Origin of the sequence: Escherichia sp. KTE114 (assembly GCF_000407765.1) — a bacterium.
GTDB classification, from domain to species: Bacteria; Pseudomonadota; Gammaproteobacteria; order Enterobacterales; family Enterobacteriaceae; genus Escherichia; species Escherichia ruysiae.
On sequence record NZ_KE136626.1, the window covers coordinates 1,762,326 to 1,819,542 of the forward strand.

Genomic DNA, 57,217 nt, shown 5'->3' on the forward strand with positions numbered 1-57,217 from the left:
CCCAGCGATTTAAGTGTATTCCGGTCGAAGTCTACGGCAGCGAGTTCGAGATCGCTGGCGTTGGCAGGCAGCGTTGTGAGTAGGCCGATAGAATATGCCAGTAACGATTTCTTCAACATCCCTGGATACCTGAAGTAAGTTATTTCAAGTCTGTCAGATATTTATTACCGCGATAGCCGTATCGGCTGGCAGGGTAAAATTCCACTTGTTTGTCAGTGGCGTCTGGCAGAGTGGCTGTGGTTGAGGTGTGTGGCAACAGGTATGTTTTGCTTAAATTACCTGGTTTTCCTGAGGGCAATGTTTTGAATTGCAGGGTCATACGCACGACGTAATCACTGGGGTTGCTGATTTCTATTTGATTACCGTTTTTACGCCATTCGAGATATTTCCAGGCTTCTGTTTCTACGGCGAGCGAGGCTGGGTGAATCAACACCGGTAAGTCCTGACGTATTGTTAAGGAAACTTGGTTTTTATCGACGTCTTTTGGTGGAATACCTTCAAAGGTAACGCGTTTGAGTTCTTCCGCTTTCAGGGGCGCGGATGTTTGCAACAAGAAACGGACTTGCTGAATTTGACCTGCTTCCACGCGAATAACCGGTTGGGTTGGAATTAAACGAATCGTTTTTTGGCTATCCGGGAGATCGACAATGGTGGTGTAGAGCAGTGCGGGATAAGAATCTGTATTGGTGACATTCATCGTCGCCTCGCCTTTCTTTTCATCAACCAGTAATACTGATGTTTCTGGCACCATGCCGGCAGCCAGCGTTTGAAAAGAGAGTAATACGAGAGCCGATAATAAAGATTTAAACATAGAAAACTCCTGTAAATACCGAAACCAGATCGGGTTATTCCTTTTATCTTTATTACTTTCTGACTAAGAAAGTGATAAATAACAGCAGACCGGCAAAATACCGATGCTGCTGTTTTTAATAACGCTAAAATGAATCGCTAACGATTAGAGGTACAGCACCTGCAGAGTCACGTTACCGTCCAGTTTAATCACTTCAGTCGTACCCAGAACGGTATTATCCTGTACAGCGGCGTCAATCAGCAGTGGGAACTGGGCCATAGTGATCGCAACAGGCGTTAACTCACCCGTTTTCGCCACAGAATAGGCACGGTTTTTTGCACCGTTAGTCGAAATGATGGAGCCAGTATCACTCTTAATCCAGGTTGGGACTGCAGGAGTAAAGTCACCGGTCTGAATAACATCGACGGTCAGATCGCCTGTATCATCGCTGGCAGTGACAGCGCCCGCCATGGTGTCAATACCAATAGTGAATGCACCAATTTTTTGCCCGTTAGGTGCGAGACCAAGACCAAAACCGTTACTGGTATTTGCCATATCCATTTGTTTACCAAAAGCTTTGGCAACATATGCGGTGCCGCTCAACGGTAAGCGGGAGTCCAGGCGGTTATCGAAGCTGGTGATAGCAAACAGCGTTGGTGCTGTACATTTGATGGTCAGTGTGGTGGTTTTACGGCCTAACTGAACGAGGGTGTTAGTGACACCGGTCGGATTCAGCGCCATGTTTGGGTGTTTGCCGTAGTCAATGATGCCGCCACCGGTGAATTCAGGGGTACATGCACCTGGGTTAAATTCTCCGACAACCGTTAAGGTGGCATCTGAGGTTACGGTGGTATCAGCTGCCATTACATTAAATGACGTAACAGCAAGAGCCGCACAAATAGCGGCAGTAGTGAGAGACTTTTTGAAAAGCATGTGAACACTTCCTTGGTGACGATTTTTAATGAGTGATTTAATTTGTTCTTCAATATTTAAAGAACAAAACCAGATAAGTGTACCCGGTTGTTTATGATTGTAAATAAATTGCGCATCTGGAAATAATTAATAAACAAATTATATTCTACAGATGAATGTTAATATGGTTATATTGTGACTTATGTATTTTTTTATGGTGAAAAATAATCTTCAATATTCATTTAATAAATATAACTAACGGGGAAAATAGGAAAATATAAAAATATATATAATGAATATACTGCATGATTATATTTATTTTTTTTATATGTTTAAGTCGCTATCCTGGTACTACTTCAGCAAAAAAGAGGGAGAGCAGCGAATAGCGCAGAAATACTAAGGTTGTTAATGGGCAAGATTCGCCAGACAGAGCCTGGCGAACTACAACACGTTAGTAGAAAATTAGGGGATTACACTTCCAGCCAGTTCATGATCCCGTCAGCCGCTTTACGACCTTCGGCGATGGCAGTCACCACCAGATCCGAACCACGCACGATGTCACCACCGGCAAAGATTTTCGGGTTACTGGTCTGAAAGGCGTTTTCGTTACCTTCCGGGGCAATGATCCGACCCTGAGAATCCAGCTCAACGCTGTGTTCTGCCAGCCATTCCATGCTGTGTGGGCGGAAACCAAACGCCATGATCACCGCATCTGCCGGAACAATATGTTCTGACCCTGCCACGATCTCCGCGCGGCGACGGCCTTTAGCGTCCGGTTCGCCCATTTCGGTGCGCACCATTTTCACGCCGCTGACTTTACCGTTGCCATTCACTTCAATACCCAGCGGCTGGACGTTGAATTTGAACTCAACGCCTTCTTCCCGCGCGTTTTTCACTTCGCGACGGGAACCTGGCATGTTCTCTTCATCACGACGATAGGCGCAGATAACGTGCTTTGCTCCCTGACGCACGGAAGTCCGCACACAGTCCATCGCGGTATCGCCGCCGCCAAGCACCACCACGCGCTTGCCTTCCATGCTGACGAAAGGTTCGTCGCTGGTTTCGCCAAAGCCCATCAACTGTTTGGTGTTGGCGATAAGGAACGGCAGCGCCGCGTACACACCATCGGCGTCTTCGTTTTCCAGCCCGCCGCGCATTGACTGATAAGTCCCGACGCCAAGGAACACGGCATCGTAATCTTTCAGTAGATCGTCAAGCTGTACGTCACGACCCACTTCGGTATTGAGCCTGAATTCAATACCCATGCCGGTGAAGATTTCACGGCGGCGCGTCATCACCTCTTTTTCCAGCTTGAAGGCCGGAATGCCGAAAGTCAGCAGGCCGCCGATTTCCGGGTGACGGTCGAAGACGACCGCTTTTACGCCGTTGCGCGTCAGGACATCCGCACACGCCAGACCCGCCGGACCTGCGCCGATAATCGCCACTTTTTTACCGGTCTGTTTCACGCCGGACATATCCGGGCGCCAGCCCATTTCGAACGCTTTATCATTGATATAGCGTTCGATGTTGCCGATGGTCACCGCGCCAAACTCATCGTTCAGGGTACAGGAACCTTCGCACAGACGATCCTGCGGGCAGACACGCCCGCACACTTCCGGCAGGGTATTGGTTTGATGCGACAGTTCTGCCGCTTCAAAAATACGCCCCTCGTTGGCGAGCTTCAGCCAGTTCGGGATGTAGTTGTGTACCGGGCATTTCCACTCGCAGTATGGGTTGCCGCATGACAGGCAGCGATCAGCCTGTGCTTTGGCCTGGCCTTCGGAAAACGGCTCGTAAATTTCAACAAACTCAATTTTGCGGATCTTCAGCGGTTTCTTTGGCGGATCAACGCGCTGCAGGTCGATAAATTGATAAACATTCTGACTCATTGTTGCTACCCCTTACTGCGCCTGCACGCGCAACTCTGCTGCGCTACGACTACGGTGACCCAGCAGTGCTTTTACATCACTGGACTTCGGTTTAACCAGCGCGAATTTAGTGGCGAAGGTTGACCAGTTAGCCAGAATTTCTTCGCCACGCTGGGAACCAGTATGCTGCACATGCTCGGTGATAAGACCACGCAGATGCTCTTCATGGATCGCCAGAGAGTCCACGCTTAAGACCTCCACCAGTTCCGGGTTAACGCGTTTGCGGAAATCACCACTTTCGTCGAGAACGTAAGCGAAGCCGCCAGTCATGCCCGCGCCGAAGTTCACGCCAGTTTTACCCAGAATACAGACGATACCGCCCGTCATATATTCACAGCCGTTGTCGCCAATACCTTCTACCACGGTAATAGCACCGGAGTTACGCACGCCAAAACGTTCACCCGCGCGGCCTGCGGCATACAGACGACCACCGGTCGCACCATACAGGCAGGTGTTGCCGATAATGCTCGCCTCATGGCTGCGGAAGGCCGAGCCAACCGGAGGACGAATGGCGATTAAGCCGCCCGCCATGCCTTTACCGACATAGTCGTTGGCATCCCCCGTCAGATACAGCTCCACGCCGCCCGCGTTCCACACACCGAAACTCTGGCCTGCGGTGCCGTTGAAGTACGCTTTGATAGGATCGGCTGCCAGCCCCTGATCGCCGTGCGTCTGGGCGATATAGCCTGAAAGCGACGCGCCGACAGAACGGTCGGTGTTGCGGATATCGAACCAGAAGGTTTTGCTCTGGCGTTCATCGACAAACGGTTTCGCCTGTTGCAGCAACTGCGCGTTCAGCAGGCCGTTATCAAACGGCGGATTGTTTTCGGTACAGTAGAGCGCCTTACCTGCCTTAGGCTCGGCAGTCTCCAGCAGCTTCGATAGCGCCAGTTTTTGCTGTTTAGCGGTGAAACCGTCCAGCTCTTTCAGCAGGTCGGTGCGACCAATCAGATCCACCAGACGCGTTACCCCTAGCTGTGCCATCAGCTCGCGGGTTTCACGGGCGATAAATTCAAAGTAATTCGTCACCTTGAACGGCAGGCCGTGGTAGTGATTTTTACGCAGTTTTTCGTCCTGAGTTGCCACGCCGGTGGCGCAGTTGTTCAGATGGCAAATACGCAGATATTTACAGCCGAGCGCCACCATTGGGCCAGTGCCGAAACCGAAACTTTCCGCGCCGAGGATGGCTGCTTTGATGATATCGACACCGGTTTTCAGGCCGCCATCAACCTGCAAACGGATCTTATGACGCAAGCCGTTGGCAACCAGCGCCTGTTGGGTTTCAACAAGCCCCAGCTCCCACGGGCAGCCTGCGTATTTCACCGATGAAAGCGGACTTGCGCCGGTGCCGCCGTCATAGCCTGCGATGGTGATCAAGTCCGCATAGGCTTTCGCCACGCCAGTCGCGATGGTGCCTACGCCCGGCTCAGACACCAGCTTCACGGAGATCATCGCTTTCGGGTTAACCTGTTTCAGGTCGAAAATCAGCTGCGCTAAATCCTCGATAGAGTAGATATCGTGGTGCGGTGGCGGGGAGATCAACGTTACGCCCGGCACGGAATAGCGCAGTTTGGCGATGTAAGGAGTGACTTTATCGCCCGGTAACTGACCGCCTTCACCCGGTTTCGCGCCCTGGGCGACTTTAATCTGAATGACGTCGGCATTGACCAGGTACGCCGGAGTAACACCGAAGCGACCGGAAGCCACCTGCTTGATGCGCGACACTTTGTTAGTGCCATAGCGCGCCGGATCTTCACCACCTTCACCGGAGTTGGAATTGCCGCCAATGCTGTTCATCGCTTCCGCCAGCGCCTCGTGCGCTTCCGGGCTTAATGCGCCGATAGACATTGCGGCGGTATCGAAGCGTTTAAACAGTTCGCTTGCCGGTTCAACATCAGCAATGTTGACCGCTTCATCACCTGGAGTAATCGCCAGCAGATCGCGCAGCGTGGTAGCAGGACGCTCGTTAACCAGCTTCGCGTATTCCTGATAGTCGCTGTACTCGCCGCTCTGTACCGCCTGTTGCAACGTGCGCACTACGTCCGGGTTGTAGGCGTGGTATTCGCCGCCGTGCACATATTTCAGCAGGCCGCCCTGGCTGATGGGTTTACGCGCCAGCCAGGCACGTTTCGAGAGATTCAGCAGATCCTGCTGGAAGTCTTCAAAGCCTGCTCCGCCAATGCGGCTAACCACGCCCTGGAAGCACAGGCTCACAACGTCATCGTGCAGACCGACCGCCTCAAACAGTTTCGAGCAGCGGTAAGAGGCGATGGTGGAGATGCCCATTTTGGACATGATTTTGTACAAGCCTTTGTTGATGCCGTTACGGTAGTTGAGCATCACGGTACGATAATTTTTGGCAATCGCGTGGGTGTCAACCAGGCGACCCAGCGTTTCATAGGCAAGGTACGGATAAATAGCCGTCGCGCCGAAGCCCAGCAACACGGCGAAGTGGTGCGGATCGCGGGCGCTAGCGGTTTCGACGATGATGTTGGCGTCGCAACGCAGGCTTTGATCGACCAGACGGGTCTGGATCGCGCCAACCGCCATCGGGGCCGGAACCGGCAGGCGATCTTTAGCGATATTCCGGTCGGAGAGCACCAGCAACACGGTGCCGCTACGTACCATTTTTTCGGCTTTGTCGCACAGCTCTTTGACTGTCGCTTCGAGCGTGGTTTTAGTGACGTCAAAGGTGATATCCAGCGTATCTGCGCGGTAGTGCTCCTCTTTCATCGTCGTGAGCTGTTTGAAATCGGAGTAGAGCAGAATCGGCGATTTAAAGCTTAAACGGTGCGCCTGGCCCTCTGCTTCACAGAAGACGTTCATTTCACGACCAATGCTGGTGGCGAGCGACATAACATGCGCTTCACGCAGCGGGTCGATTGGCGGGTTAGTCACCTGAGCAAACTGCTGGCGGAAGTAGTCGTAAATAATGCGCGGCTGACTGGAGAGCACGGCGAATGGGGTATCATCGCCCATCGATCCGACCGCTTCCTGACCGTTTTCGCCCAGTACGCGAATTACGGAGTCCAGCTCTTCCGCGCTGTAGTTAAACTGTTTCTGGTAGCTGGCAAGCGTGTCGTCGTCCAGTTCGCGGCTACCCACTTCTTCATCGGGCAGATCTTCAAACGGTACCAGTCGGCGGACGTTTTTCTCCATCCACTCTTTATAAGGGTGGCGACTTTTCAGATCGTCATCGGTTTCTGCCGAGTGCAGAATACGCCCACTGCGGGTGTCGATCACCATCAGTTCGCCTGGCCCGACGCGGCCTTTTTCGACTACTTCGTCAGGTTGGTAATCCCAGATGCCGACTTCAGAGGCGCAGGTGATGAGTTTATCTTTGGTGATGACGTAGCGCGCCGGACGCAGACCGTTACGGTCGAGGTTACAGGCAGCGAAGCGACCGTCAGACATCACGATGCCCGCCGGGCCATCCCACGGCTCCATATGCATGGAGTTAAAATCGAAGAACGCGCGCAGTTCCGGATCCATATCCGGGTTGTTCTGCCAGGCGGGTGGCACTAACAGACGCATGGCGCGGATGATATCCATCCCGCCCGCCAGCAGCAGTTCCAGCATGTTATCCATTGAACTGGAGTCAGAACCCGTTTCGTTGACGAAGGGTGCAGCGTCGTGCAAATCCGGGATCAGCGGCGTCTGGAATTTATAAGTACGGGCGCGCGCCCACTGACGGTTACCGGTGATAGTGTTGATTTCGCCGTTGTGCGCCAGATAGCGGAACGGCTGCGCCAGCGGCCAGCGCGGCACGGTGTTGGTGGAGAAGCGTTGATGGAACAGGCAGATAGCTGATTCCAGACGCAGATCAGCAAGATCCAGGTAAAAGCGCGGCAAATCCGCCGGCATACACAGACCTTTATAGATGTTGACCAGATTCGACAGGCTACAGACGTAGAAGTCTTTATCGGCCTCGAGACGTTTTTCAATGCGGCGACGGGCGATAAACAGACGGCGCTCCATATCGCGCGGACGCCAGCCTGCCGGGGCGTTCACAAAAATTTGCTCAATGCGCGGCAGCGAGGAGAGGGCGATTTCACCCAGTACACCTTCGTTGGTAGGGACATCACGCCAGCCGACAATCGACAAGGTTTCGCGTTGTAGCTCTTCTTCAACGATGCGGCGTGCGGCGGCGGCGAGTTCAGGATCTTTATTCAGGAAGATCATCCCGACGGCGTAGTTTTTCGCTAAACGCCAGCCGCGTTCCTGCGCAACGATGCGAAAAAAGCGATCCGGTTTTTGTAACAGCAGACCGCAACCGTCACCGGTTTTACCATCAGCGAGAATCGCGCCACGGTGCTGCATACGGGCCAGTGCGTGTATTGCAGTACGCACTACCTTGTGGCTAGGTTCGCCTTCTATGTGGGCGATCAGGCCGAAACCACAGTTATCCCTCTCAAGGGATTTATCGTACAACATATCGTGAACCTCCCCCAGGCTCTGCGGGAACCCCACTACCGAACCGCTGCGCACGGGCACAGAAAGAGCATGGCGACGGGGTTTGCGTTTCATACGCTTACCTCGCATTCGCCCCCTTTTTTGTCCTTTTCGCATCAGTTAATACGGTGAAGAGGGGAACTCAATTACTGCATAAATATGATGAGCAGGCTGCTCATCCAGAAAGCTTCCAGCGGATTTCCAACTTATCGGGAAAGCTGATACAGGTCAAATGGCAAGCTTATTGGTCTGGAAATGTGCTTTAGCGCAAAATTCTTTGTTAATTTATTGAATTTAAACTGAATTTGTTGTTCTTTATTAATGGGAGGGGAAAAAGGAAAACGTTGAGTGCCTGACTACTATAGCGGCGTGTTAACCCTTATCCTGCCTTGAATTGACGTATGAAGCAGTGTTTTATACTGCCTTAAGAGGAAAAGACATTTCATGCTACTGTTTTTGTTTAAAATCCATTAGCGGATAAAAAAATCCGACGCAAGATAAGCAAAAGTAATTTATGTGCTATTGCATTAAATTTCAGTAATTGTGATTTATTATGCAGTTGATATAAGCAGGCCGGGGCGATTGATCCAGGTCATCGCCGAATTGAGCTAAAAATGGCAGGCTTTGGCCTCTTTTCAAGGCGCGGTCTATCAGATTATGCAGTTACAGAAATTAGTCAATATGTTTGGTGGGGATCTTACCCGTCGTTACGGGCAAAAGGTGCATAAACTGACGCTGCATGGCGGTTTTAGCTGCCCGAATCGTGACGGAACCATCGGACGCGGCGGATGCACATTCTGTAATGTTGCTTCGTTTGCCGACGAAGCACAGCAGCATCGCTCCATTGCCGAACAACTGGCGCATCAGGCGAATCTGGTTAACCGCGCGAAACGCTATCTGGCCTACTTTCAGGCTTATACCAGCACCTTTGCGGAAGTTCAGGTGCTGCGTTCCATGTATCAACAGGCGGTGAGCCAGGCCAATATTGTCGGTTTGTGTGTTGGTACGCGCCCGGACTGCGTGCCGGATGCGGTGTTGGATCTGCTTTGTGAATATAAAGACCAGGGCTACGAAGTGTGGCTGGAGCTGGGCCTGCAAACCGCGCATGACAAAACGCTGCATCGCATCAATCGCGGACATGATTTTGCCTGCTATCAGCGCACGACCCAGCTGGCGCGTCAGAGTGGACTGAAGGTGTGTTCTCATTTAATTGTCGGCCTGCCTGGCGAAGGGCACGCGGAATGTTTGCAAACGCTGGAGCGAGTGGTTGAAACCGGCGTGGACGGCATAAAGCTTCATCCCCTGCATATCGTGAAAGGCAGTATTATGGCGAAAGCCTGGGAAGCGGGGCGTTTGAACGGTATTGAACTGGACGATTACACGCTGACGGCCGGAGAAATGATTCGCCATACGCCACCGGAGGTTATCTACCACCGAATTTCCGCCAGCGCCCGTCGCCCGACGCTACTTGCTCCGCTGTGGTGTGAAAATCGCTGGACGGGAATGGTCGAGCTGGATCGCTATCTGAATGAACATGGCGTACAGGGATCGGCGCTGGGACGTCCGTGGCTACCTCCAACGGCGTAGGCCATTGAGGGGAATTCCGCATTTCTCACACAATTTATAACGTAACTGTCAGAATTGGGTATTATTGGGGCAGGTTGTCGTGAAGGAATTCCCTAATGAAGCAAATTCGTCTGCTGGCGCAGTATTATGTTGACCTGATGATGAAGTTAGGTCTGGTGCGCTTCTCAATGTTGCTGGCGCTGGCCCTTGTCGTTCTCGCCATTGTGGTACAAATGGCGGTGACCATGGTGCTGCATGGTCAGGTCGAAAGCATTGATGTTATTCGCTCTATCTTCTTTGGTCTGCTGATTACGCCGTGGGCGGTCTACTTTCTTTCGGTGGTTGTAGAGCAACTGGAGGAGTCACGACAACGTCTGTCACGGTTGGTGCAAAAACTGGAGGAGATGCGTGAGCGCGATCTGAGCCTCAACGTTCAGTTAAAAGACAATATTACCCAGCTTAATCAGGAAATTGCCGTTCGTGAAAAAGCGGAAGCTGAATTGCAGGAAACCTTCGGTCAGCTGAAAATTGAAATCAAAGAGCGTGAAGAGACACAAATTCAGCTCGAACAGCAATCCTCTTTCTTACGTTCCTTCCTTGACGCCTCTCCAGACCTGGTTTTTTACCGTAACGAAGATAAAGAGTTTTCCGGCTGTAACCGCGCAATGGAATTGCTAACCGGGAAGAGCGAAAAACAACTGGTTCATCTGAAACCTGCTGATGTTTACTCACCGGAAGCCGCCGCGAAAGTCATTGAGACCGATGAAAAAGTGTTCCGTCATAATGTGTCACTGACCTATGAGCAGTGGCTGGATTATCCCGACGGACGCAAAGCCTGCTTTGAAATCCGTAAAGTGCCGTACTACGACCGCGTGGGTAAACGCCACGGTTTGATGGGGTTTGGTCGTGACATTACCGAGCGTAAGCGGTATCAGGATGCGCTCGAACGTGCCAGCCGCGACAAAACGACTTTTATCTCCACCATCAGTCACGAATTGCGTACACCGCTGAACGGTATCGTTGGTTTAAGCCGCATTCTGCTGGATACGGAACTCACTGCTGAGCAGGAAAAATATCTCAAAACCATCCATGTTTCCGCCGTCACTTTGGGGAATATTTTTAACGATATTATCGACATGGATAAGATGGAGCGGCGTAAAGTTCAGCTTGATAACCAGCCAGTTGATTTCACCAGTTTCCTTGCCGATCTGGAAAATCTCTCCGCATTGCAGGCGCAACAAAAAGGGCTGCGTTTTATTCTGGAACCGACGCTACCATTACCGCATCAGATCATTACCGACGGTACGCGTTTACGGCAGATCCTGTGGAATCTCATCAGTAACGCCGTCAAATTCACCCAGCAAGGGCAGGTTACCGTGCGCGTGCGCTACGATGAAGGCGACATGCTGCATTTTGAAGTGGAAGACTCCGGCATCGGTATTCCGCAGGATGAGCTGGATAAAATTTTTGCCATGTATTATCAGGTGAAAGACAGTCACGGTGGTAAACCTGCCACCGGCACCGGCATTGGCCTGGCGGTTTCTCGTCGGCTGGCGAAAAATATGGGCGGCGATATCACCGTCACCAGCGAACAGGGCAAGGGTTCTACCTTTAGGTTGACGATCCACGCACCGTCGGTGGCAGAAGAGGTCGATGACGCGTTTGACGAAGACGATATGCCTTTACCGGCGCTGAATGTGCTGCTGGTGGAAGACATTGAACTGAACGTTATTGTCGCGCGTTCTGTACTGGAAAAATTGGGTAACAGCGTTGATGTAGCAATGACCGGCAAGGCGGCGCTGGAGATGTTTAAACCAGGCGAATACGACCTGGTATTGCTGGATATTCAGTTGCCAGATATGACCGGGCTGGATATCTCTCGTGAACTGACGAAGCGTTATCCGCGCGAAGATTTACCGCCGCTGGTGGCTTTAACCGCCAATGTGCTGAAAGATAAACAAGAGTACCTCAATGCTGGAATGGATGATGTGCTGAGTAAGCCGCTTTCCGTACCGGCGCTAACCGCGATGATCAAGAAATTCTGGGATACCCAGGATGATGAGGAGAACACGGTGACGACAGAAGAGAACAGCAAATCTGAAGCATTACTCGATATACCCATGCTGGAACAGTATCTCGAACTTGTAGGGCCGAAATTAATTACCGATGGACTGGCGGTGTTTGAGAAAATGATGCCGGGCTATGTGAGTGTACTGGAGTCGAACCTGACGGCGCAGGATAAAAAAGGCATCGTCGAGGAAGGGCATAAAATTAAAGGCGCGGCAGGTTCAGTGGGGTTACGCCATCTACAACAGCTGGGTCAGCAAATTCAGTCTCCCGACCTTCCCGCTTGGGAAGATAACGTCGGTGAATGGATTGAAGAGATGAAAGAAGAGTGGCGTCACGACGTAGACGTGCTGAAAGCGTGGGTGGCAAAAGCCACTAAAAAATGACCCCGGCTAGACCGGGGTGCGCGAATACTGCGCCAACACCAGGGAAATCTTGGCTGCGCCGTAAATTATTATGATGAGTTACAAGGGCACAGCACTGTTTTTCAGGCCGCACGCAGTTAAGATAGCAAATCTTAAATGATTTGTTACATGAATCAGTTAAATGTGTGATGCGTAGCATTTTTATTAAAAAGATTAATGTGTTTCAGTCAGTTGCGAAAGGATGATCACAATGAAGAAAATTGGCGTAGTTCTGAGCGGGTGCGGCGTCTATGACGGTTCTGAAATTCATGAAGCGGTGTTGACGTTGTTAGCTATTTCACGCAGCGGCGCGCAGGCGGTCTGCTTTGCGCCGGATAAGCAGCAGGTTGACGTTATCAACCATTTAACCGGCGAGGCGATGGCGGAATCGCGCAATGTGCTGATTGAAGCCGCGCGTATTGCGCGTGGTGAGATCCGTCCTCTGACTCAGGCCGATGCTGCCGAACTGGATGCGTTGATTGTGCCGGGTGGCTTTGGCGCGGCGAAGAATTTAAGCAATTTTGCCAGCCTTGGCAGTGAATGCACCGTTGATCGTGAATTAAAGGCGTTGGCGCAAGCGATGCATCAGGCCGGTAAACCGCTTGGTTTTATGTGTATTGCCCCGGCGATGCTGCCGAAAATTTTCGATTTCCCGCTGCGTTTGACCATCGGTACTGATATCGATACCGCAGAAGTGCTGGAAGCGATGGGCGCGGAGCATGTGCCATGTCCGGTCGATGATATCGTTGTTGATGAAGACAATAAGATTGTCACTACACCGGCTTATATGTTGGCACAGAACATTGCGGAAGCAGCGAACGGCATTGATAAGCTGGTTTCTCGCGTGCTGGTTCTGGCTGAATGAGTAAAAGCCGCTTAACGGCGTTCGGTTTCGTTCGTCGTTTTCTTCTGCGGTTAGTGGTTGTCCTCGCCGTTTTATGGGGCGGGGGCATCGCGTTGTTTAGCATAGCGCCCGTTCCGTTCTCAGCGGTAATGGTCGAGCGACAGGTCAGTGCATGGCTGCACGGCAATTTTCGTTACGTGGCACATTCTGACTGGGTCAGTATGGATCAAATATCGCCGTGGATGGGGCTGGCGGTGATTGCCGCAGAAGATCAGAAATTCCCTGAGCACTGGGGCTTTGATGTCGCTTCCATTGAGAAAGCTCTGGCGCACAACGAGCGCAATGAAAATCGTATTCGCGGCGCATCAACGCTTTCCCAGCAGACAGCCAAAAACCTCTTTTTATGGGATGGACGTAGCTGGATACGTAAAGGGCTGGAAGCAGGTCTGACATTGGGGATAGAAACGGTCTGGAGCAAAAAACGCATCCTGACGGTTTATCTGAATATTGCCGAATTTGGCGATGGTGTGTTTGGTGTTGAAGCCGCAGCGCAACGCTATTTCCATAAACCCGCGAGCAAACTCACTCAGTCGGAGGCTGCCTTACTGGCAGCAGTACTTCCGAACCCACTACGCTTTAAAGCTTCCGCACCCTCAGGCTACGTGCGTAGCCGTCAGGCGTGGATTTTACGGCAGATGCATCAGTTGGGCGGTGAATCTTTTATGCGGCAACATCAACTGGATTAAGCTTCGCGCGAGGTGAGGGAGAGTTTCTTGTTCTCACTGAGTTGTGCGTCTTTCTTCAGGGCAACCGATAACGCGGGTTGAGCGATAAAACGTTGCCACAATCGCTCTTGTTTACGTAAACAACACCACTTCGACCAGGTCGCTAACGGAATCCACGTGCTTTCACCAATGTTGTCACAGACGACGGGAATAATTTCTGACTCGCTGATGCGGTGACAAAGAATATTCTGCGGCTTCAGCGACATTGTCACGATGCGGTTATCCTGCAAATAACGCTTCAGCTGTTTCAGTAGCTGGCGCAGTTGCGCGATATCTTCTTCGTAACGGCATTGTTCAGCAAATTCGGTCAATGTAATAGACGGTTTGCCATCAAAATCGGCAATGACATCGTAGACATAACCGGTCCCGCAATCAGTCTCAACCGTACCGTGATAGCGTGGAATACCGCTCCAGTCTTTTAACCGACGACCAAGATGCGCGTAGTACTTTAACTCACGGCGGATCTCTTTATCACCACCGTCGCCACGGTGATAGACAATCTTGATACAGCGTTGGGCATCTTCCGGATGCGCGTAACATTTCCGATGTCTTCCGGTGCCCAGGGGACTTTGTTCAGATAAGCGAATCATGCCATCTCCTGGAAATATTTTCTGACAGTCTCCAGTATGAGGGCTTAACTTAAACAAAACCTAAACAAGGCTTTTTAAGGTTTTCTTAAGGTTTTGTACGCACAGAAAAGAGCACAAAATGTACAAGCCGCGAAAAATGAGGACATTTTCCGCTTGTACATTTTTCACCCTTAAGGGCTGAAGGTGTGTATCCGGGGGAATTAAGCGTCAGGGTTATGAAGATTAATCTTCATCGAAACCAGAGTTAAAGAGGGCGATAACGGCGGCCAGTGCTTCCACTTCCTGTGGACCGGTTGCTTCGACTTCAATCTGCCGTCCTTTGGCGGAGTCCAGCATCAGTAGCGCAATAACGCTGTTCGCTTCAGCCTCGGTGCCTTCGTCATTACGTAACAGCACTTCAGCGTCAAAACCCTGCATTAATTCAAAGAGTTTCATGGCAGGCCGGGCATGCATGCCCAGCTTGTTTGTGATTTCAACAGTTTGCTTGACGGTCATGGTTTACGTTTTTCCAGCGTACGATGGCGTGACTGGACGTTTTTACCGCGCGAGCGGAAGTAGTCTGCCAGCTGTTCTGCAATATACACCGAACGGTGCTTCCCGCCGGTACAACCAATGGCGACCGTCAGGTAGCTACGGTTGTTGGTTTCCAGCATAGGTAACCATAGCTCAAGGTAGCTTCGCGTCTGGTAGATAAAATTGTGTACTTCTGTGTGGCGGTCGAGGAACGCGGCAACAGGTTTATCAAGACCTGTCATTGGACGCAGTTTCGGATCCCAGTGCGGGTTCGGCAAGAAGCGCACATCAAAGACGTAATCTGCATCAATAGGAATGCCGTGTTTGAAGCCGAAGGACTCAAAGACCATCGTCAGTTCACGCTCGCGTTTACCCAGCAAACGGGTACGCAACATTTCTGCCAACTCGTGAACGGACATTTCTGAGGTATCGACAATCAAATCTGCCCGCGAACGCAGTGGCTCCAGCAGATCGCTTTCTTTGTCGATAGCACTTTCCAGCGACAGGTTCTTGCTGGAGAGCGGATGCAGGCGGCGCGTATCACTGTAACGACGAATCAGGGTGTTACGATCGGCATCCAGGAACAGCAGTTGCGGTGAGAAAGCATCAGGCAGGTTACTCATCGCCTGTTCGAATATTTCTGGTGACTCCGGCATATTACGAACATCAATGCTGACGGCGGCAGAAATCTCGCGATCGGCGAGCGTGCGAGCCAGATCGGGTAACAGCACTACGGGAAGGTTATCCACGCAGTAAAAACCCATATCTTCCAGCGCACGAAGGGCGACAGATTTACCTGAGCCTGAACGTCCGCTGACGATCATCAGTACCATGTACTGTTTCTCCTCACAACGTCTAAAAGAGACATTACAGAATAACTACGCTTCATCCGGAGTACCTTCGGTATCCGTAATGATTTGATACAGCTCTTCATCACTCTGGGCTGCGCGTAAACGGCGGCAGATAGTTTTGTCTGCCAGACGTTTCGCCACCAGCGAAAGAGTATGCAGGTGCGTTTTGGTTTGGTCAGCCGGCACCAGCAGGGCAAAAAGTAAGTCCACCGGTTGGTTGTCGATGGCATCGAAAGCTATAGGCGTTTCGAGCTGAACGAAAACACCAACGGCACGCAGAGTATCTTCTTCCAGTTTGCCATGCGGAATGGCAATGCCATTACCGATACCGGTACTGCCCATTTTTTCCCGCGTCAGAATAGCTTCAAAAACCACCTGAGGCGGCAGGCTGAGTTGTTTCGCAGCCAGTTCGCTGATAATTTCCAGTGCACGTTTTTTGCTCTGACAGTGGACGCGGCTTCGCGTACATTCCCTGTTAAGAACACTGCTAAGCTGTAGAGTTGTATCATTATTTGTCATAATTTCACCTAAGAACCTGACCACTCGAATCGTGGGACAGGTTCGGAGCATTAACCGTACAAATGGCCCGTTGTGTCGCACAACAGGCCGCCATGCACTTGCTAATTGCCCGGACAATTAGTGTTGTTTCAATTTATCTTTATGCTTGGTCAACTGGCGTGCCAGCTTATCAATTAAGCCATCAATGGCAGCGTACATGTCCTGACCTTCCGCGCTGGCATGAATTTCGCCACCGTTTACATGCAGTGTTGCATCTGAGGTATGGGTGACTTTCTCCACTTTCAGAACAACATAGACCTGGTTGATTCGGTCAAAATATTGCTCAAGTTTGGCAAATTTTGATGTGACAAATTCGCGCAGGGCCTCGGTGATCTCGACGTTATTTCCGGTAATGTTGAGCTGCATAGTGTCTTCCTTATCGGTTGGGTCAAACGAGCTGTTTACGCTGGTTTGACGGCGGAATGGATAAAGACTCTCGGTATTTCGCAACAGTGCGGCGTGCCACCATGATACCTTGTTCCGACAGCAAAGAGGTTAACTTGCTGTCGCTCAACGGTTTCGCTGGGTTTTCCGCCGCGATTAATTTCTTCACCAGCGCACGAATCGCCGTGGACGAGGCTTCGCCGCCGCCCTCGGTATTGACGTGACTGGAGAAAAAATACTTCAGTTCAAAAATGCCTCGTGGACTATGCAGGTACTTTTGCGTGGTCACGCGAGATATCGTCGATTCATGCATTTCGACGGCCTGGGCGATATCGGCCAGTACCATCGGTTTCATATATTCTTCGCCTTGCTCAAAGAAGGCTTGCTGCTGTTCAACAATACAGCGACTCACGCGCAGTAGCGTATCGTTACGACTTTCCAGACTCTTAATCAACCATTTGGCATCCTGCAGATTGCTGCGGATAAACTGGTTGTCGCCATCGTTACGTGTGTTATTACACATCGAGGCATAGTGCTGGTTGATTTGCAGACGCGGAATACTGTCGCTGTTGAGTTCCACCGTCCAGTGGTCGTTATGCTTACGCACCAACACATCTGGAATGACATATTCCGGTTCGCCGGTCTGGATCGACTGACCGGGGCGAGGATCGAGTGACTGGATCAGATTGACGGCTTCTTTCAGCACATCTTCTTTTAGACGAGTTACGCGCATTAGTGTGCGGAAGTCGTGATTCGCCAGTAGATCAAGATGATCGCTAATGATCAGTCGAGCTTCTTCCAGCCACGGCGTCGTTTTGTCGAATTGGGAGAGTTGGATCAGCAGGCAGTCGCGCAGATCTTTCGCCGCTACACCGACCGGGTCAAACCGTTGGATCCGCTTGAGGACCGCTTCAACTTCATCGATGTCGATCTCTTCATCGCCCATGCTTTCGAGAATATCTTCCAGTGGGACGGTGAGATAACCGGTATCATCAACGGCATCAACGATGGAGGTGGCGATAGCGCGGTCAGTGTCGGAAAACGGCGTCAGTTCGACCTGCCACATCAGATAATCCTGCAAGGTCTGCGTCGTTTCGCCTTGATAGACTGGCAGTTCGTCGTCAATGTAGTCACCGCTGGTGCCGGACGGCGTACCGGCAGTGTAGATGGTGTCCCAACTGGCATCGAGCGGCAGTTCTTCCGGCATCTCTTTTTGTTCGAGCGCGTCAGCGGTGTCCAGCGTTTCGCTGTCTGGCGTTTCGTGAGTGTCGATTTCATCATGAGTGTCGATTTGCTCAAGCAGTGGATTACTCTCCAGCGCCTGCTGCAGCTCCTGTTGAAGTTCCAGCGTGGACAGCTGCAACAGACGAATTGCCTGTTGTAGCTGAGGCGTCATCGCCAGTTGCTGACTAAGCCTGAGTTGCAAACCTTGCTTCATGTTCAGAATCGTACTCTCCTGCTAAAACGTCGCGAGCTTCTACCCTATCAGAGTCTGAAGTCTTCCCCAAGGTATACACGCTTAACATGTTCGTCTTGTAAGATTTCTGTAGGTGTGCCGTGGGCGATCAAATGCCCCTGACTGACGATATAAGCGCGTTCACAAACTGCCAGTGTTTCACGCACGTTATGGTCAGTGATCAGCACACCCAGGCCGCTGTCGCGCAGGTGCTCAATGATGCGTTTGATGTCGATAACCGAGATCGGGTCAACCCCGGCAAACGGTTCATCAAGCAGAATAAATTTCGGATTCGCAGCCAGTGCGCGGGCAATTTCTACACGGCGACGTTCACCACCGGAGAGCGATTGCCCCATGCTGTCACGCAGGTGCTCAATGTGAAACTCTTCCATCAGCTCGTTCGCGCGGTCTTCACGTTGTTCAGCAGACAAGTCGTCACGAATTTGCAGTACCGCCATCAGGTTATCGTAAACGCTGAGGCGGCGGAAAATGGAGGCTTCCTGCGGCAGATAGCCGATACCACGGCGCGCGCGCGCGTGTAATGGCAGCAGACTGATATCGTCATCATCAATAATGATGTTGCCTGCATCGCGCGGCACAATGCCCACAACCATGTAGAAAGTGGTAGTCTTACCGGCACCGTTTGGCCCCAGCAGACCAACAATTTCCCCGGAGTTGACGGTCAGACTGACGTCTTCCACCACGCGGCGACCCTTGTAGGCTTTTGCAAGGTTCTTTGCTGTTAATGTTGCCATAACGAATTAATTACCTTTCTTCTGTGCCGGGGTCTGGCCTTTGTTGTTTTTATCCTGCAACTGCGACGGCACCAGAACGGTGGTTACGCGCTTACCTTTATCGCTGAAAGCCTGCATTTTCTGCTCTTTCACCAGATAAGTGATTTTATCGCCCTTTATATTGCTATCGACCTGCTGCAGATAAGCATTACCGGTCAGAACGACAAAATCTTTCGCCAGTTCGTAATGCATCTGGGAAGCGTGACCTTCGACAGGTTTACCGTTGTCCTGCATTTGATAGAACGTCGCTGGCTTACCGTAGCCATCGATCACTTCTTTGCCCTGCTCGCCGCCCGGACGGGTAACGACCACTTTATCGGCATTAATTTTGATGGTGCCTTGGGTAACAATGACGTTACCCGTGAAGGTGACCACGTTGCCTTGCATATCAAGAGATTGCTGATCCGACTCAATGTGAATCGGCTGGTCAGTGTCTCCGGTAACGGCAAATGCCGGAATACTGGCGGCCAGAAGTGAGCTGGCAAGCACAAGATTAAGGCTGAGTTTGTTTGTTTTGAATTTCATAGGATGTTCTAACCTTTTCAATCAGCTCGGCGTTCTTGCTGCGTAAGTTGCCGCGCATTTTCAGACCGCTGGAGTTAAATGTTGTTCCGTATAACGTGACGAGGTCTTCAGAGGTAACATCCTGCGTCACCAGATTGATCTGCGCGTTATCCGTCGTGATTCTGCGAAGTTGAGAGTCCGGCACGAGTGCGTTGACTTCAACGTGTCCATATAAATAGAGCATCCGATCATTGGTCAGCTTGGCTTTATCCGCTTTTACGGACCATGTCGGGATTTTATCCTTATCAAACGTAGTAAGTACCGGTTGCGTAAACCACGAAACGGCCTGATCGGAATAATATTCAACGTGTTGAGCAATCAATCGATAGCTTAGCGCCCCTTCTGGGTTATAGACGAGCGTGTCCGTATGCTCGCTTTTATAGGTGGGATCATTGTTGTTGACGACCACCTGGGCGGTATCGTCTTTCTCGGTCATGTTAATACCGATCATCACCAGAACCGCCAGTGATAGCACAATGATAACCCAACGTCTGGCTTTACTCATATCGATTGCCCTTTGGCTTCATCCAGTTTGCCCTGCGCCAGGAGTAATAAGTCGCAAACTTCACGCACTGCGCCACGACCGCCAGCAATGCGAGTCACGTAATCGGCGCGCGGAAGCAACAGCGGGTGCGCATCGGCCACGGCTACGCTTAGGCCCACTTTTTCCATTACCGGCCAGTCGATGAGATCATCCCCAACGTAAGCCACGTTTTCCGGGGCGATCGCCAGTTTTTCCAGCAGATCGCTAAAGGCGATAAGTTTATTCGACTGCCCCTGATACAAGTGAGTAATCCCCAATGTGGCACAGCGATCTTCTACCAGTTTAGCCTTTCGCCCGGTAATGATGGCGACTTCAATATCAGAGGTGAGCGCACAACGAATGCCATAACCATCACGAACATTGAACGCTTTAAGTTCTTCGCCGTTGTTGCCCATATAAATCAGGCCATCTGACAGCACGCCATCGACGTCAAGGATCAGCAGACGAATATTTTCTGCTTTTGCCATAACGTCGGCACTGACAGGGCCGTAACAGGTCTCAAGTGACGCACCTGCTTTATTCATTGTTGTTTATCCTTGAATCTTTACACTACGCCAGCACGCAGTAAATCATGCATATGTAACACACCGAGTAAATGGTCGCCATCGGCAACCATTACGGAGGTGATATGGCGGGACTGCATTAAGTTCAGTGCCTCAACGGCCAGAATGCCAGGGCGTACGCGAATTCCCCCCGGCGTCATCACATCGGCAATACTTAATTGACGGACATCTACGCCCATATCGAAGACACGGCGTAAATCACCGTCGGTAAAGATGCCTTCAATCATCATATTGTCATCGCAAATGACGGTCATACCAAGATTTTTGCGGGTAACTTCCAGTAATGCATCGCGCAGGCTGGCGGTTTTTTTAACATGCGGGATCTCATCACCCGTATGCATAATATCGTTTACGCGCAGCAGAAGTTTACGACCCAGTGCGCCGCCGGGATGTGAGAGCGCAAAATCTTCGGCGGTAAAGCCGCGCGCTTTTAACAGCGCGACGGCGAGCGCATCGCCCATAACCAGCGTGGCGGTGGTGCTGCTGGTCGGTGCCAGCCCCAACGGACAGGCTTCTTTCGCTACTTTAACACACAGATGCACGTCTGCGGCGCGCGCCATGCTGCTCTCCGGGCGACCGGTAATGCAGATTAACGGCACGTGAAGACGCTTAAGCACCGGAATCAATGCATTGATTTCGCTGGATTCACCAGAGTTAGAGATAGCAATTACCACATCCTGCGGGGTGACCATGCCTAAATCGCCATGCGCGGCTTCGCCAGGATGGACGAAAAATGACGGAGTACCGGTGCTGGCAAAGGTCGCGGCCATTTTGCGTCCAATGTGTCCCGATTTGCCCATCCCCATAACCACGACTTTGCCTTTACACCAAAACATCTTTTCGCAAGCGAGCGCGAAATTCTGATTGATGTATTGATCAAGCTCCGCCAGGCATTCACGTTCAATCGCCAGGACTTCTTTACCTGCTTGCTGAAAGTCAAAACCCGGTTGCAACTCTACGTGCGACATAATGCGTTTCCAGTTATTCAACGAGTATTGGCGATAACCAGTACAACATCGCCAGCCATACGATAAATCCGCCTGTTAATAATACCCCTACGCCACGGCCCGGTTGCGGGGAGCGTCGCCAGCACAGCAACGCAAAAATAATGCTTACCAACAACATCACGCTGTAGTCACGGCTGTACGCCAGTGGGTTAACCTCCCCTGGCGTAATCAGCGCCGGCAGACCCAGTACGATGACGATATTAAAAATATTCGCGCCAATGATATTACCGATGGCGATGTCGTTTTCACCTTTGCGAACACCGGCTATCGCGGTTGCCAGTTCTGGCAGACTAGTGCCGATAGCGATTGCCGTCAGACCAATAGTCAATTCGCTGATGGCAAAGTAATTCGCCAGTACGGTGGCGTTATCAATCACCATCCGCGTAGCCACTGGCATGATGATCAGCGCAATGCCAAGCCATAAAAATGCGACGGGTAAACCGCCTTCACGCGGTAGCTCTGCAAGCTGCTCTCTGGTCAGGCTATCGGTTCCCTGACGTTCGGCCTGATGTGCAAGTTTAACAATGAACAGCAGCCATAGCACAGCCAGAAAAAGGAGAAAGATACCATCGCTGCGACTAAGTTGTCCGTCATAGAGTACGGAACCGGCTACCACGCTGACGAATAACATTAATGGTAACTCGCGGCGCAGAACATCGGAATGGACGGTAAAAGGGCGCACCAGTGCGGTCAGACCTAGGATTAGCAAGATATTGATAATGTTTGAGCCAAGCGCCGTGCCGACGGCTAAATCGCGTTGTTCGTGCAGCGACGCGGCAAGCGAAACAATAATTTCTGGAAGTGACGTGCCAATACTGACCACAGTCATGCCAATGATCAGCGGAGGGATGCCAAAAGTGCGGCAAAGAATGGAAGCGGCAAATACCAGACGATCGGCACTGTATACGACCAAAAGTAAACCAACAATTAACAGTGCCGTAGCTAAAAGCATCTAACGTCCTTTCTTCAGGTATACTCGCCGGTCGCTGAAGATTCTCAGAAAGCCGTAACGGATTCTTAATTTTGACTTTATGCGGCTAAAAAGTAAAACAAATGCCAGCTTTAGCTAACCACGGCGGGTAATATTCTGTAAATATGTTGGGTTCAAGGTTAAATTGAGCGCCATGCTTAGAAAATCAACGCAAGACGAAGGGTGAATTATGGAGCAGTCTGTGGCGAATTTAGTCGATATGCGCGATGTCAGTTTTACGCGTGGCAATCGCTGCATCTTCGATAATATTTCCCTGACCGTGCCGCGAGGGAAGATCACGGCAATCATGGGGCCATCGGGCATCGGTAAAACGACGCTACTCCGTCTGATTGGCGGGCAAATCGCACCAGATCACGGTGAGATCCTTTTTGATGGCGAGAATATTCCGGCGATGTCTCGTTCGCGCCTGTACACTGTGCGCAAACGGATGAGCATGTTGTTTCAGTCCGGGGCGTTGTTCACAGATATGAACGTATTTGACAACGTGGCCTATCCACTGCGCGAACATACCCAGCTCCCCGCGCCATTGTTGCATAGCACGGTGATGATGAAGCTGGAAGCTGTAGGACTGCGTGGAGCGGCGAAACTTATGCCTTCTGAACTTTCCGGCGGGATGGCTCGTCGCGCTGCACTGGCGCGTGCGATTGCCCTGGAGCCGGATCTCATCATGTTTGATGAACCGTTTGTTGGGCAGGATCCGATCACTATGGGCGTACTGGTGAAGCTGATTTCTGAGCTGAACAGCGCGTTGGGCGTGACTTGCGTGGTAGTTTCTCATGATGTGCCGGAAGTCTTAAGTATTGCTGATCACGCCTGGATTCTGGCGGATAAAAAAATTGTCGCTCACGGTAGCGCCCAGGCGTTGCAGGCGAATCCTGATCCGCGCGTACGTCAGTTTCTGGACGGGATAGCTGACGGACCTGTTCCGTTCCGCTATCCTGCCGGCGATTATCACGCTGATCTTTTACCAGGGAGTTAAGCCACTCATGCTGTTAAATGCGCTGGCCTCGCTTGGACATAAAGGGATTAAAACCCTGAGAACGTTCGGGCGGGCCGGGTTAATGTTATTCAATGCGCTGGTAGGCAAACCGGAATTTCGTAAACATGCGCCGCTGCTGGTGCGTCAGCTCTATAATGTCGGCGTCCTGTCGATGCTGATTATTGTGGTTTCTGGCGTGTTCATCGGAATGGTGCTGGGTCTGCAAGGTTATCTGGTTCTGACCACCTATAGTGCGGAAACCAGTCTGGGTATGCTGGTGGCGTTATCGCTGCTGCGTGAACTGGGACCGGTGGTTGCTGCGTTACTGTTTGCCGGGCGTGCCGGTTCGGCGCTAACCGCAGAAATCGGCTTGATGCGCGCCACAGAGCAGCTCTCCAGCATGGAGATGATGGCGGTCGATCCGCTGCGTCGGGTTATTTCTCCGCGTTTCTGGGCTGGGGTTATTTCATTGCCATTGCTGACGATTATTTTCGTCGCCGTGGGGATCTGGGGCGGATCGCTGGTCGGCGTTAGCTGGAAAGGTATTGATAGCGGATTCTTCTGGTCGGCAATGCAAAACGCCGTCGACTGGCGTATGGATCTGGTCAACTGTCTGATTAAGAGCGTGGTGTTCGCCATTACGGTGACGTGGATTTCGTTGTTTAACGGCTACGACGCCATCCCGACTTCTGCCGGGATTAGCCGGGCAACCACTCGCACCGTTGTCCACTCGTCTCTGGCTGTTCTGGGGCTGGATTTTGTGCTGACCGCATTGATGTTTGGGAATTGAGTTCATGCAAACGAAAAAAAATGAAATTTGGGTGGGTATCTTTTTATTAGCAGCACTGCTGGCGGCGCTGTTTGTCTGCCTGAAGGCGGCAAACGTGACGTCCATACGTACTGAACCGACCTACACGCTTTATGCGACGTTCGATAACATTGGCGGCCTGAAAGCGCGCTCTCCGGTCAGCATTGGCGGCGTTGTCGTCGGTCGGGTGGCAGATATTACGCTGGATCCGAAAACCTATCTGCCGCGCGTGACGCTGGAAATTGAACAACGTTATAACCACATTCCTGACACAAGTTCGCTGAGTATTCGTACTTCCGGCCTGCTTGGAGAGCAATATCTGGCGTTAAACGTCGGTTTTGAAGACCCCGAACTGGGTACTGCTATCCTGAAGGATGGCGATTCGATTCAGGACACCAAGTCTGCGATGGTGCTGGAAGATCTCATTGGTCAGTTCCTTTACGGTAGTAAAGGCGATGACAATAAGAATAGTGGCGATGCGCCAGCTGCTGCGCCAGGTAATAATGAAACCACTGAACCTGTGGGTACAACGAAATAATTTCAGGAGAACCGACGCATGTTTAAACGTTTAATGATGGTCGCTTTGCTGGTGATTGCACCGCTGAGTGCGGCAACTGCGGCAGACCAGACCAATCCGTATAAGCTGATGGACGAGGCGGCGCAGAAAACGTTCGATCGCCTGAAGAATGAGCAACCGCAAATTCGGGCCAACCCGGATTATCTGCGTACCATTGTTGATCAGGAACTGCTGCCATACGTACAGGTGAAATACGCCGGTGCGCTGGTGCTGGGCCAGTATTACAAGAGCGCGACCCCAGCCCAACGTGATGCTTACTTTGCCGCTTTCCGTGAGTACCTGAAGCAGGCTTACGGTCAGGCGCTGGCTATGTATCACGGTCAAACCTATCAGATTGCGCCAGAACAGCCGCTGGGCGATAAAACCATTGTGCCTATTCGCGTTACCATTATTGACCCGAATGGTCGCCCGCCGGTACGTCTGGACTTCCAGTGGCGTAAAAACTCCCAGACTGGCAACTGGCAGGCTTACGACATGATTGCAGAAGGCGTCAGCATGATCACCACCAAACAAAACGAGTGGGGGACACTACTGCGTACCAAAGGTATCGACGGCCTGACCGCGCAACTGAAATCAATTTCTCAACAGAAAATCACTCTGGAAGAGAAAAAATAATGAGCGAGTCACTGAGCTGGGTGCAGACGGGCAACACTCTGGTATTAACCGGAGAGTTGGATCAAGACGTACTGCTACCGCTTTGGGAAGTGCGTGAAGAAGCGGTGAAGGGAATTACCTGCATCGATCTTAGCCGCGTGTCCCGCGTCGATACTGGTGGACTGGCGCTGCTGCTCCACCTTATCGATCTGGCGAAAAAGCAGGGCAACAGCGTGACGCTTCAGGGGGTAAACGATAAGGTGTATACCCTGGCAAAGTTGTATAATTTGCCGTCTGATGTCCTGCCTCGTTAAATTTTTTCAGGCTGGATAAGGCGTTAACCGCCTGTCCTGCAAATCCGCCTGCAAGTCGAGCCTTGTTTGATTTATCAGCAAGGCTTTTTGCTTATTTATGCCAGCGCAACTTTGCTCTAAGATGTTTTGCTGGTTTATTAACTGATGAATGAAGATCCCATGGAAAATAATGAAATTCAGAGCGTGCTGATGAACGCTCTCTCCCTCCAGGAAGTCCACGTTTCCGGCGATGGCAGCCACTTTCAGGTTATTGCCGTGGGTGAGATATTTGACGGCATGAGCCGGGTTAAAAAACAGCAGACGGTTTATGGTCCGCTGATGGAATATATTGCGGATAACCGCATTCATGCTGTGTCGATCAAAGCGTATACCCCTACGGAGTGGGCGCGAGATCGCAAACTGAACGGCTTTTGAGCTATGGGCGATTTGCCGGTAGCGGATATGAATTGTTAACTGAGAACAAACTAAATGGATAAATTTCGTGTTCAGGGGCCAACAAAGCTCCAGGGCGAAGTCACAATTTCCGGCGCTAAAAATGCTGCTCTGCCTATCCTTTTTGCCGCACTACTGGCGGAAGAACCGGTAGAGATCCAGAACGTCCCGAAACTGAAAGACGTTGATACATCAATGAAGCTGCTAAGCCAGCTGGGTGCGAAAGTAGAACGTAATGGGTCTGTGCATATTGACGCCCGCGACGTTAATGTATTCTGCGCACCTTATGATTTGGTCAAAACCATGCGAGCCTCTATCTGGGCGCTGGGGCCGCTGGTGGCACGTTTCGGTCAGGGACAGGTTTCTCTACCTGGTGGTTGTACGATTGGTGCGCGTCCGGTTGATTTGCATATTTCCGGGCTTGAGCAATTAGGCGCGACGATCAAACTGGAAGAAGGTTACGTAAAAGCTTCCGTTGATGGGCGTCTGAAAGGCGCGCATATCGTGATGGATAAAGTCAGCGTCGGCGCAACCGTGACCATCATGTGTGCTGCAACCCTGGCGGAAGGCACCACGATTATTGAAAACGCTGCGCGTGAACCGGAAATTGTCGATACCGCGAACTTCCTGATTACGCTGGGCGCGAAAATTAGCGGTCAGGGCACCGATCGTATCGTCATCGAAGGTGTGAAACGTTTAGGCGGTGGTGTCTATCGCGTGCTGCCGGATCGCATCGAAACCGGCACGTTCCTGGTGGCAGCGGCAATCTCTCGCGGCAAAATTATCTGCCGTAACGCCCAGCCAGATACTCTTGACGCTGTGCTGGCGAAACTGCGTGACGCCGGAGCGGACATTGAAGTAGGTGAGGACTGGATTAGCCTGGATATGCATGGCAAACGTCCGAAGGCTGTTAATGTGCGTACCGCGCCGCATCCGGCGTTCCCGACCGATATGCAGGCTCAGTTCACGCTGCTGAACCTGGTGGCAGAAGGCACCGGATTCATCACCGAAACGGTCTTTGAAAACCGCTTTATGCACGTGCCAGAACTGAGCCGTATGGGCGCGCAAGCCGAGATTGAAAGCAATACCGTTATTTGTCACGGTGTCGAAAAACTTTCCGGCGCACAGGTCATGGCGACCGATCTGCGTGCATCAGCAAGCCTGGTACTGGCTGGCTGTATTGCGGAAGGGACTACGGTTGTTGATCGTATTTATCACATCGATCGCGGCTACGAACGCATTGAAGACAAATTGCGTGCATTAGGTGCGAATATCGAGCGTGTGAAAGGCGAGTAATCGTCTGAAAGCTGGCAGCCCCGTTCGCGGGGCTACCGCCAGACCACTCATTTTTTCGGTTTAGTGTAGCTGCGCATTAACTGCGTTCTGTCGATAAACTCATGTGTCTGCGGATCATGGTAGCGTGATGGCCATATAACCCATGGGTCAGTACCCAGGGCTTTCGCAATAATCATCTCTCCCTTTGGCCACGGACGCGATAATGCATTTGCCAGCGTCGAGGAACTCAAACCATTTCTGCGAGATTCCGCCGCCATTGACGTTCCCTTCTTGCGCAAACCCGCAATGATGTCAGCGGGATGCCAGTCAATGAAATTACTCTCCATCTTTCCTCACTCCTTAAGTTAGTCGCTTTCATTCAGAACATATGTTCTGTCGGGCATCACTATACTCCTGATGGCGAATTGCTCTAAAAAGTTCATGTAAATAGCGTGAAGATTCAGAATATATAAAGACAATAACCTGATTATTAAGATGGTATTACACTGAATAAGTATTTTTATGGAACTTACTGGAGTTATCCCGCGCAATGCGCGGGATAAAGGGAAGGAATTAACGATCGCGTTGAACCGCGATGTGTGCAAGGCCGATTAACGCCTCTCGCCACGGGGTATCCGGGAGTATCTGTAACGCTTCGATGGCTTTGTCTGCCTCTTCCTCGGCACGCTGACGCGTCCATTCAAGAGATCCACACGCGTTCATTGCTTCCAGAACCGGTTCCAGAAGATGACGCCCATTGCCTTGCTCAATAGCTGAACGGATCATTTGCGCCTGCTCCGGTGTACCATTATGCATCGCATGTAGCAGCGGCAGCGTCGGTTTACCTTCGTTTAGATCGTCCCCGACGTTTTTACCTAACTGTTCACCATCGGCGCTGTAATCGAGTAAATCGTCGATGAGCTGAAAAGCGGTGCCGAGGTAACGACCATAATCCTGCAGGCCTTTTTCCTCTTCCGGCGTACATCCTGCCAGAATCCCGGAACACTGCGCAGCAGCCTCAAACAGACGTGCAGTTTTGCTGTAGATAACGCGCATGTAGTTTTCTTCGGTGATATCCGGGTCGTTAACGTTCATCAGTTGCAGAACTTCACCTTCTGCGATGACGTTTACGGCTTCTGACATCACTTCCAGCACTTTGAGCGAGCCGAGGCTGGTCATCATCTGGAACGCGCGGGTGTAAATAAAATCGCCTACCAGCACGCTGGCAGCATTGCCAAATGCGGCGTTAGCGGTCGCTTTACCACGGCGCATATCTGATTCATCCACAACGTCGTCGTGTAGTAGAGTCGCTGTGTGGATAAACTCGATTAGGGCGGCAATGGTGACATGCGCATTTCCCTCATAGCCAACAGCTCGAGCAGCCAGTACAGCAATCATCGGACGAATACGTTTACCGCCGCCGCTGACGATGTAATAGCCTAACTGATTGATCAGTTGGACGTCGGAATTAAGCTGCTCAAGGATTGCCGCATTAACACCCGCCATATCTTGCGCGGTTAACTCATTGATTTTTTCTAAATTCATCGCAAAAGCCGGGCTTTTCGCCCCGATTACCTTACTGTGAACAAAGGCAACTTAGGGTTTATGGTTAGGAATATAGGGTGATTGTACTGAAAAAATGGCACAGATAAACGTTACCGTACAAGTTGTGTTTTTTTTCTTCGTGTATTGACTGTAGCACTTGTCAAAGGCGTGCGTTTTGCGTAATATTCGCGCCCTATTGTGAATATTTATAGCGCACTCTGAATCATTGAAAAGGTGTGCGCGGAAGCGGAGTTTTATATGTACGCGGTTTTCCAAAGTGGTGGTAAACAACACCGAGTAAGCGAAGGTCAGACCGTTCGCCTGGAAAAGCTGGACATCGCAACTGGCGAAACTGTTGAGTTCGCAGAAGTTCTGATGATCGCAAACGGTGAAGAAGTCAAAATCGGCGTTCCTTTCGTTGATGGCGGCGTAATCAAAGCTGAAGTTGTTGCTCACGGTCGTGGCGAGAAAGTTAAAATCGTTAAGTTTCGTCGTCGTAAACACTATCGTAAGCAGCAGGGCCATCGTCAGTGGTTCACTGATGTGAAAATTACTGGCATCAGCGCCTAAGACCTGAGGAGAGATTTCAAATGGCACATAAAAAGGCTGGCGGCTCCACACGTAACGGTCGCGATTCAGAAGCTAAACGCCTGGGCGTTAAGCGTTTCGGTGGCGAATCCGTTCTGGCGGGTAGCATCATCGTTCGTCAACGTGGCACCAAATTCCACGCTGGCACTAACGTAGGTTGCGGTCGTGACCACACTCTGTTTGCTAAAGCAGACGGTAAAGTGAAATTCGAAGTTAAAGGCCCGAAAAACCGTAAATTTATCAGCATCGAAGCTGAATAAGTTTTTCGCGTCCCGGTAACGGATGAAAGCCCCGCAACACGTTGCGGGGCTTTTTACATTCGATAGCCGGTAAAAATGCGCATCGTGCGGCGTTAATCCGCAAATGCGTTTTGCAGGGATTACGGTATGAAGCAGCAGGCAGGCATTGGCATTCTTTTGGCGCTCACCACAGCAATTTGCTGGGGGGCGTTGCCAATCGCAATGAAGCAGGTGCTGGAGGTGATGGAACCTCCGACAATTGTGTTTTACCGTTTCTTGATGGCGAGTATTGGCCTTGGTGCCATTCTTGCGGTGAAGAAGAAGCTGCCGCCATTACATGTGTTTCGTAGGCCACGCTGGCTGATATTACTGGCGGTGGCGACTGCCGGGCTGTTTGGGAATTTCATCCTGTTCAGCTCATCCTTGCAATATCTGAGTCCGACCGCCTCGCAGGTGATTGGGCAACTCTCGCCGGTTGGCATGATGGTTGCCAGCGTATTTATCCTGAAAGAGAAAATGCGCAGCACCCAGGTTGTGGGAGCATTGATGCTCCTGAGCGGCCTGGTGATGTTCTTTAACACCAGTCTGGTCGAGATATTTACAAAGCTCACCGATTACACCTGGGGAGTTATCTTTGGGGTCGGTGCGGCGACGGTTTGGGTGAGTTATGGCGTGGCGCAAAAGGTTTTATTACGTCGGCTGGCCTCACCGCAGATCCTGTTTTTATTGTACACTTTATGTACAATTGCGCTCTTCCCTCTGGCAAAGCCTGGAGTGATAGCGCAGCTTAGCCACTGGCAGCTCGCATGTTTAATTTTTTGCGGACTGAATACGTTGGTAGGATATGGCGCCCTGGCGGAAGCGATGGCTCGCTGGCAGGCAGCGCAGGTGAGCGCGATCATCACGCTCACCCCACTGTTTACGCTGTTTTTTTCAGATCTTTTATCACTGGCCTGGCCCGATTTCTTCGCCAGACCGATGTTAAACCTTTTAGGTTATCTCGGTGCGTTTGTCGTGGTTGCGGGCGCGATGTATTCCGCCATTGGTCATCGTATTTGGGGCGGATTACGTAAGCATACAACGGTGGTATCGCAACCCCGCGCAGGCGAATGATTTACGGAGAATAAAATGAAGTTTGTTGATGAAGCATCGATTCTGGTCGTTGCAGGTGATGGCGGTAATGGTTGCGTGAGCTTCCGCCGCGAAAAATATATTCCGAAAGGCGGCCCGGATGGCGGCGACGGTGGTGACGGCGGTGACGTATGGATGGAAGCCGACGAGAACCTGAATACGCTTATCGATTATCGTTTTGAAAAATCTTTCCGCGCCGAGCGTGGTCAGAATGGCGCAAGCCGCGACTGCACCGGTAAGCGTGGTAAAGACGTGACGATTAAAGTGCCTGTAGGTACGCGTGTTATCGATCAGGGCACCGGCGAAACTATGGGCGATATGACCAAACACGGTCAGCGTCTGCTGGTTGCCAAGGGCGGCTGGCACGGTCTGGGCAATACCCGTTTCAAATCGTCCGTTAACCGTACACCACGGCAGAAAACTAACGGTACGCCGGGCGATAAGCGCGAGCTGCTGCTTGAACTAATGCTGCTGGCTGACGTCGGTATGCTGGGGATGCCAAATGCGGGTAAATCGACATTTATTCGCGCTGTCTCGGCGGCTAAACCGAAAGTAGCGGATTATCCGTTTACCACTCTGGTGCCAAGTCTGGGTGTGGTACGAATGGACAACGAAAAGAGCTTCGTTGTTGCCGATATTCCAGGGCTGATTGAAGGCGCAGCGGAAGGCGCAGGTCTGGGGATTCGCTTCCTGAAGCACCTGGAACGTTGCCGCGTCCTGTTGCACCTTATCGATATCGATCCGATTGACGGCACCGATCCGGTTGAAAACGCGCGTATTATTATCAGCGAGCTGGAAAAATACAGTCAGGATCTGGCGGCGAAACCGCGTTGGTTAGTCTTCAACAAGATCGATCTGCTGGATAAAGCGGAAGCCGAAGAGAAAGCGAAAGCGATCGCTGAGGCGCTGGGCTGGGAAGATAAATATTATCTGATCTCTGCGGCAAGCGGACTGGGCGTTAAAGATCTCTGCTGGGATGTGATGACCTTTATCATTGAAAACCCGGTCGTGCAGGCCGAAGAAGCGAAACAGCCAGAGAAAGTCGAATTCATGTGGGATGATTATCACCGTCAGCAGCTTGAAGAAATTGCTGAAGAGGATGATGAAGACTGGGATGACGACTGGGACGAAGACGACGAAGAAGGCGTTGAGTTCATTTACAAGCGTTAATTACTGATGACAAACGCCAAATAGCCTGATGCGCTACGCTTATCAGGCCTACAAGAGAATTGCAATATATCAATTTTGTAGGCCGAATCAGGCGTTAACGCCGCATCCGACATAAACAAGGCGCATTTTGTCAATAATCTGAAACCCCAGCCATGCGCCGGGGTTTCTTTTTGACTAATTGTTCTGATAAATATCTTTATACAAGCGGCTTTCAAATCGCACTAACGGAATACGGCGATTACGCTGATCCGCCGGTTCTACCGCATAGCCAGAAAGATATTGTACGAACGCCATTCGTTGCCCGCTTGCCGTGGTGATGAATCCTGCCAGGTTATACACCCCTTGCAATGACCCTGTTTTCGCTGAGACTTTGCCATCCACGCCTGCCTGATGCAGACCTGCACGGTACTGCAAAGAGCCGTCATATCCCGCCAGCGGCAGCATAGAGATAAAGTTAAGCTCGTTGTCGTGTTGGGCGATATATTGCAGCACCTGCATCATGGTGGCAGGCGCAATCAGGTTATGCCGCGAAAGCCCCGAGCCGTCGGCAATAATCGTGTTGCCAATATCGACACCGGCTTGCTGGCGCAGGATCTGACGCACGGCGTCCGACCCGGCTCGCCATGTTCCAGGCACATTGAAGCGCGCATGGCCTATCATGCGGAAAACCGTATCGGCGATCATGTTGTCTGATTTTTTCAGCATAATCTTAAGCAGATCATGCAAAGGAGCCGATTGTTTACTGGCAACCACCGTTCCAGGTTCGTTAACCTGAGTCTGGCGCAGCAGTGTTCCGCTCCAGGTGATACCTGCCTGTTTTAACTCATCTTTCAGAATTGCACCGGCATAGCTGGCACCATCTTGCACCGCAAAGGCTAACGGGAGCGGCTCGGAACGTTGTGGCAGGCATCCAGTCAGCGTAAAGCGGTTCAGGTCGCCTGGCACGACATCCAGCTCACAGTATTGCGCTTCGGCAGAACCACGGGGGAGGGTGCGTACCTGGCTGAACATCGTAACGGGGTAATAAGATGCCACGCGTATAAAAGCCATATCACCGGGTTTTTGGGCGCTGTAGAGCGAGACGGAGAAGCAATTGCGGTCAACAATGGCAGCGGCGGGAGGGGCGCTAAAGCATTGTGTCATATCATTCCATGGCCAGCCGGGAGCTTTATCATGACTGGCAAAAATGGAGGTATCTATGAGTACATTGCCATCGATTTGTGTGACACCAGATTTTTTCAGAGTCGCGACCATATTGCGAATATCCTGACGTTTTAGCGTAGGATCGGCACCAAATCGCGCCACTAAATCGCCTTTAAGCACTCCGTTTTCCACATTGCCTTTGGTTTCAAGCGTAGTGGTAAAACGAAAATCGGGGCCGAGTTGAATCAACGCCGCCAGCGCAGTGATTACTTTTTGCGTACTGGCGGGCAGCGCCATCTGCTGACTGTGGTAATCAATCGTGGGGGCAGACGCGCCGACTCTTTGCACCATCAGGGCAAGGTTGGCACCAGCGGGAAGCTGAGTAATGTACTCATCAACATTTGCGGCCTGGACACTGAACGCTATACAGCTGGTCAATCCGATGATAAATCTGGAAAATCGCATAATCTCGCGCTAACAACCTGGAATCGAGCCGTCATACTACGGCGCAACGCCCTATAAAGTAAACGATGACCCTTCGGGAACTTCAGGGTAAAATGACCATCAAAATGTGAATTGTAGCTGACCTGGAACCTGTTTCCGGGTCGGTATTTTTTTGCTTCTGGCCTGGTGAGGAGTTATGCCGGGCTGACCGAACAGCCGGGGTGGGTGGAGACTCGCCCCATCAGGAATATTCAAGAGGTATAACAAATGCAAGCTATTCCGATGACCTTACGCGGCGCTGAGAAACTACGCGAAGAGCTGGATTTTCTGAAATCTGTGCGCCGTCCTGAAATCATTGCTGCTATCGCGGAAGCGCGTGAACATGGCGACCTGAAAGAGAATGCTGAATACCACGCAGCACGTGAGCAGCAGGGTTTCTGCGAAGGCCGTATCAAAGACATCGAAGCCAAGCTGTCGAACGCGCAGGTGATTGATGTCACCAAAATGCCAAACAATGGTCGCGTTATTTTTGGTGCTACCGTAACGGTGTTGAATCTGGATTCTGATGAAGAACAGACTTATCGCATCGTAGGCGATGACGAAGCTGACTTTAAACAAAACCTGATTTCTGTAAACTCGCCTATCGCTCGTGGCCTGATCGGCAAAGAAGAAGATGATGTTGTGGTCATCAAAACGCCAGGCGGCGAAGTGGAATTTGAAGTAATTAAGGTAGAATACCTGTAAGAATTACCCAATACTCAAAATGTTGATGTATTGTAAAGAAAGGAAAAAGGCCGCTATGCGGCCTTTTATCAACGAACAGAGCGTGGCATTTTGCTCTCCTGCCTGCGGAAAATCCCTCGTTTTACACAGAAAATGTGTGTAACTTTAGGATAATCTTAGCGTGGCAGCGAGATTTTACGTTCTTTAGTTGGGCGATAAAGCACCAGCGTTTTACCGATGACCTGTACATTACAGGCGCCGGTTTCGCGCACGATAGCTTCCACGATCAAGGTTTTAGTTTCGCGATCTTCTGTGGCGATTTTCACCTTGATGAGCTCATGGTGCTCTAACGCTTGTTCAATCTCGGCCAGCACCCCTTCGGTCAAACCATTACTGCCAAGCAGAACAACTGGCTTGAGCGGATGTGCCAGACCTTTCAGGTGTTGTTTTTGTTTAGTACTCAGATTCATCGTATTTTTTTGCTTACGTTGGGATTGAAAACGGGTCATTCTACCGCCATCTCCCATATATCACCAAATAGGCGCGTAAAAATTTACGCAATTGGTTACGATGAGTCATCCCAATGGGAAAGTTAAATGACAGGTAAGAAGCGTTCTGCCAGCTCCAGCCGCTGGCTTCAGGAACACTTTAGCGATAAATATGTTCAACAGGCACAGAAAAAGGGGTTACGTTCCCGTGCCTGGTTTAAACTTGATGAAATACAGCAAAGTGACAAACTCTTTAAACCGGGAATGACGGTTGTCGACCTTGGTGCTGCCCCGGGTGGTTGGTCACAATATGTGGTCACCCAAATTGGCGGTAAAGGCCGCATCATCGCTTGTGATCTTTTACCTATGGATCCTATCGTTGGTGTGGACTTTCTTCAGGGCGATTTTCGTGATGAACTGGTGATGAAAGCACTGCTGGAACGCGTAGGCGACAGCAAAGTTCAGGTTGTCATGTCCGATATGGCACCAAACATGAGCGGAACACCGGCGGTGGATATCCCCCGTGCCATGTATCTGGTGGAACTGGCGCTAGAAATGTGTCGTGATGTGTTAGCGCCGGGTGGCAGTTTTGTAGTGAAGGTGTTCCAGGGCGAAGGTTTCGATGAGTATCTAAGGGAAATTCGCTCCCTGTTTACGAAGGTCAAAGTTCGTAAGCCGGACTCTTCTCGTGCACGTTCGCGGGAAGTGTATATTGTAGCGACCGGGCGTAAACCCTAACCGGGAGATTTCAGACGAAAGTTTGAAAGATGCTGGATATAGAGTATCCTGACGCTGTTTTTAACACAGTTGTAATAAGAGGTTAATCCCTTGAGTGACATGGCGAAAAACCTAATACTCTGGCTGGTCATTGCCGTTGTGCTGATGTCAGTATTCCAGAGCTTTGGGCCCAGCGAGTCTAATGGCCGTAAGGTGGATTACTCTACCTTCCTACAAGAGGTCAATAACGACCAGGTTCGTGAAGCGCGTATCAACGGACGTGAAATCAACGTTACCAAGAAAGATAGTAACCGTTATACCACTTACATTCCGGTTCAGGATCCGAAACTACTGGATAACCTGCTGACCAAGAACGTCAAGGTTGTCGGTGAACCGCCTGAAGAGCCAAGCCTGCTGGCTTCTATCTTCATTTCATGGTTCCCGATGCTGTTGCTGATTGGTGTCTGGATCTTCTTCATGCGTCAAATGCAGGGCGGCGGCGGTAAAGGCGCGATGTCGTTCGGTAAGAGCAAAGCGCGCATGTTGACGGAAGATCAGATCAAAACGACCTTTGCTGATGTTGCGGGTTGCGACGAAGCAAAAGAAGAAGTTGCCGAACTGGTTGAGTATCTGCGTGAGCCGAGCCGCTTCCAGAAACTGGGCGGTAAGATCCCGAAAGGCGTCCTGATGGTCGGTCCTCCGGGTACGGGTAAAACGCTGCTGGCGAAAGCTATTGCAGGTGAAGCGAAAGTTCCGTTCTTTACCATCTCCGGTTCTGACTTCGTAGAAATGTTCGTTGGTGTTGGTGCATCTCGTGTGCGTGACATGTTCGAACAGGCGAAGAAAGCGGCACCGTGCATCATCTTCATCGATGAAATCGACGCCGTAGGCCGCCAGCGTGGCGCTGGCCTGGGTGGTGGTCATGATGAACGTGAACAGACTCTGAACCAGATGCTGGTTGAGATGGACGGCTTCGAAGGTAACGAAGGTATCATCGTTATCGCGGCGACTAACCGTCCGGACGTTCTCGACCCGGCACTGCTGCGTCCTGGTCGTTTCGACCGTCAGGTTGTGGTTGGTCTGCCAGATGTGCGTGGTCGTGAGCAAATCCTGAAAGTTCATATGCGTCGCGTACCGTTGGCGCCAGATGTTGATGCGGCAATTATTGCTCGTGGCACACCAGGCTTCTCCGGTGCAGACCTGGCGAACCTGGTGAACGAAGCTGCACTGTTCGCCGCGCGTGGCAATAAACGTGTCGTTTCGATGGTTGAGTTCGAGAAAGCGAAAGACAAAATCATGATGGGTGCGGAACGTCGCTCCATGGTGATGACGGAAGCGCAGAAAGAATCGACTGCTTACCACGAAGCTGGTCATGCGATTATCGGTCGCCTGGTGCCGGAACACGATCCGGTGCACAAAGTAACGATTATCCCGCGCGGTCGCGCGCTGGGTGTGACCTTCTTCCTGCCTGAAGGCGACGCAATCAGCGCCAGCCGACAGAAACTGGAAAGCCAGATTAGTACCCTGTACGGCGGTCGTCTGGCAGAAGAGATCATCTACGGACCAGAACATGTTTCTACCGGTGCGTCGAACGATATTAAAGTTGCGACTAACCTGGCGCGTAACATGGTGACCCAGTGGGGCTTCTCTGAAAAACTCGGTCCGCTGCTGTATGCGGAAGAAGAAGGTGAAGTTTTCCTCGGTCGTAGCGTGGCGAAAGCAAAACATATGTCCGATGAAACCGCGCGTATCATCGACCAGGAAGTGAAGTCACTGATTGAACGTAACTACAATCGTGCGCGTCAATTGTTGAACGACAACCTGGATATCCTTCATGCGATGAAAGATGCACTCATGAAATATGAGACCATCGACGCACCGCAGATTGATGACTTGATGGCTCGTCGCGATGTACGCCCGCCTGCAGGTTGGGATGAGTCGGGAGCATCTAACAATTCTGACAATAATGGCACGCCAAAGGCGCCGCGTCCGGTTGATGAACCACGTACGCCAAATCCGGGTAACACCATGTCAGAGCAGTTAGGCGACAAGTAAGTTCCCGCATCAGATGACTGTATTTGTACCGAAAACCCCGGGGCGTGCTCCGGGGTTTTTTCTTATCAATTCATACCAGGGATAACACCATGAAACTCTTTGCCCAGGGCACTTCACTGGATCTTAGCCATCCTCACGTGATGGGGATCCTCAACGTCACGCCAGATTCTTTTTCTGATGGCGGTACGCATAACTCACTGATTGATGCAATGAAACATGCGAATCTGATGATCAACGCTGGCGCGACGATTATCGACGTTGGTGGAGAGTCCACGCGTCCAGGTGCAGCGGAAGTGAGTGTTGAAGAAGAGTTGCAACGTGTTATTCCGGTGGTTGAGGCAATTGCGCAACGATTCGAAGTCTGGATCTCTGTGGATACCTCCAAACCGGAAGTTATCCGTGAATCGGCGAAAGTGGGCGCTCACATCATTAACGATATCCGCTCCCTTTCCGAACCTGGCGCTCTGGAAGCGGCTGCGGAAACTGGTTTACCCGTATGCCTGATGCATATGCAGGGAAATCCAAAGACCATGCAGGAAGCCCCGAAGTATGACGATGTCTTTGCCGAAGTTAATCGCTACTTTATTGAGCAAATAGCACGTTGTGAGCAGGCGGGTATCGCAAAAGAGAAATTGTTGCTCGACCCGGGATTCGGTTTCGGTAAAAATCTCCACCATAACTATTCATTATTGGCGCGTCTGGCTGAATTTCACCATTTCAACCTGCCGCTGTTGGTGGGTATGTCACGAAAATCGATGATTGGACAACTGCTGAACGTGGGGCCGTCCGAACGCCTGAGCGGTAGTCTGGCCTGTGCAGTTATTGCTGCGATGCAGGGCGCGCACATCATTCGTGTTCATGACGTCAAAGAAACCGTAGAAGCGATGCGAGTGGTGGAAGCCACTCTGTCTGCAAAGGAAAACAAACGCTATGAGTAATCGTAAATATTTCGGGACCGACGGGATTCGTGGTCGTGTTGGGGATGCGCCGATCACCCCTGATTTTGTGCTTAAACTGGGCTGGGCTGCGGGTAAAGTACTGGCGCGCCACGGCTCCCGTAAGATCATTATTGGTAAAGACACGCGTATTTCTGGCTATATGCTGGAGTCGGCGCTGGAAGCCGGCCTGGCGGCAGCGGGACTTTCCGCGCTTTTTACTGGCCCGATGCCAACACCGGCAGTGGCTTATCTGACGCGTACCTTCCGCGCAGAGGCCGGGATAGTGATTTCCGCATCGCATAACCCGTTCTACGATAACGGCATTAAATTCTTCTCTATCGACGGCACCAAACTACCGGATGCGGTAGAAGAGGCCATCGAAGCGGAAATGGAAAAAGAGATCAGCTGCGTTGATTCGGCAGAACTGGGTAAAGCCAGCCGTATCGTTGATGCTGCGGGTCGCTATATCGAATTTTGCAAAGCCACATTCCCGAACGAACTTAGCCTCAGTGAACTGAAGATTGTGGTGGATTGCGCCAATGGCGCGACTTATCACATCGCGCCGAACGTGCTGCGTGAGCTGGGAGCGAATGTAATCGCCATCGGTTGTGAGCCGAACGGCGTAAACATCAATGCCGAAGTGGGGGCAACTGATGTTCGTGCGCTACAGGCACGCGTATTGGCTGAAAAAGCGGATCTCGGCATTGCGTTTGACGGCGACGGCGATCGCGTGATTATGGTTGACCATGAAGGCAATAAAGTCGATGGCGATCAGATCATGTATATCATCGCGCGTGAAGGCCTTCGTCAGGGTCAGCTGCGTGGTGGCGCGGTGGGTACATTGATGAGCAACATGGGGCTGGAACTGGCGCTGAAACAGTTAGGCATTCCATTTGCACGTGCGAAAGTGGGGGACCGCTACGTACTGGAAAAAATGCAGGAAAAAGGCTGGCGTATCGGTGCAGAGAACTCCGGTCATGTGATCCTGCTGGATAAAACCACTACCGGTGACGGCATTGTTGCTGGTTTGCAGGTGCTGGCGGCGATGGCGCGTAACCATATGAGCCTGCACGACCTTTGCAGTGGCATGAAAATGTTCCCACAGATTCTGGTTAATGTGCGTTATACCGCAGGCAGCGGCGATCCGCTGGAGCATGAGTCAGTTAAAGCCGTGACCGCCGAAGTTGAAGCGGCGCTGGGTAGCCGTGGGCGTGTGCTGTTGCGTAAATCCGGCACCGAGCCGTTAATTCGCGTGATGGTCGAAGGTGAAGACGAAGCGCAGGTCACCGAGTTTGCACACCGTATTGCTGATGCGGTAAAAGCGGTTTAATGCGATAACTAACTGGCTAAAAAGGCGGCGATTGTCGCCTTTGTTTTTCTTATGCACATCGATTTTGCTGTTTTTTTCCGCAGTTGATACAATGCAATAAAATTGCCCTTGCGAAGGTCATTCGCTTTGGTTAGTATTCACACCCGCTTCAGTGGGAAAGATTAAATTTTCTCGCTTTATTGGTTGAAGCATTGGTACGCGGCAACTCCGCAAGGAACAGGTTGATTATGTACGAAGCTCTTTTAGTAGTTTTCCTTATTGTGGCAATTGGCCTTGTTGGTCTGATCATGCTGCAGCAAGGTAAAGGCGCTGATATGGGAGCCTCCTTCGGAGCAGGCGCTTCCGCTACGCTGTTTGGTTCAAGTGGTTCTGGTAACTTCATGACCCGTATGACGGCTGTGCTGGCAACGTTGTTCTTCATCATCAGTCTGGTGCTGGGTAACATCAACAGCAACAAAACCAATAAAGGTAGCGAATGGGAAAATCTGAGTGCCCCGGCGAAAACCGAACAAACTCAGCCAGCTGCTCCGGCTAAGCCGACCAGCGATATCCCGAACTAAGATAGTATCTGTGCTGAGGTGGTGGAATTGGTAGACACGCTACCTTGAGGTGGTAGTGCCCTAACGGGCTTGTGGGTTCGAGTCCCATCCTCAGTACCAATATTCCGAAAGAAAGACGCTGAAAAGCGTCTTTTTTTGTATCTGTGACCCGTCCTGAATAGCGTTAAACAATGTTTTCTGCATCATTGTTTTCTATAAGCGTTGCATAGGTTGTGATTACATAATTGTTGTAGATACAGTTTAAGAAGGCGTGAGCCTCTTCACTCCCGAAACAAAGAAGATTACCAACAGAGTCCAGTTAATGGCTTGCTCACTGTTTGCCCTAACTGTCATTCGATGCGGCGCCGATGCAAACCACCGTTTACGCCGGAGGAGTTAAGAGCATTGATGGATGCGCGTAACTCAAATTTGTGAGTGCTCAATCTTCACGCCAAAACCGCAAAATAACGTCAGCAAATTTGTCGGAAATAATCCCCCGACGGGCTGTTGAGCTAAAATGACTGCTTCGTAGCGCCGTTGTCCAGTTTTCTGGTGTTCGGTACGCTGAACCGTAATATCCCGTGCTTAAATCATCCGGATCTTCATCAGGCTCGTTCGTCAGCCCTCGTTCGTCTTGTTGCTGGAAGCCGACAAAAATAATATTGGCTAAGACATTCTTTTTATAATTGCCATAAATAGTTTCGTACGCATGAGGATAATTTTCTTTCCAGTACCAGGTTGTATCGCCGCAGAACCACGGAGCAGCGGAAGTGTTAGTATTCAGAAGCTGAGAACGGTACTGCTTTAAATCCTTCCGAAAAGCTTCAACCATATTATTAAAATATTGAGGGTGTAACGCGTAGTCACTCGTCATTAAGTCAAATTCGCCCTGCATCCAGCATACTCCGAGGAATTTATTCAGCGGATTCTTCGCCAGTGCAGCTCGCGTTCTGTTGACTAAATCCTGATACAGCGGAGTATCCGTTCCCCAACGACATGCATCATGGCTGGCTCCGTGTTGTTCTGAATATGTCCCTTCGCAGCCTGCGGTAAAAGCCGATCCGCCACGGCAACAAGGAACGATAAGAACGCCAGCATTATCAGGAATGAAGGGCAGTAATTTCCGCGCAATATGCAGTGCCTGTCCAACTGTACCGTATTGTGTTTGATGATCCGTTGCCAGAGGATGGTGATAATCCCGCATATCCTGAACATCGTGTGGGCAGTGAGTCAGTGGAATAATGTCATTAAATTGACATGATGGGCCACCGGGATGCGTCTGTGTAAATCTTGCCAGTTGTTTTATTCTGGGGTGAGGCGCATCTTCACTGTCTGGTAAGGGAAGTCCTTCGCCATATGCCATGGCATTAGATTGACCGGCAACGGTAAGAACATAGTAATAATCGGGCGATGTTATCGTGTTCATATATATGCGTAATTGAAATGACAACGGGTGATGAGCCATTGATAGCAGGGCTCCTTTGCTGGAGCCCTGAAAAGTTAGTTTTGCACAGTAACTTTATTATCTTTCACAGAGAGCAACACTGAGTCCGCTACAGCTTTGCCACCCGTAGTTTCACCGCCAATAATCAATAAATTATTATTCCAGGGCAATGATACTCCGTAGGCCCGACCTTGCGACAGTTCGCCAGATTTCTCCCATTTCCCGTTATGCCAAAGATGAATATCGGCGCTATACGATTTTTTCAGACCTTCATGCGCATAGTTCTTACCGTTCTGGTAATTTTCCCGTGAACCTTTGAATCCGGCTCCTCCGGCAAATATAAGAGAGTCATTGCTAATACCTGCAAAACCGCCAGCTACGCCATCCGGTGAGGAGACGGGAGAAAGTTTATTCCATTTTATGCCATTGCCGGTGAAATCAAGCTCAAATACAGCATCAGTTCGCAGCCCTGGTTTTGCTTCGCCATTAATAAGCCAGGTTTTATCACCATTATTTACTACCGCCGCACCAGCCGTGCCGTACCAGGGGGATTCGCCAGCGTAACTCCATTGCTGTGTAGAGGGATCAAAAGACAACAGGAACTTATTAAAGAAATAATCTTCTGCTTTTTTGTCAAAATAGTGGGCATTGATTTTATCTATGGCCGCTGAATCTTTTCCAGCCTCCTTGAGATCTTCAAAATAGCCATTAAATATATTCTGGTTAACGCCGCCAGTAATATAGGCTTTGCCGTTGTGTACAAAGGTCACATGACCAGCCATGCCCATCGGTGCGTGCGACATTAATTTAACCCAGGTATTAGTTTTGGGATTATATTTGTGTACGTCGTTGAATACCTGAGTTAACCCCTCGCTGTTTTTACCAACACCGCCAAATACATATAAATTACCATCAATAAAGGCTGAGGTTGCTTGATCTCTCGCGCCAGCGGGGAATTCCGCCAGGGCTATCCATTTTTTATCTTTGGCTTGTGTATCCAGCTTGTACCATGCCGTACCTGCGCTACCTAAACCAATGTAGACAGTGTCATTATCAATTGCTCCAGTACCACTTTTAAATGGCACAGGAGTTTCCGGCAATACCGACGCGTTTGCGGCAAGTGAAGCCATCATGATAGCAAGTGCCGTTATTGTTTTATTCATTGTGACTGTCTCCTGTCTACTACAGTTTAAATGACACACCAATGCGATAACTGTTTTCCGATAAATTATCTCTGCCGTTGTAAACACCCTGACGGTCAAGGTAGTCATATTCTATGTATGGCGTAATATCAGGCGTCATATGGTATTGTAGAACAAATGCATTTTCCGTCGCCCATTTCTTATGGTTTGCATAGCGATAATCGTTTTGTTTGCTGTACAGCGTCGTTTGCCATGCGAAGGTGAAATCACTATTAATATTGTAAGTGACATATCCATCCCAACGATGAACGTTATCACGAGACATATCGCCAGATAAGTCTTGTTGCCGGTAAGCTTTCCAGTCGTAACGATAGCGAATGCCAAAATTGAGATCTTTTGTCGCATCCCAGGACAGTTTTACATATGGTCCATAGCGTGTGCCATTGCTGCTAAAATGGGTTAACATTCCAGGGCGCACGGTCCATTGATCATCAAGTTTAATCGCATAATTAACTTCAACCTGAACATCATTTAATGCGGCATTTTCCTTTTTATTATCATGAATGGTATTCCAGGTATTACTTTCCATGCTTGCCCACCATCCATTTTTCCACCCCTCACTGACTTTGAGTCGAGTTTCATAGGCATGGCTTCCACTACGATATCCACCACGCACATCCAGTGTTGCAGCCTGAGAAATTAATGGTGACGAAAAGCAGAGTAATAATACGCCAGAAAGTATTTTAGCCTTTTTCATAAATTTCACTCATTTGTAGAATACAGAAAGTAATACGAAGTCCGAATAAACAAATAGCATTTATGTTATGTGCTCTTTTTTGCCAGGCTTATAGCGTCATTGGCCACGGATAATTATTTTTTTTTGTATAAGGTCTCCTGTGAGAAATTGTTTTCCACATAATTTAAGATAAACAGAGATCTGGATTAAATACCTGAGTATTAAATCTATTCTGATGTTTAATTGATTTTAATGTTCGTAAGCTATTTCACTCACTAAATCTATCTTTAGCCAGTGTCATAAAATGGATTGTTTGTTGATCTCATTTTCATACTCCTTTCAGACTGAAGTGCTCTTTCATCACCCGATAAGGGAGGACGCCAGGAATGTTTGTATTAGATTGCGAGAGAGTCGTCTTATTTATCTCTTGTGTGTACCTTTATACCTGTTATACCAGATCAAAAATCACGCAATCCATACAACAAAACCAGATTTGCAATTCGCGTCACAAAATATGTCGATATTTTTCGAAGGTAAAGTGTTATGTAAGGCCAGATGGTCATTGTCGACTGCCTTCGTGAAACAGATGCTATGTCATTAACTCATTGTTTAATATTTATTTTTAATGGATGTCGACAGTGCCGGGTTTACAAGCTAACTCCGAAAGCACGGTGAAAATGAGAGTTTATCCGCTATCCGATTGACAATAATTCTCACCATAAAATATGTTTTTACGTTCTGAGACTAAGGGCAACCTGGTATGTAGCAGAGGAGTTCCTGGCTCTGTCCTGGGCTGACTCGTTGATGTTCAGCACACTACAGGATGGGGGCAGTCAGTTATTTGCCGTATCGCCAGTAAAGAGCAGTGAGTAAGGAAAGATTAAGTTGAAGTAACATGCATATTTAATGCGAATGTAGATGAAAAAAGGTGCGTGCGAACTTCCCCTCATTTCTCTGGACAATACACGGCCTGGAAAGGGATGTAACAATCTCACAGTATGAGTTTACAAACCAAAGGATAATAATGGCTAGGTAACTAAGCATTAGCATGATAATAGCCACCTGAAAATTATGGGATTCCATTAAATAGCAATTTTGTGAAAAATGGAGTTGACTAATAATGTTATATGTGAGATGGCCTGTTGAACGAATATTAAATTTTGCTGAATTTTTTATGTTGATTTACTTGTTACAGAACATATCACGTGATATATAGATAAGATTAGTTACATTGATGATGAGGGTTATTATTAGATTCGTCTCAGATTGAAAATATATAAAAGACATATCATGCAAGAGCATAGCGTTTGTATGGCAAAGTTATTATAAGTAGCTATCGCCATTCTATTTAAGTTCATTCAAAAGAGCTGGCCCACTTGCGTTAGCCATTAAGTAAATATTCGCTTTTATAAACATAATCAGGATTAAAATGTTGGATTATTGCTAACCCAGCACAGCTAGTGCGCGTCTGTAATTATAAGGGAAAACGATGAAGAATAAGGCTGATAACAAAAAAAGGAACTTCCTTACCCACAGTGAAATAGAGTCACTCCTTAAAGCAGCAAATACCGGGCCTCATGCTGCACGCAATTATTGTCTGACTTTGCTTTGTTTTATTCATGGCTTTCGGGCGAGTGAAATTTGCCGATTGAGAATTTCGGATATTGATCTTAAGGCAAAGTGCATATATATCCATCGATTAAAAAAAGGCTTTTCAACAACGCACCCGCTATTGAACAAAGAAGTTCAGGCTTTAAAAAACTGGTTGAGTACGCGTACTTCTTATCCACATGCTGAGAGCGAGTGGGTATTTTTATCACGCAAGGGGAATCCGCTTTCTCGTCAACAGTTTTACCATATTATCTCGACTTCAGGTGGTAATGCCGGGTTATCACTGGAAATTCATCCGCATATGTTACGCCATTCGTGTGGTTTTGCTTTGGCGAATATGGGAATAGATACACGACTTATCCAGGATTATCTTGGGCATCGTAATATTCGTCACACCGTCTGGTATACCGCCAGCAATGCCGGGCGCTTTTACGGCATCTGGGATAGACCCAGAGGTCGACAGCGCCACGCTGTTTTATAAAGATGGATGAGATGCCATGGATGGTGTTAAAACCTACATTATTCTTACGATATATCAATAATAATTAACCATTTATTAATTGATGTTATTGTTAGTGTGATTCTTAATTATCATAATAAACATTAACTTAACTATATCCATACAAAATACAATGTTTTATTTTATTCAAAATAAACAAACAAAATCATTCATAAATTTACATATCACTTATATTCTTCTCTTTTTGCACTTTTTTTCTTTATTTTTTAAGCAACTGGAAGTTAATCCGGTGCAATCTATTGTTATATTGAATTAAATCAATGAAAATAGATGTTATCACATCAGTGATATTTTATTTTTGTATGATATTTAATGTAATTGACTGATAACCACATAACTTTGTGTGTGATTATCTTTTTATCTATTGGGCTAATTTTGACCGTTTGAGGTTTCCTATAGGTATTCATTCAAATATATCTCAGTCAGGAGTAATACTATTGTGAGTAAACGTCGTTATCTTACCGGTAAAGAAGTTCAGGCAATGATGCAAGCGGTTTGCTATGGGGCAACGGGAGCCAGAGATTATTGTCTTATTCTGTTGGCATATCGGCATGGGATGCGTATTAGTGAACTACTTGATCTGCATTATCAGGATCTTGATCTTAATGAAGGTCGAATAAATATTCGCCGACTGAAGAACGGATTTTCTACCGTTCACCCGTTACGTTTTGATGAGCGTGAAGCCGTAGAACGCTGGACCCAGGAACGTGCTAACTGGAAAGGTGCTGACCAGACCGACGCCATATTTATTTCCCGTCGTGGAAGCCGACTTTCTCGTCAGCAGGCTTATCGCATCATTCGTGATGCCGGTATTGAAGCTGGAACCGTGACGCAGACTCATCCTCATATGTTAAGACATGCTTGCGGTTATGAACTGGCGGAGCGTGGTGCAGATACCCGTTTAATTCAGGATTATCTGGGGCATCGAAATATTCGCCATACTGTGCGTTATACCGCCAGTAATGCTGCACGTTTTGCCGGATTATGGGAAAGAAATAATCTTATAAACGAAAAATTAAAAAGAGAAGAGGTTTAATATAACTTGTTGATAAAAAAATGAAAAAATAAAGAAATACAAGACAATTGGGGCCAAACTGTCCATATCATAAAAAAGTTTCGTATTTTTTCTCAAGCATAAAAATATCAAAAAATGACAAAAACCAATTAACTGTTTGATATGTAAACTATTTATCTTGTAAATTAATTTCACATCACCTCCACTTTACGTAAAGATAACGTTTCTGTGTCTCGAAGCAACTTCCTCATTCTTCTCTCCAAAAACCACCTCATTCAATATAAAAATCTATAAATTAAAGTAATATCAGAATATAAATCCAACAAATAAACTGAAAAGGTTCGTGCGCGATGCTTTCCTCTATGAGTCAAAATGGCCCCAAATGTTTCATTTTTTGGGGGGAAACTGTGCAGTGTTGGCAGTCAAACTCGTTTTCAAAACAAAGTGTACAGAACGACTGCCCATGTCGATTTATACGTAGATTTAAAAAGGAAAGCAGTATGAAAATTAAAACTCTGGCAATCGTTGTTCTATCGGCTCTGTCCCTCAGTTCCACTGCGGCTCTGGCCGCTACCACGACGGTAAATGGTGGGACAGTTCACTTTAAAGGGGAAGTTGTTAACGCCGCTTGTGCGGTTGATGCGGGCTCTGTTGATCAAACCGTTCAGTTAGGTCAGGTTCGTACCGCATCGCTGGCACAAGAGGGGGCAACCAGTTCTGCCGTCGGTTTTAACATTCAGCTGAATGACTGCGATACCACTGTTGCAGACAAAGCCGCTGTTGCCTTCCTTGGCACAGCAATTGATGGAAATCATACCAACGTACTGGCTCTGCAGAGTTCAGCTGCGGGCAGCGCAACAAATGTTGGTGTGCAGATCCTGGACAGAACGGGTACTGCGCTGGCGCTGGACGGTGCGACATTTAGCGCACAAACAACACTGAATAACGGAACCAACATTATTCCGTTCCAGGCGCGTTATTTTGCAACCGGTACTGCAACCCCAGGCGCTGCTAATGCGGATGCGACCTTCAAGGTTCAGTATCAATAACCCACTCAGGTTTTAGGGAAGTCATTATGGGCAAGGATGCCCGCCCCTGCGCGATAAGAATAACGATGAAAAGGACGAAATTATTTCTAGTAGCGTCGTTACTGCCGATGTTTGCACTGGCCGGAAATAAATGGAACACCACATTGCCCGGTGGAAATATGCAGTTTCAGGGCGTCATTATTGCGGAAACTTGCCGGATTGAGGCCGGTGATAAACAAATGACGGTCAATATGGGGCAAATCAGTAGTAACCGGTTTCATGCGGTAGGGGAAGATAGCGCACCGGTGCCTTTTGTTATTCATTTACGGGAATGTAGCACGGTGGTGAGTGAACGTGTGGGCGTGGGGTTTCACGGTGTCGCGGATGGTAAAAATCCGGATGTGCTTTCCGTGGGTGAGGGGCCAGGAATTGCAACCAATATTGGTATTGCATTGTTTGATGATGAAGGAAATCTCGTACCGATTAATCGTCCACCAATACACTGGAAACGGCTTTACTCAGGCTCTACTTCGCTACATTTCATTGCCAAATATCGCGCAACCGGGCGTCGGGTGACTGGCGGCATGGCTAATGCCCAGGCCTGGTTCTCCTTAACCTATCAGTAATTGTTAAGCAGATATTGTGATAACAGGAACAGGACAGTGAGTAATAAAAACGTCAATGTAAGGAAATCGCAGGAAATAACATTCTGCTTACTGGCAGGTATCCTGATGATCGTAGCAATGATGCTTGCCGGACGCGCTGAAGCGGGAGTGGCCTTAGGTGCGACCCGCGTAATTTATCCGGCAGGGCAAAAACAAGTTCAACTTGCCGTGACAAATAATGATGAAAATAGCACTTATTTAATTCAATCATGGGTAGAAAATGCCGATGGTGTAAAGGATGGCCGTTTTATCGTGACGCCACCTCTGTTTGCGATGAGGGGAAAAAAAGAGAATACCTTACGTATTCTTGATGCCACAAATAATCAATTGCCGCAGGATCGGGAAAGTTTGTTCTGGATGAATGTAAAAGCGATTCCGTCAATGGATAAATCAAAATTGACCGAGAATACGCTACAGCTCGCGATTATCAGCCGCATAAAACTGTATTACCGCCCGGCTAAATTAGCGTTACCCCCCGATCAGGCCGCAGAAAAATTAAGATTCCGTCGTGGCGCCAATTCTCTGACGCTGATTAACCCGACACCCTATTACCTGACGGTAACGGAGCTTAATGCCGGAACACGGATTCTTGAAAATGCATTGGTGCCTCCAATGGGCGAAAGCACGGTTAAATTGCCTTCTGATGCCGGAAGCAACATTACTTACCGAACAATAAATGATTATGGCGCACTTACCCCCAAAATGAAGGGCGTAATGGAATAACGCAGGGGGATTTATTCGCCTGAATAAAAAGAATTGACTGCCGGGTGATTTTAAACCGGAGGAACAATGTCATATCTGAATTTAAGACTTTACCAGCGAAACACGCAATGCTTGCATAATCGTAAGCATTGTCTGGCTGGTTTTTTTATCCGGCTCTCTGTTGCCTGTGCTTTTGCCGCACAGGCACCTTTTTCATCTGCCGAACTCTATTTTAACCCGCGCTTTTTAGCGGATGATCCTCAGGCTGTTGCCGATTTATCGAGCTTTGAAAATGGACAAGAATTACCGCCGGGGACGTATCGTGTCGATATCTATATGAATAATGGTTATATGGCAACGCGTGATGTCACGTTTAATACGGGTGACAGTGAGCAAGGTATTGTCCCTTGCCTGACTCGCGCTCAACTCGCCAGTATGGGGCTGAATACGGCTTCTGTTTCCGGTATGAATCTGCTGGCGGATGATACCTGCGTGCCATTAACCTCAATGATCAATGACGCTACTGCGCATTTAGATGTTGGCCAGCAGCGGCTCAACATCACGATCCCTCAGGCATTTATGAATCAGCGCGCGCGTGGTTATATTCCACCAGAGTTGTGGGATTCAGGTATTAATGCCGGATTGCTCAATTATAACTTCAGCGGAAATAGTGTGCAGAATCGGGTTGGGGGTAACAGCCATTATGCATATTTAAATCTACAGAGTGGATTAAATATTGGTGCGTGGCGTTTACGCGACAATACCACCTGGAGTTATAACAGTAGCGGAAATTCATCAGGTAGCAAAAATAAATGGCAACATATTAATACCTGGCTTGAGCGCGACATCATTCCGTTACGTTCCCGACTGACGCTGGGTGATGGTTATACCCAGGGCGATATTTTCGATGGTATTAACTTTCGCGGCGCACAGTTGGCCTCCGATGACAATATGTTACCCGATAGCCAAAGAGGATTTGCCCCGGTTATCCACGGTATTGCTCGTGGTACTGCACAGGTAACTATTAAACAGAATGGGTATGACATTTATAATAGTACGGTGCCGCCGGGGCCTTTTACCATCAACGATATCTATGCCGCAGGTAATAGTGGTGACTTGCAGGTAACAATTAAAGAGGCTGACGGCAGCACGCAGATCTTTACCGTACCCTATTCGTCAGTCCCGCTTTTGCAACGTGAAGGGCATACGCGTTATTCCATTACGGCAGGAGAGTACCGTAGTGGGAATGCGCAACAGGAAAAACCCCGCTTTTTCCAGAGTACATTACTCCACGGCCTCCCGGCTGGCTGGACAATATACGGTGGAACTCAACTGGCGGATCGTTATCGTGCGTTTAATTTCGGTGTCGGGAAAAACATGGGGGCATTGGGTGCTCTGTCCGTGGATATGACGCAGGCTAATGCCACACTTCCCGATGAAAGTCAGCATGACGGACAATCGGTGCGTTTTCTCTATAACAAATCGCTCAATGAATCAGGCACGAATATTCAGTTAGTGGGTTATCGCTATTCGACCAGTGGGTATTTTAATTTCGCTGATACAACATACAGCCGAATGAATGGCTACAACATTGAAACGCAGGATGGTGTTATTCCGGTTAAGCCGAAATTCACCGACTATTACAACCTCGCTTATAACAAACGCGGGAAATTACAACTCACCGTCACTCAGCAAGTTGGGCGCACATCAACACTGTATTTGAGTGGTAGCCATCAGACTTATTGGGGAACGAGTAATGTCGATGAACAATTCCAGGCCGGATTAAATACCGCATTCGAAGATATCAACTGGACGCTCAGCTATAGCCTGACGAAAAACGCCTGGCAAAAAGGACGGGATCAGATGTTAGCTCTTAACGTCAATATTCCTTTCAGCCACTGGCTGCGTTCTGACAGTAAATCTCAGTGGCGACATGCCAGTGCCAGCTACAGCATGTCACACGATCTCAACGGTCGGATGACCAATCTGGCCGGTGTATACGGTACGTTGCTGGAAGACAACAACCTCAGTTATAGCGTGCAAACCGGCTATGCCGGGGGAGGCGATGGTAATAGCGGAAGTACAGGCTACGCCGCGCTGAATTATCGCGGCGGCTACGGCAATGCCAACATAGGGTTCAGCCATAGCGATGATATTAAGCAGCTCTATTATGGCGTCAGCGGTGGGGTATTGGCTCATGCCAATGGCGTAACGCTGGGGCAGCCGTTAAACGATACGGTTGTGCTTATTAAAGCGCCTGGAGCAAAAGATGCAAAAGTCGAAAACCAGACGGGTGTTCGTACCGACTGGCGCGGTTATGCCGTGCTGCCTTATGCCACTGAATATCGGGAAAATAGAGTGGCGCTGGATACCAATACCCTGGCTGATAACGTCGATTTAGATAACGCGGTCGCTAACGTTGTTCCCACCCGTGGGGCAATTGTGCGAGCAGAGTTTAAAGCGCGCGTAGGAATAAAACTGCTCATGACGCTAACCCACAATAATAAGCCGCTGCCGTTTGGGGCGATGGTCACATCAGAGAGTAGCCAGAGTAGCGGCATTGTTGCGGATAATGGCCAGGTTTACCTCAGCGGGATGCCTTTAGTGGGAAAAGTTCAGGTGAAATGGGGTGAAGGGGAGAATGCTCGCTGTGTCGCCGATTACAAACTGCCACCAGAGAGTCAGCAGCAGTTATTAACTCAGCTATCAGCTGAATGTCGTTAAGGGGACGTGATGAAAAGCAAACCTTTTTATCTTGTGTGCGCTTTTTTGTGGCTGGTTGCCAGTCACGCCAGGGCCGCAGATAGCACGATTACTATTCGCGGCTATGTCAGGGATAACGGCTGTAGTGTGGCGGCTGAATCAACCAATTTTACCGTTGATCTGATGGAAAACGCGGCGAAGCAATTTAGCAACATTGGGGCGACGACCCCGGTCGTTCCATTTCGTATTTTGCTGTCACCCTGTGGTAATGCGGTTTCTGCTGTAAAGGTTGGGTTTACTGGTGTTGCGGATAGCCACAATGCCAACCTGCTTGCACTTGATAATACGGTGTCAGCGGCCGCAGGGCTGGGAATACAGCTTCTGAATGAGCAACAAAATCAGATCCCACTTAATGCCCCATCGTCCGCGATTGCGTGGACGACCCTGACGCCGGGTAAACCAAACACGCTGAATTTTTACGCCAGGCTAATGGCGACACAGGTGCCTGTCACTGCGGGGCGTATCAACGCTACGGCAACCTTTACTCTTGAATATCAGTAACTGGAGATGCTCATGAAATGGCGCAAACGTGGGTATTTATTGGCGGCAATGTTGGCGCTCGCAAGCGCGACGGTATGGGCAGCCGATGTCACCATCACGGTGAACGGTAAGGTCGTCGCCAAACCGTGCACGGTTTCCACCACCAATGCCACGGTTGATCTCGGCGATCTTTATTCTTTCAGCCTGATGTCTGCCGGAGCGGCATCGGCCTGGCATGATGTTGCGCTTGAGTTGACTAATTGTCCGGTGGGAACGTCCAGGGTCACCGCCAGCTTCAGCGGGGCAGCTGACAGCACCGGATATTATAAAAACCAGGGAACCGCGCAAAACATCCAGTTAGAGCTACAGGATGACAGCGGTAATACATTGAATACCGGCGCAACCAAAACAGTTCAGGTGGATGATTCCTCACAATCAGCGCACTTCCCGTTACAGGTCAGAGCATTGACGGTAAATGGCGGAACCACTCAGGGAACCATTCAGGCAGTGATTAGCATCACCTATACCTACAGCTGAACCCGAAGAGATGATTGTAATGAAACGAGTTATTACCTTGTTTGCTGTACTGCTGATGGGCTGGTCGGTAAATGCCTGGTCATTCGCCTGTAAAACCGCCAATGGCACCGCTATCCCTATTGGCGGTGGCAGCGCCAATGTCTATGTTAACCTTGCGCCCGCCGTGAATGTGGGGCAAAACCTGGTCGTGGATCTTTCGACGCAGATCTTTTGCCATAACGATTACCCGGAAACGATTACAGACTATGTCACACTGCAACGAGGCTCGGCTTATGGCGGCGTGTTATCTAATTTTTCCGGAACCGTAAAATATAATGGCAGTAGCTATCCTTTCCCTACCACCAGCGAAACGCCGCGCGTTGTTTATAATTCGAGAACGGATAAGCCCTGGCCGGTGGCGCTTTATTTGACGCCTGTGAGCAGTGCGGGCGGGGTGGCGATTAAGGCTGGCTCATTAATTGCCGTGCTCATTTTGCGCCAGACCAACAACTATAACAGCGATGATTTCCAGTTTGTGTGGAATATTTACGCCAATAATGATGTGGTGGTGCCCACCGGCGGCTGTGATGTTTCCGCTCGTGATGTCACCGTTACTCTGCCGGATTATCCTGGTTCGGTGCCGATTCCTCTTACCGTTTACTGTGCGAAAAGCCAAAACCTGGGGTATTACCTTTCAGGTACAACCGCAGATGCGGGCAACTCGATTTTCACCAATACTGCGTCGTTTTCGCCAGCACAGGGAGTCGGCGTACAGCTGACGCGCAACGGTACGATTATTCCAGCGAATAGCACTGTGTCATTAGGGGCAGTAGGGACTTCGGCGGTAAGTCTGGGATTAACGGCAAATTACGCACGTACTGGAGGGCAGGTGACTGCAGGTAATGTGCAGTCGATTATTGGTGTGACTTTTGTTTATCAATAAAAAAACCACAGGGCTTGCTAATGCTGGTACGCAATATTACGTGATGCGCTACGCTACCTACAAAACCTGCACGTTAGCCCTTTGTAGGCCAGATAAGACGCGTCAGCGTCGCATCTGGCATAAACAAGGCACACTTTGTCGACACTCCGAACAGAGCCTGCCAATGGCAGGCTCTGGTGTGCTTTTACGCTACCATGCTGATAATCAACACAATAATCAGCCCAACTACGGAGTTGACCAGCTCCAGCAGACCCCAGGTTTTCAGCGTGTCTTTTACCGACAGGTCAAAATAACCTTTAAACAACCAGAAAGATGCATCGTTAATGTGGGTGAGGGTGTTGGACCCCGCAGCCGTCGCCAGCACCAGTAGCGCCGGATTCACGCCAACCAGCTGACCGGTTGCTGGATCAAGGATTGCAGCACTGATAATCCCGGCGGCAGTCATCGCCGAAACCACACCCTGACCGGTCGCCAGACGAATCAGTACGGTGATCAGCCACGCCATGATGTACGGTGAAATATTACCATGCGACATCAACATGCCGATGGTGTCACCAATGCCGGTGTCGATGATGGTCTGCTTCAGTACGCCGCCAGCACCGATGATCAGAATCACCATCGCAATGCTTTTTACCGCGCTTTCAAAGGCGTTCATTACCCACTGCATATCGTGCCCGCGCGCGGTGCCAAAGAGTACGAACGCAACTACCATCGCAATAAACATCGCAATCGGCGAGGAACCAATAAAGTTAACCACTTCCCACGCAGGCGTGTCTTTTACCAGCCAGATATTGGCGATGGTGGTGGAGATCATAATGATCGCCGGGATCAGCGGCACCAGAATCGAGATGCCGAAAGAAGGCAGATTGTTCATATCTACTGGTTGATCTGCTTTCAGAAATGACGGTGTCGGTCGCTCAAGATTACCGAGGAACTTTGGCAGGATCAGGCCAGCGCAAATTACGCTTGGGATCGTCACCAGCACGCCATAGATATAAACCATCCCCATATCCGCGCCATAAGCATTTACCAGCGCCACCGGACCCGGCTGCGGCGGGAACAGTGAATGTGCGGTGGTGGCAGCCGCTACTGCCGGAATAGCCAGTTTCAGGAACGGGATTTTAGCTTCGGCTGCAATCACGATCACCAGCGGTGCCAACATGATAAAGGCCACTTCATAGAACATCGCCAGACCGAAAATCAGGCCGATGATAATCACCGATATCTGAACATAGCGCAGACCGAGACGCGCCAGCAGCGTGTGCGCTATCTGGTGAGCCGCGCCAGAGTCGACCATCAATTTACCGATGACCGCACCGAATACCACGATGATCGCCAGTTCCCCCAGCGTGTTGCCGAAGCCTGCTTTCATGGTGTGCAGCAGCGACATTAAGTCCATACCCGCCAGCATCCCGACGGACAGAGCAGCCACCAACAAAGCTACCATCGAGTTGATCTTGAACCTCAAATTCAGTACCAGCATCAGGCCGATACCGAAGACGACCCAAAGAATGTTAAGCACATGCATAAAGTTTTACCTTACCTGGTTGAGCCATTGTTATTTTGGGCGACATGTTATGTAAATTGGTCAACCATTGTTGCGATGAATATCACATACCCTGATCAATAACCGTTGTTTACCCTTTGCTGTAATTTGCAACAATCGGCGGGAGAGTGGATTTCTTGTGATGTGGTTAACCAATTTTAGAATCCGGGTTGACATGTCTTACCAAAAGGTAGAACTTATACGCCATCTCATCCGGTGCGACGCCACGGCTGTGGTCTGGTTGTTCATCCGGATACCTAAACAACTCCGGGGTTCCGCGTCTCTTCGCTGTGGAACCCACTATGTGAAAGAGGAAAAATCATGGAACAGACCTGGCGCTGGTACGGCCCAAACGATCCGGTTTCTTTAGCTGATGTCCGTCAGGCGGGCGCAACTGGCGTGGTTACCGCGCTGCACCATATCCCGAACGGCGAAGTATGGTCCGTAGAAGAGATCCTCAAACGCAAGGCTATCGTTGAAGACGCAGGTCTGGTGTGGTCTGTCGTGGAAAGCGTGCCAATTCACGAAGATATCAAAACCCACACTGGCAACTATGAGCAGTGGATCGCTAACTATCAGCAGACCCTGCGCAACCTGGCGCAGTGCGGCATCCGCACCGTGTGCTACAACTTCATGCCGGTGCTTGACTGGACCCGTACTGACCTCGAATACGTACTGCCGGACGGCTCCAAAGCCCTGCGTTTCGACCAGATCGAATTTGCTGCGTTTGAAATGCACATCCTGAAGCGCCCAGGCGCGGAAGCGGATTACACCGAAGAAGAAATTGCTCAGGCAGCAGAACGTTTCGCCACCATGAGCGATGAAGACAAAGCGCGTCTGACCCGTAACATCATTGCTGGTCTGCCGGGTGCGGAAGAAGGTTACACCCTCGACCAGTTCCGTAAGCACCTGGAGCTGTACAAAGATATCGACAAAGCCAAACTGCGCGAAAACTTTGCCGTCTTCCTGAAAGCCATTATTCCGGTTGCCGAAGAAGTCGGCGTGCGTATGGCGGTTCACCCGGACGATCCGCCGCGCCCGATCCTCGGTCTGCCGCGTATCGTTTCCACCATTGAAGATATGCAGTGGATGGTTGATACCGTAAACAGCATGGCGAACGGTTTCACCATGTGCACCGGTTCCTACGGCGTGCGCGCTGACAACGATCTGGTTGATATGATCAAGCAGTTTGGTCCGCGCATTTACTTCACCCATCTGCGTTCCACCATGCGTGAAGATAACCCGAAAACCTTCCACGAAGCGGCGCACCTGAACGGCGACGTTGATATGTACGAAGTGGTGAAAGCGATCGTTGAAGAAGAACACCGTCGTAAAGCGGAAGGCAAAGAAGACCTGATCCCGATGCGTCCGGATCACGGTCATCAGATGCTGGACGACCTGAAGAAGAAAACCAACCCAGGTTATTCCGCGATTGGTCGTCTGAAAGGCCTGGCCGAAGTTCGCGGTGTCGAACTGGCGATCCAGCGCGCTTTCTTTAGCCGTTAATATCCACC

General features: G+C 49.8%; 56 protein-coding genes, 1 tRNA gene and 1 pseudogene (1 of these 58 running past the window's edge). 33 read left to right on the forward strand and 25 right to left on the reverse strand.

Annotation, left to right across the window (positions count from 1 at the left end; translation table 11 throughout):
• The 5 genes from WC5_RS12450 to gltB all read right to left on the reverse strand — a co-directional run.
• Positions 1–119, reverse strand: the 5' end (the start) of a protein-coding gene (locus WC5_RS12450; protein WP_000914830.1) for a fimbrial biogenesis usher protein. It extends 2,269 nt beyond the left edge of the window; the window shows 119 of its 2,388 coding nt (coding positions 1–119); it begins with the start codon at positions 117–119; the stop codon falls past the left edge of the window.
• A 20-nt stretch (positions 120–139) separates the two neighbouring features.
• Positions 140–811: a fimbria/pilus chaperone family protein gene (locus WC5_RS12445; protein ID WP_000477084.1), complete on the reverse strand. Its 672-nt coding sequence runs from the start codon at positions 809–811 to the stop codon at positions 140–142.
• Between the two features lie 144 nt (positions 812–955).
• Entirely contained in the window at positions 956–1,723 is a 768-nt protein-coding gene (locus WC5_RS12440) for a DUF1120 domain-containing protein (RefSeq protein ID WP_000897703.1), read from the reverse strand.
• Between the two features lie 449 nt (positions 1,724–2,172).
• Positions 2,173–3,591, reverse strand: coding sequence for a glutamate synthase subunit GltD (gltD, locus tag WC5_RS12435; protein WP_000081689.1), 1,419 nt, complete (start codon positions 3,589–3,591; stop codon positions 2,173–2,175).
• Between the two features lie 12 nt (positions 3,592–3,603).
• Positions 3,604–8,064 (reverse strand): glutamate synthase large subunit, encoded by a 4,461-nt coding sequence (gene gltB, locus WC5_RS12430; RefSeq protein WP_032159938.1) that lies wholly within the window; start codon positions 8,062–8,064, stop codon positions 3,604–3,606.
• A gap of 675 nt (positions 8,065–8,739) precedes the next feature.
• On the opposite strand from gltB, the gene mnmL reads away from it, so the two are divergent.
• From mnmL to mtgA, 4 genes are all read left to right on the forward strand, one after another.
• On the forward strand, positions 8,740–9,669 hold the full coding sequence (mnmL, locus tag WC5_RS12425) for a tRNA modification radical SAM protein MnmL/YtqA (RefSeq protein ID WP_016231561.1): 930 nt from the start codon (positions 8,740–8,742) through the stop codon (positions 9,667–9,669).
• A 95-nt stretch (positions 9,670–9,764) separates the two neighbouring features.
• Positions 9,765–12,101 carry an aerobic respiration two-component sensor histidine kinase ArcB gene (gene arcB / locus WC5_RS12420; protein ID WP_000809799.1) on the forward strand — a complete coding sequence of 779 codons (2,337 nt, stop codon included), beginning with the start codon at positions 9,765–9,767 and terminating at the stop codon, positions 12,099–12,101.
• A gap of 229 nt (positions 12,102–12,330) precedes the next feature.
• Complete coding sequence (elbB, locus tag WC5_RS12415) at positions 12,331–12,984, forward strand: isoprenoid biosynthesis glyoxalase ElbB (RefSeq protein WP_010349769.1); 654 nt, start codon at positions 12,331–12,333, stop codon at positions 12,982–12,984.
• Complete coding sequence (gene mtgA, locus WC5_RS12410) at positions 12,981–13,709, forward strand: monofunctional biosynthetic peptidoglycan transglycosylase (RefSeq protein WP_000047058.1); 729 nt, start codon at positions 12,981–12,983, stop codon at positions 13,707–13,709. The genes elbB and mtgA overlap by 4 nt, the downstream gene beginning before the upstream one ends.
• Here the strand turns inward: mtgA and yrbL are convergent.
• From yrbL to WC5_RS12350, 12 genes are all read right to left on the reverse strand, one after another.
• The gene (gene yrbL, locus WC5_RS12405) at positions 13,706–14,338 is read right to left on the reverse strand and encodes a PhoP regulatory network protein YrbL (protein ID WP_000620403.1); all 633 of its coding nucleotides are present in this window, start codon (positions 14,336–14,338) and stop codon (positions 13,706–13,708) included. The genes mtgA and yrbL overlap by 4 nt on opposite strands.
• 222 nt (positions 14,339–14,560) lie before the next feature.
• On the reverse strand, positions 14,561–14,833 hold the full coding sequence (gene npr, locus WC5_RS12400) for a PTS phosphocarrier protein NPr (protein ID WP_000216792.1): 273 nt from the start codon (positions 14,831–14,833) through the stop codon (positions 14,561–14,563).
• Complete coding sequence (rapZ, locus tag WC5_RS12395) at positions 14,830–15,684, reverse strand: RNase adapter RapZ (protein ID WP_000243741.1); 855 nt, start codon at positions 15,682–15,684, stop codon at positions 14,830–14,832. The genes npr and rapZ overlap by 4 nt, the downstream gene beginning before the upstream one ends.
• 45 nt (positions 15,685–15,729) lie before the next feature.
• Complete coding sequence (gene ptsN / locus WC5_RS12390) at positions 15,730–16,221, reverse strand: PTS IIA-like nitrogen regulatory protein PtsN (protein WP_000183676.1); 492 nt, start codon at positions 16,219–16,221, stop codon at positions 15,730–15,732.
• 117 nt (positions 16,222–16,338) lie between these two features.
• Positions 16,339–16,626 (reverse strand): ribosome hibernation promoting factor, encoded by a 288-nt coding sequence (gene hpf / locus WC5_RS12385; protein ID WP_001176602.1) that lies wholly within the window; start codon positions 16,624–16,626, stop codon positions 16,339–16,341.
• Between the two features lie 22 nt (positions 16,627–16,648).
• Entirely contained in the window at positions 16,649–18,082 is a 1,434-nt protein-coding gene (rpoN, locus tag WC5_RS12380) for an RNA polymerase factor sigma-54 (protein WP_000809025.1), read from the reverse strand.
• Between the two features lie 47 nt (positions 18,083–18,129).
• Complete coding sequence (lptB, locus tag WC5_RS12375) at positions 18,130–18,855, reverse strand: LPS export ABC transporter ATP-binding protein (RefSeq protein ID WP_000224099.1); 726 nt, start codon at positions 18,853–18,855, stop codon at positions 18,130–18,132.
• 6 nt (positions 18,856–18,861) lie between these two features.
• Positions 18,862–19,419: a lipopolysaccharide ABC transporter substrate-binding protein LptA gene (gene lptA / locus WC5_RS12370; RefSeq protein WP_000669785.1), complete on the reverse strand. Its 558-nt coding sequence runs from the start codon at positions 19,417–19,419 to the stop codon at positions 18,862–18,864.
• The gene (gene lptC / locus WC5_RS12365) at positions 19,388–19,963 is read right to left on the reverse strand and encodes an LPS export ABC transporter periplasmic protein LptC (protein WP_000030542.1); all 576 of its coding nucleotides are present in this window, start codon (positions 19,961–19,963) and stop codon (positions 19,388–19,390) included. Before lptC ends, lptA begins: the two co-directional genes overlap by 32 nt.
• On the reverse strand, positions 19,960–20,526 hold the full coding sequence (kdsC, locus tag WC5_RS12360) for a 3-deoxy-manno-octulosonate-8-phosphatase KdsC (RefSeq protein WP_001030165.1): 567 nt from the start codon (positions 20,524–20,526) through the stop codon (positions 19,960–19,962). Before kdsC ends, lptC begins: the two co-directional genes overlap by 4 nt.
• 20 nt (positions 20,527–20,546) lie before the next feature.
• The gene (gene kdsD, locus WC5_RS12355; protein ID WP_010346512.1) at positions 20,547–21,533 is read right to left on the reverse strand and encodes an arabinose-5-phosphate isomerase KdsD; all 987 of its coding nucleotides are present in this window, start codon (positions 21,531–21,533) and stop codon (positions 20,547–20,549) included.
• A 13-nt stretch (positions 21,534–21,546) separates the two neighbouring features.
• Positions 21,547–22,524, reverse strand: coding sequence for a calcium/sodium antiporter (locus WC5_RS12350; RefSeq protein ID WP_000922893.1), 978 nt, complete (start codon positions 22,522–22,524; stop codon positions 21,547–21,549).
• A gap of 208 nt (positions 22,525–22,732) precedes the next feature.
• Between WC5_RS12350 and mlaF the strand changes: the two genes are divergently transcribed.
• From mlaF to murA, 7 genes are all read left to right on the forward strand, one after another.
• The gene (mlaF, locus tag WC5_RS12345; RefSeq protein ID WP_000438245.1) at positions 22,733–23,542 is read left to right on the forward strand and encodes a phospholipid ABC transporter ATP-binding protein MlaF; all 810 of its coding nucleotides are present in this window, start codon (positions 22,733–22,735) and stop codon (positions 23,540–23,542) included.
• 7 nt (positions 23,543–23,549) lie between these two features.
• The gene (mlaE, locus tag WC5_RS12340; protein ID WP_000925792.1) at positions 23,550–24,332 is read left to right on the forward strand and encodes a lipid asymmetry maintenance ABC transporter permease subunit MlaE; all 783 of its coding nucleotides are present in this window, start codon (positions 23,550–23,552) and stop codon (positions 24,330–24,332) included.
• A gap of 4 nt (positions 24,333–24,336) precedes the next feature.
• On the forward strand, positions 24,337–24,888 hold the full coding sequence (gene mlaD / locus WC5_RS12335; protein ID WP_016159478.1) for an outer membrane lipid asymmetry maintenance protein MlaD: 552 nt from the start codon (positions 24,337–24,339) through the stop codon (positions 24,886–24,888).
• Positions 24,889–24,906: 18 nt separating this feature from the next.
• Positions 24,907–25,542, forward strand: coding sequence for a phospholipid-binding protein MlaC (mlaC, locus tag WC5_RS12330; protein WP_000476484.1), 636 nt, complete (start codon positions 24,907–24,909; stop codon positions 25,540–25,542).
• Positions 25,542–25,835 carry a lipid asymmetry maintenance protein MlaB gene (mlaB, locus tag WC5_RS12325; protein ID WP_000004491.1) on the forward strand — a complete coding sequence of 98 codons (294 nt, stop codon included), beginning with the start codon at positions 25,542–25,544 and terminating at the stop codon, positions 25,833–25,835. The genes mlaC and mlaB overlap by 1 nt, the downstream gene beginning before the upstream one ends.
• 159 nt (positions 25,836–25,994) lie before the next feature.
• The gene (gene ibaG / locus WC5_RS12320; protein WP_010349763.1) at positions 25,995–26,249 is read left to right on the forward strand and encodes a BolA family iron metabolism protein IbaG; all 255 of its coding nucleotides are present in this window, start codon (positions 25,995–25,997) and stop codon (positions 26,247–26,249) included.
• A 54-nt stretch (positions 26,250–26,303) separates the two neighbouring features.
• On the forward strand, positions 26,304–27,563 hold the full coding sequence (gene murA, locus WC5_RS12315) for a UDP-N-acetylglucosamine 1-carboxyvinyltransferase (RefSeq protein ID WP_000357267.1): 1,260 nt from the start codon (positions 26,304–26,306) through the stop codon (positions 27,561–27,563).
• 47 nt (positions 27,564–27,610) lie between these two features.
• On the opposite strand, the gene sfsB is transcribed toward murA, so the two are convergent.
• Together sfsB and ispB are read right to left on the reverse strand one after the other, a co-directional pair.
• Positions 27,611–27,889, reverse strand: a complete 279-nt coding sequence (sfsB, locus tag WC5_RS12310) for a DNA-binding transcriptional regulator SfsB (protein WP_000445413.1) — start codon at positions 27,887–27,889, stop codon at positions 27,611–27,613.
• Positions 27,890–28,115: 226 nt separating this feature from the next.
• Positions 28,116–29,087, reverse strand: coding sequence for an octaprenyl diphosphate synthase (gene ispB / locus WC5_RS12305; RefSeq protein ID WP_001047343.1), 972 nt, complete (start codon positions 29,085–29,087; stop codon positions 28,116–28,118).
• A gap of 258 nt (positions 29,088–29,345) precedes the next feature.
• On the opposite strand from ispB, the gene rplU reads away from it, so the two are divergent.
• The 4 genes from rplU (at position 29,346) to cgtA (ending at position 32,215) form a co-directional block, all read left to right on the forward strand.
• Entirely contained in the window at positions 29,346–29,657 is a 312-nt protein-coding gene (gene rplU / locus WC5_RS12300; protein WP_000271401.1) for a 50S ribosomal protein L21, read from the forward strand.
• A gap of 20 nt (positions 29,658–29,677) precedes the next feature.
• The gene (rpmA, locus tag WC5_RS12295; protein ID WP_000940596.1) at positions 29,678–29,935 is read left to right on the forward strand and encodes a 50S ribosomal protein L27; all 258 of its coding nucleotides are present in this window, start codon (positions 29,678–29,680) and stop codon (positions 29,933–29,935) included.
• 126 nt (positions 29,936–30,061) lie between these two features.
• Positions 30,062–31,027 (forward strand): DMT family transporter, encoded by a 966-nt coding sequence (locus WC5_RS12290; RefSeq protein WP_000813013.1) that lies wholly within the window; start codon positions 30,062–30,064, stop codon positions 31,025–31,027.
• Between the two features lie 15 nt (positions 31,028–31,042).
• Positions 31,043–32,215: an Obg family GTPase CgtA gene (cgtA, locus tag WC5_RS12285; RefSeq protein WP_000673561.1), complete on the forward strand. Its 1,173-nt coding sequence runs from the start codon at positions 31,043–31,045 to the stop codon at positions 32,213–32,215.
• Positions 32,216–32,389: 174 nt separating this feature from the next.
• Here cgtA and dacB read toward each other — a convergent pair whose 3' ends face one another.
• Positions 32,390–33,823 carry a serine-type D-Ala-D-Ala carboxypeptidase gene (dacB, locus tag WC5_RS12280; RefSeq protein WP_001212645.1) on the reverse strand — a complete coding sequence of 478 codons (1,434 nt, stop codon included), beginning with the start codon at positions 33,821–33,823 and terminating at the stop codon, positions 32,390–32,392.
• A 246-nt stretch (positions 33,824–34,069) separates the two neighbouring features.
• Between dacB and greA the strand changes: the two genes are divergently transcribed.
• Positions 34,070–34,546 carry a transcription elongation factor GreA gene (greA, locus tag WC5_RS12275; RefSeq protein WP_001148001.1) on the forward strand — a complete coding sequence of 159 codons (477 nt, stop codon included), beginning with the start codon at positions 34,070–34,072 and terminating at the stop codon, positions 34,544–34,546.
• 155 nt (positions 34,547–34,701) lie between these two features.
• On the opposite strand, the gene yhbY is transcribed toward greA, so the two are convergent.
• The gene (gene yhbY / locus WC5_RS12270) at positions 34,702–34,995 is read right to left on the reverse strand and encodes a ribosome assembly RNA-binding protein YhbY (protein ID WP_001054420.1); all 294 of its coding nucleotides are present in this window, start codon (positions 34,993–34,995) and stop codon (positions 34,702–34,704) included.
• 126 nt (positions 34,996–35,121) lie between these two features.
• On the opposite strand from yhbY, the gene rlmE reads away from it, so the two are divergent.
• The 7 genes from rlmE (at position 35,122) to WC5_RS26145 (ending at position 41,113) form a co-directional block, all read left to right on the forward strand.
• Positions 35,122–35,751 (forward strand): 23S rRNA (uridine(2552)-2'-O)-methyltransferase RlmE, encoded by a 630-nt coding sequence (gene rlmE, locus WC5_RS12265; protein ID WP_000145975.1) that lies wholly within the window; start codon positions 35,122–35,124, stop codon positions 35,749–35,751.
• A gap of 99 nt (positions 35,752–35,850) precedes the next feature.
• Positions 35,851–37,785, forward strand: coding sequence for an ATP-dependent zinc metalloprotease FtsH (gene ftsH, locus WC5_RS12260; protein ID WP_001107477.1), 1,935 nt, complete (start codon positions 35,851–35,853; stop codon positions 37,783–37,785).
• An 89-nt stretch (positions 37,786–37,874) separates the two neighbouring features.
• The gene (folP, locus tag WC5_RS12255; RefSeq protein WP_000764720.1) at positions 37,875–38,723 is read left to right on the forward strand and encodes a dihydropteroate synthase; all 849 of its coding nucleotides are present in this window, start codon (positions 37,875–37,877) and stop codon (positions 38,721–38,723) included.
• Positions 38,716–40,053 carry a phosphoglucosamine mutase gene (gene glmM / locus WC5_RS12250; RefSeq protein ID WP_000071137.1) on the forward strand — a complete coding sequence of 446 codons (1,338 nt, stop codon included), beginning with the start codon at positions 38,716–38,718 and terminating at the stop codon, positions 40,051–40,053. The genes folP and glmM overlap by 8 nt, the downstream gene beginning before the upstream one ends.
• Positions 40,054–40,280: 227 nt before the next feature.
• Positions 40,281–40,613, forward strand: coding sequence for a preprotein translocase subunit SecG (gene secG, locus WC5_RS12245; RefSeq protein WP_001517162.1), 333 nt, complete (start codon positions 40,281–40,283; stop codon positions 40,611–40,613).
• A 12-nt stretch (positions 40,614–40,625) separates the two neighbouring features.
• Positions 40,626–40,712: transfer RNA gene (locus WC5_RS12240), tRNA-Leu, on the forward strand.
• A gap of 311 nt (positions 40,713–41,023) precedes the next feature.
• On the forward strand, positions 41,024–41,113 hold the full coding sequence (locus WC5_RS26145) for a hypothetical protein (RefSeq protein ID WP_434059432.1): 90 nt from the start codon (positions 41,024–41,026) through the stop codon (positions 41,111–41,113).
• A 338-nt stretch (positions 41,114–41,451) separates the two neighbouring features.
• Here the strand turns inward: WC5_RS26145 and WC5_RS26150 are convergent.
• From WC5_RS26150 to nanC, 3 genes and pseudogenes are all read right to left on the reverse strand, one after another.
• Positions 41,452–42,057, reverse strand: a pseudogene (locus WC5_RS26150) (sialate O-acetylesterase); the annotation flags it as partial.
• Positions 42,058–42,092: 35 nt separating this feature from the next.
• Entirely contained in the window at positions 42,093–43,199 is a 1,107-nt protein-coding gene (gene nanM, locus WC5_RS12230; RefSeq protein WP_010349758.1) for an N-acetylneuraminate epimerase, read from the reverse strand.
• A gap of 19 nt (positions 43,200–43,218) precedes the next feature.
• Positions 43,219–43,935, reverse strand: a complete 717-nt coding sequence (gene nanC, locus WC5_RS0122145) for an N-acetylneuraminic acid outer membrane channel NanC (protein WP_016159471.1) — start codon at positions 43,933–43,935, stop codon at positions 43,219–43,221.
• A gap of 1,468 nt (positions 43,936–45,403) precedes the next feature.
• On the opposite strand from nanC, the gene fimB reads away from it, so the two are divergent.
• From fimB to fimH, 9 genes are all read left to right on the forward strand, one after another.
• Positions 45,404–46,006 carry a type 1 fimbria switch DNA invertase FimB gene (fimB, locus tag WC5_RS12225; RefSeq protein WP_000790591.1) on the forward strand — a complete coding sequence of 201 codons (603 nt, stop codon included), beginning with the start codon at positions 45,404–45,406 and terminating at the stop codon, positions 46,004–46,006.
• Positions 46,007–46,484: 478 nt separating this feature from the next.
• Positions 46,485–47,081, forward strand: coding sequence for a type 1 fimbria switch DNA invertase FimE (gene fimE / locus WC5_RS12220; RefSeq protein WP_000044702.1), 597 nt, complete (start codon positions 46,485–46,487; stop codon positions 47,079–47,081).
• A 479-nt stretch (positions 47,082–47,560) separates the two neighbouring features.
• Positions 47,561–48,109: a type 1 fimbrial major subunit FimA gene (fimA, locus tag WC5_RS12215; protein WP_000695573.1), complete on the forward strand. Its 549-nt coding sequence runs from the start codon at positions 47,561–47,563 to the stop codon at positions 48,107–48,109.
• 65 nt (positions 48,110–48,174) lie between these two features.
• The gene (gene fimI, locus WC5_RS12210; protein WP_000831510.1) at positions 48,175–48,714 is read left to right on the forward strand and encodes a type 1 fimbrial minor subunit FimI; all 540 of its coding nucleotides are present in this window, start codon (positions 48,175–48,177) and stop codon (positions 48,712–48,714) included.
• Positions 48,715–48,750: 36 nt separating this feature from the next.
• The gene (gene fimC, locus WC5_RS12205) at positions 48,751–49,476 is read left to right on the forward strand and encodes a type 1 fimbria chaperone FimC (protein WP_000066583.1); all 726 of its coding nucleotides are present in this window, start codon (positions 48,751–48,753) and stop codon (positions 49,474–49,476) included.
• Between the two features lie 66 nt (positions 49,477–49,542).
• Positions 49,543–52,179: a fimbrial usher FimD gene (fimD, locus tag WC5_RS12200; protein WP_000121033.1), complete on the forward strand. Its 2,637-nt coding sequence runs from the start codon at positions 49,543–49,545 to the stop codon at positions 52,177–52,179.
• A gap of 9 nt (positions 52,180–52,188) precedes the next feature.
• Positions 52,189–52,719, forward strand: coding sequence for a type 1 fimbrial adaptor subunit FimF (fimF, locus tag WC5_RS12195; RefSeq protein WP_010353036.1), 531 nt, complete (start codon positions 52,189–52,191; stop codon positions 52,717–52,719).
• A gap of 12 nt (positions 52,720–52,731) precedes the next feature.
• A complete protein-coding gene (gene fimG / locus WC5_RS12190) occupies positions 52,732–53,235 on the forward strand; it encodes a type 1 fimbria minor subunit FimG (RefSeq protein WP_016231563.1) in 504 nt (167 codons plus the stop codon).
• Between the two features lie 19 nt (positions 53,236–53,254).
• Complete coding sequence (gene fimH / locus WC5_RS12185) at positions 53,255–54,157, forward strand: type 1 fimbria D-mannose specific adhesin FimH (protein WP_010352630.1); 903 nt, start codon at positions 53,255–53,257, stop codon at positions 54,155–54,157.
• A 184-nt stretch (positions 54,158–54,341) separates the two neighbouring features.
• Here fimH and gntP read toward each other — a convergent pair whose 3' ends face one another.
• Positions 54,342–55,685: a gluconate permease GntP gene (gene gntP / locus WC5_RS12180; RefSeq protein WP_016159466.1), complete on the reverse strand. Its 1,344-nt coding sequence runs from the start codon at positions 55,683–55,685 to the stop codon at positions 54,342–54,344.
• 339 nt (positions 55,686–56,024) lie between these two features.
• Between gntP and uxuA the strand changes: the two genes are divergently transcribed.
• Positions 56,025–57,209 carry a mannonate dehydratase gene (gene uxuA, locus WC5_RS12175; protein WP_000438582.1) on the forward strand — a complete coding sequence of 395 codons (1,185 nt, stop codon included), beginning with the start codon at positions 56,025–56,027 and terminating at the stop codon, positions 57,207–57,209.
• Positions 57,210–57,217: the final 8 nt, after the last annotated feature.

What these genes read in the sequence shown, in the direction of transcription:
- rplU (WP_000271401.1), top strand. Translation starts at nt 29,346, where the DNA reads ATGTACGCGGTTTTCCAAAGTGGTGGTAAACAACACCGAGTAAGCGAA.
- secG (WP_001517162.1), top strand. Translation starts at nt 40,281, where the DNA reads ATGTACGAAGCTCTTTTAGTAGTTTTCCTTATTGTGGCAATTGGCCTT.
- rlmE (WP_000145975.1), top strand. Translation starts at nt 35,122, where the DNA reads ATGACAGGTAAGAAGCGTTCTGCCAGCTCCAGCCGCTGGCTTCAGGAA.
- fimH (WP_010352630.1), top strand. Translation starts at nt 53,255, where the DNA reads ATGAAACGAGTTATTACCTTGTTTGCTGTACTGCTGATGGGCTGGTCG.
- WC5_RS12440 (WP_000897703.1), bottom strand. Translation starts at nt 1,723, where the DNA reads ATGCTTTTCAAAAAGTCTCTCACTACTGCCGCTATTTGTGCGGCTCTT.
- ispB (WP_001047343.1), bottom strand. Translation starts at nt 29,087, where the DNA reads ATGAATTTAGAAAAAATCAATGAGTTAACCGCGCAAGATATGGCGGGT.
- gltB (WP_032159938.1), bottom strand. Translation starts at nt 8,064, where the DNA reads ATGTTGTACGATAAATCCCTTGAGAGGGATAACTGTGGTTTCGGCCTG.
- glmM (WP_000071137.1), top strand. Translation starts at nt 38,716, where the DNA reads ATGAGTAATCGTAAATATTTCGGGACCGACGGGATTCGTGGTCGTGTT.
- mlaB (WP_000004491.1), top strand. Translation starts at nt 25,542, where the DNA reads ATGAGCGAGTCACTGAGCTGGGTGCAGACGGGCAACACTCTGGTATTA.
- yhbY (WP_001054420.1), bottom strand. Translation starts at nt 34,995, where the DNA reads ATGAATCTGAGTACTAAACAAAAACAACACCTGAAAGGTCTGGCACAT.
- fimI (WP_000831510.1), top strand. Translation starts at nt 48,175, where the DNA reads ATGAAAAGGACGAAATTATTTCTAGTAGCGTCGTTACTGCCGATGTTT.
- cgtA (WP_000673561.1), top strand. Translation starts at nt 31,043, where the DNA reads ATGAAGTTTGTTGATGAAGCATCGATTCTGGTCGTTGCAGGTGATGGC.
- ptsN (WP_000183676.1), bottom strand. Translation starts at nt 16,221, where the DNA reads ATGACAAATAATGATACAACTCTACAGCTTAGCAGTGTTCTTAACAGG.
- WC5_RS12350 (WP_000922893.1), bottom strand. Translation starts at nt 22,524, where the DNA reads ATGCTTTTAGCTACGGCACTGTTAATTGTTGGTTTACTTTTGGTCGTA.
- sfsB (WP_000445413.1), bottom strand. Translation starts at nt 27,889, where the DNA reads ATGGAGAGTAATTTCATTGACTGGCATCCCGCTGACATCATTGCGGGT.
- mtgA (WP_000047058.1), top strand. Translation starts at nt 12,981, where the DNA reads ATGAGTAAAAGCCGCTTAACGGCGTTCGGTTTCGTTCGTCGTTTTCTT.
- gltD (WP_000081689.1), bottom strand. Translation starts at nt 3,591, where the DNA reads ATGAGTCAGAATGTTTATCAATTTATCGACCTGCAGCGCGTTGATCCG.
- mlaF (WP_000438245.1), top strand. Translation starts at nt 22,733, where the DNA reads ATGGAGCAGTCTGTGGCGAATTTAGTCGATATGCGCGATGTCAGTTTT.
- rpoN (WP_000809025.1), bottom strand. Translation starts at nt 18,082, where the DNA reads ATGAAGCAAGGTTTGCAACTCAGGCTTAGTCAGCAACTGGCGATGACG.
- WC5_RS12290 (WP_000813013.1), top strand. Translation starts at nt 30,062, where the DNA reads ATGAAGCAGCAGGCAGGCATTGGCATTCTTTTGGCGCTCACCACAGCA.
- lptB (WP_000224099.1), bottom strand. Translation starts at nt 18,855, where the DNA reads ATGGCAACATTAACAGCAAAGAACCTTGCAAAAGCCTACAAGGGTCGC.
- mlaD (WP_016159478.1), top strand. Translation starts at nt 24,337, where the DNA reads ATGCAAACGAAAAAAAATGAAATTTGGGTGGGTATCTTTTTATTAGCA.
- mlaC (WP_000476484.1), top strand. Translation starts at nt 24,907, where the DNA reads ATGTTTAAACGTTTAATGATGGTCGCTTTGCTGGTGATTGCACCGCTG.
- WC5_RS12445 (WP_000477084.1), bottom strand. Translation starts at nt 811, where the DNA reads ATGTTTAAATCTTTATTATCGGCTCTCGTATTACTCTCTTTTCAAACG.
- dacB (WP_001212645.1), bottom strand. Translation starts at nt 33,823, where the DNA reads ATGCGATTTTCCAGATTTATCATCGGATTGACCAGCTGTATAGCGTTC.
- rapZ (WP_000243741.1), bottom strand. Translation starts at nt 15,684, where the DNA reads ATGGTACTGATGATCGTCAGCGGACGTTCAGGCTCAGGTAAATCTGTC.
- uxuA (WP_000438582.1), top strand. Translation starts at nt 56,025, where the DNA reads ATGGAACAGACCTGGCGCTGGTACGGCCCAAACGATCCGGTTTCTTTA.
- greA (WP_001148001.1), top strand. Translation starts at nt 34,070, where the DNA reads ATGCAAGCTATTCCGATGACCTTACGCGGCGCTGAGAAACTACGCGAA.
- nanM (WP_010349758.1), bottom strand. Translation starts at nt 43,199, where the DNA reads ATGAATAAAACAATAACGGCACTTGCTATCATGATGGCTTCACTTGCC.
- hpf (WP_001176602.1), bottom strand. Translation starts at nt 16,626, where the DNA reads ATGCAGCTCAACATTACCGGAAATAACGTCGAGATCACCGAGGCCCTG.
- rpmA (WP_000940596.1), top strand. Translation starts at nt 29,678, where the DNA reads ATGGCACATAAAAAGGCTGGCGGCTCCACACGTAACGGTCGCGATTCA.
- ftsH (WP_001107477.1), top strand. Translation starts at nt 35,851, where the DNA reads ATGGCGAAAAACCTAATACTCTGGCTGGTCATTGCCGTTGTGCTGATG.
- fimB (WP_000790591.1), top strand. Translation starts at nt 45,404, where the DNA reads ATGAAGAATAAGGCTGATAACAAAAAAAGGAACTTCCTTACCCACAGT.
- fimF (WP_010353036.1), top strand. Translation starts at nt 52,189, where the DNA reads ATGAAAAGCAAACCTTTTTATCTTGTGTGCGCTTTTTTGTGGCTGGTT.
- fimD (WP_000121033.1), top strand. Translation starts at nt 49,543, where the DNA reads ATGTCATATCTGAATTTAAGACTTTACCAGCGAAACACGCAATGCTTG.
- npr (WP_000216792.1), bottom strand. Translation starts at nt 14,833, where the DNA reads ATGACCGTCAAGCAAACTGTTGAAATCACAAACAAGCTGGGCATGCAT.
- folP (WP_000764720.1), top strand. Translation starts at nt 37,875, where the DNA reads ATGAAACTCTTTGCCCAGGGCACTTCACTGGATCTTAGCCATCCTCAC.
- lptA (WP_000669785.1), bottom strand. Translation starts at nt 19,419, where the DNA reads ATGAAATTCAAAACAAACAAACTCAGCCTTAATCTTGTGCTTGCCAGC.
- lptC (WP_000030542.1), bottom strand. Translation starts at nt 19,963, where the DNA reads ATGAGTAAAGCCAGACGTTGGGTTATCATTGTGCTATCACTGGCGGTT.
- yrbL (WP_000620403.1), bottom strand. Translation starts at nt 14,338, where the DNA reads ATGATTCGCTTATCTGAACAAAGTCCCCTGGGCACCGGAAGACATCGG.
- kdsD (WP_010346512.1), bottom strand. Translation starts at nt 21,533, where the DNA reads ATGTCGCACGTAGAGTTGCAACCGGGTTTTGACTTTCAGCAAGCAGGT.
- kdsC (WP_001030165.1), bottom strand. Translation starts at nt 20,526, where the DNA reads ATGAATAAAGCAGGTGCGTCACTTGAGACCTGTTACGGCCCTGTCAGT.
- nanC (WP_016159471.1), bottom strand. Translation starts at nt 43,935, where the DNA reads ATGAAAAAGGCTAAAATACTTTCTGGCGTATTATTACTCTGCTTTTCG.
- elbB (WP_010349769.1), top strand. Translation starts at nt 12,331, where the DNA reads ATGAAGAAAATTGGCGTAGTTCTGAGCGGGTGCGGCGTCTATGACGGT.
- mlaE (WP_000925792.1), top strand. Translation starts at nt 23,550, where the DNA reads ATGCTGTTAAATGCGCTGGCCTCGCTTGGACATAAAGGGATTAAAACC.
- murA (WP_000357267.1), top strand. Translation starts at nt 26,304, where the DNA reads ATGGATAAATTTCGTGTTCAGGGGCCAACAAAGCTCCAGGGCGAAGTC.
- fimA (WP_000695573.1), top strand. Translation starts at nt 47,561, where the DNA reads ATGAAAATTAAAACTCTGGCAATCGTTGTTCTATCGGCTCTGTCCCTC.
- ibaG (WP_010349763.1), top strand. Translation starts at nt 25,995, where the DNA reads ATGGAAAATAATGAAATTCAGAGCGTGCTGATGAACGCTCTCTCCCTC.
- mnmL (WP_016231561.1), top strand. Translation starts at nt 8,740, where the DNA reads ATGCAGTTACAGAAATTAGTCAATATGTTTGGTGGGGATCTTACCCGT.
- arcB (WP_000809799.1), top strand. Translation starts at nt 9,765, where the DNA reads ATGAAGCAAATTCGTCTGCTGGCGCAGTATTATGTTGACCTGATGATG.
- fimG (WP_016231563.1), top strand. Translation starts at nt 52,732, where the DNA reads ATGAAATGGCGCAAACGTGGGTATTTATTGGCGGCAATGTTGGCGCTC.
- gntP (WP_016159466.1), bottom strand. Translation starts at nt 55,685, where the DNA reads ATGCATGTGCTTAACATTCTTTGGGTCGTCTTCGGTATCGGCCTGATG.